The sequence below is a fragment of the Streptomyces sp. NPDC002680 genome (assembly GCF_042889145.1).
GTDB lineage: Bacteria > Actinomycetota > Actinomycetes > Streptomycetales > Streptomycetaceae > Streptomyces > Streptomyces adonidis.
Genome location: NZ_JBIAQP010000029.1, coordinates 1 through 54982, shown reverse-complemented (window position 1 = coordinate 54982; position 54982 = coordinate 1). Strand labels below are relative to the sequence as shown.

The window sequence follows — 54982 nt, the reverse complement described above, 5'->3', positions numbered from 1 at the left end:
GTGCTGACGACGTTCGACCTCGACGAGTACGTGTACCAGGCGCTACGGGCGGGCGCGTCGGGCTTCCTGCTGAAGGACGCGTCGGCACGCCAACTGGCGGACGGGGTACGGGTGGTGGCGGCCGGCGAGGCCCTGCTGGCGCCCTCCGTCACCCGGCGTCTGATCACCGAGTTCTCCAAGCTCTCCGAGGCGCCGAGGCTGATGCCGGGCGCGCAGGCGGCGTACGGCGATCTGACCGACCGGGAGACCGAGGTGCTGGTGCTCATCGCGCAGGGGCTGTCGAACGTCGAGATCGCCGGGCAGCTGGTGGTCGCCGAGTCGACGATCAAGACGCATGTCAGCCGCATCCTGGTGAAACTCGGACTGCGGGACCGTACGCAGGCGGCGGTGTTCGCGTACGAGGCGCGGCTGGTGACGCCGGGGTGAGTGCGGTGAGTACGGCTACGGTGAGGCGATGGGAATGGCTATGGAGCAGCGCATCACCTTGATCACGCTGGGCGTCGCCGATCTGGCCCGCGCGAAGGCCTTCTACGAGGCTCTGGGCTGGCGGGGACAGGAGGTCGAGGAGACGGTCTTCTTCCAGGCGGGTGGGCTGGGGTTCGTCCTGTGGGACCGGGACAAGCTCGCGGTCGACTGCGGACTGGAGCCCGGAGAGAAGGCGGCGGCAGGCGGCTTCGGCGGGATCGCGCTCGCCCACAACGTCCGCTCCGACGCGGAGGCCGACGCCCTGCTCGCGGCGGCGGAACGGGCCGGCGGGACCGTCACCAAACCGGCGGTCGTCAACGCGGTCGGCTTCTACTCCGGGGCCTTCGTCGATCCGGACGGCCACGCGTGGGAGGTCGCGCACAACCCGGGGTTCCCGCTGGCGGCGGACGGTTCGGTGACGATCCCCGATTTCGGCGACTAGGCAGGGCGGGGCGGGTCATCTGCGGCCGAGATAGAGCCCCAGCGCCTTCCGCAGCATCTTGCCCTGGCTGCCCACCGGGAGTTCCCACTCGCCGAGGTACTCCACCGCCTGGCCGCCGGCGCCCGTCTTGAAGTGGAGCCGGCCGAGGAGGCGGTCCTCGGTGAGGGCGGGGGTGATGGAGCGCAGGTCGTACGTCTCGGCGCCCGCCGCCTGTGCGTCGCACAGCATCCGCCACAACAGCGCGCTGCTGGGCCGCAGTTGGCGACCTCGGGAGCCGGAGGCGGCGTACGAGTGCCAGACCCGTGAGCCGACGTTGATCATGAGCGCGCCGGAGAGGACCTCGCCCTCGTACTCGGCGACGTACAGGCGCAGCCGGTCCTCGTCCTCGCTGTTCAGGGCCCGCCACATGCGCCGGAAGTAGTCCAGCGGGCGGGCCTTGAAGCCGTCGTGGGCGGCGGTCGCGGTGTACAGGCGGTGGAACTCGGGCAGGTCGTCGTCCGAGACCCACGAGACCTGGACGCCCGCGGTCTCGGCCGTACGCAGGGACTGTTCCCAGTGCGGTGCGAGGGCGTCGCGAAGATCGTCGACCGAGCGTCCGGCGAGCGGTATGTGACAGCCGTAGCGCGGCTGCCCGAGGCCGAAACCGCTGTCGTCGCCCTCGTCGCAGGGCCGCCACCCGAGCCGCCGCAGCCGCTCGGCGGCGTCGAGCGCGTAGCCGTCGATACCGGCGGCGGGCAGCTCGCGCAGATGGCGTACGTCGGGGTCGGCGAGGCCCGCCGTGACGGTGGCCGCGTCCCAGTGCCGTACGACGAGGGGCGGCCCGATCCGTACCGAGAACGCCCCGATGCGCTCCAGGTGGGCGACGAGCGGATCCAGCCAGCGCTCCAGCCGAGGGGTCCGCCAGTCGATGGCGGGCCCGTCGGGGAGATAGGCGAGGTAGCGCCGGGTGCCGGGCAGCGGCCGGTAGAGGACGAGGGCGGCAGCGACCAGCTCAGTGCCGTCCGACTCGAACCAGCCGATGCTCTCCGGCAGCCAGTCGGGCTTCACGCCGCCCCACTCGGGGATCTGGAGATGGCTGGCGTCGGGACGCAGCCGGAGATGGGCCAGATGTTCCTCGCGCGTGATCTCCCGCACGTACAGGCTGGACATGGGTGGGGTACTCCTGTTCGGGGGCGGCCACCGTAAGCCGGGGATCACCTGGTGGGTCAAGGGTTCACGGGAGAAGGTTCACCGACGGGAACCCGAACACCTTTCCTGGTCAGGTGGGGGTGGCTCGGGCTAGCGTCCGTGCATGGCAGTTGCTTCCGACCTCGCATTCGACCCGTGGGACCCGGCGTTCGTCGCGGACCCGTACCCCGCGTACGCGGAGCTGCGCGCCCGCGGCAGGGTCGTGTACTACGAACCCACGAACCAGTGGCTGGTCCCGCACCACGCGGACGTCTCGACGCTGCTGCGCGACCGCCGCCTGGGCCGCACCTACCAGCACCGCTTCACCCACGAGGACTTCGGCCGTACGGCGCCCCCGCCGGAGCACGAGCCGTTCCACACCCTCAACGACCACGGCATGCTGGACCTCGAACCGCCGGACCACACCCGTATCCGCCGCCTGGTGTCGAAGGCGTTCACGCCGAGGACGGTCGAGGGTCTGAAGCCGTACGTGGAGCGGCTGGCGGGCGAGCTGGTGGCCGACCTGGTGAAGGCGGGCGGCGGCGACCTGCTCACCGATGTGGCGGAGCCGCTCCCGGTGGCGGTGATCGCGGAGATGCTGGGCATCCCGGAGGCCGACCGCGCCCCGCTGCGCCCCTGGTCGGCGGACATCTGCGGCATGTACGAGCTGAACCCGTCGCAGGACACGGCGGCGAGGGCGGTACGGGCGTCGGAGGAGTTCACGGAGTACTTGCGACACCTGATCGCGACCCGCCGCGCCGAACCCGGCGACGACCTGATCTCGGGCTTGATCGCCGCGTACGACGAGGGCGACCGCCTGACGGAACAGGAAATGATCTCGACGTGCGTGCTCCTGCTGAACGCGGGCCACGAGGCGACGGTCAACGCGACGGTGAACGGCTGGTGGGCCCTGTTCCGCAACCCCGCCCAGCTGGCGGCCCTGCGCGCGGACCACTCCCTGATCCCCTCCGCCGTAGAGGAGCTGATGCGGTACGACACCCCGCTCCAGCTCTTCGAACGCTGGGTGCTGGACGAGATCGAGATCGACGGGACGGTGATCCCGAGGGGGAGTGAGGTGGCGCTGCTGTTCGGCGCGGCCAACCACGACCCGGAGGTCTTCGCGGACCCGGGCGTGCTGGACCTGACCCGGACGGAGAACCCGCACATCTCCTTCAGCGCGGGGATTCACTACTGCATCGGGGCTCCACTGGCGCGGATCGAGCTGGCGGCGTCGATGGGGGCGCTGCTGCGGGGGGCGCCGACGTTGGGGTTGGCGACGGATCCGGTGCGGAAGCCGAACTTTGTGATCAGGGGGTTGGAGGGGCTGAGCGTCGAGGTGGGGCGGAGATAACGGGCTGATCACTCGTTCGGATGATCAGCCGGTCGAACCGGGAACAGCACGCCCATGACCTCGGCAAGCTGGTGCGCGCCTGAGAAGGAGGGCACCATGACGGTTATGGCGCAGCACATGTCCCCGATGACCGTAGAGGAATTCGAGAAGCTCGCTGCATTCGTGGCCAGGGAGTTCGAAGCCGTCAGGTTGGAGTTCATCAACGGACGGATCGGGATCAAGGGCATGACGGACGGCAACCACAGCGAGGTCATCAGGTGGTTGCAGGAGTGCTGCCTGCTGGCCGGTACCGGTCTGTGGCTGTACGGAGGCGGGGAACTGGGCCTGCGGATCGAGAAGTACCGCAAGGGCCGGGCGCTCCCGGACGCCGTGCTCGCGCCCCGGGGAACGTTCGCGGGAAAGGGGGACTGGGCCGACACCAACGGTGTGATCATGACGGTCGAGGTGACTTCCTACGACGCGGACACCCACCGGCGTGACCGCGAGGAGAAGCCCTTCGGCTACGCCGACGCCGGGATCCCGTACTACCTGCTGATCGACCGCGACGACTGCTCGGTGACGCTGTACGGCGATCCGGCACCGGGCGTCGGCTACCGCAGCACCGACAAGAAGCCGTTCGGTGCGAAGCTCTCGCTCCCCGAGCCCATCGGCATCGCACTCGACACCGAGGAACTCAGGCAGTACGTCGACTGAGAATGCTGTGATCAGGGGGTTGGAGGGGCTGAGCGTCGAGCTCTGAGCCGGGCGCCGAGGGCCCGTACGAGAGCCCAGGCGGTCAGGCCGGTGGCGGTTCCGGCGAGGGTCAGCAGCGGCAGCTCGGCGTAGAAGACGCTCCAGTCGGGGCCCTGCTCGAAGCGCCGGACCCGGCCCTGAGCCCTGACGAACCACACCACCAGCCCCACGCCCACCCCGAGAGCGACGGTCAGACATCCTCCGGCGGCCTGTGCGCGTTGTCCCATGTCTGCGAAGGACGCGGGCGGGTCGCCGGGGGTTCCGGTTCTCACCTCAGGTGCGGCCGGAGGTGGCCTCTCATGCGCTCAGATCCCGGCGCCGCAGCCCAACCAACCCCGCACCCACCAGCCCCACCGCCACCCCCGTGAGGATCAGCAGCGGCGGCCAACTCATCTCCTCGCCCGGCAACTTGGGCAGATGTCCGAACGGTGACAGGTCAAGCACGCCCTGCGGTACGTCCAGTGCCGGGCCGATCCAGCCCACCAGCAGCGCGAACCCGGCAACACCCCAGGCTCCGACCGACAGTTGGGGTGACACCCCGTGCAGCAGGACCGCCAGGCCGCCCAGGACCCATACCGCCGGGACCTGTACCAGGCTCGCGCCGAGGATCGGGCCCAGTTCGGCGCCGTAGCCGAGGGCCAGGCCCAGGCCGCTCAGCAGCAGGATCAGGACCGTGCCGCCGAAGGCGATCGCCAGGTGGCCGCCGGCCCAGCGCAGTCGGCCCACCGCGTTGGCGAGGATCGGCTCCGCACGCTGCGAGGTCTCCTCCGTGTGCAGCCGGAGTACCGACGACACGACGTACAGCGCCGCCACCATGCCGAACATGCCGACCATCGTGGCCAGGAACGCGTCCTCGATGCCCGACTGGCCGCCCATCCGCTCGATGATCTCCCGGGTTTTGGCGTTGTCGCCGACCAGGTCCGCCGCGCCCTTCGTCAGCCCGCCGAAGGCGGTCCCCGCCGCGAGGAACCCGGCGCTCCAGCCGAACACGGAGCCCCGTTGCAGCCGCCAGGCCAGCGCGCCCGCCGTGCCCAGTCGGCCGGTCGCCGGGCCGGGGCGGGCCGCGACGAAGCTCATGCCCACATCCCTGCGGCCCGCCAACTCGTAGGCCAGGAAGCCTTGAACCGCCGTCGCGGCCACGAACAGCCCCAGTACCCACCAGCGTTCGTCCGCGAACGGCCGTACGTTCTCCAGCCAGCCGATCGGTGAGATCCAAGTCAGCGGTGACGAGCCGTCGTTCGTCGCGGAGTCGCCCGCCGCGCGCAGCACGAACGCCACGCCCAGCAGGCCACCCGTCAGGCCCTTCGCCAGCCGCGCGCTCTCCGTGAACTGCGCGACGATCGCCGTGAGCGTGGCGAACGCCGTTCCCACGCCTCCGATGCCCAGGCCCAGGGCGAGTGCGCCGGATGTGCCCTGGCCCGCCAGGCCCGCTGCGATCAGCAGTGCCAGGGTGGCGTTCGCGACCAGGGCTGTCAGCAGGGCCGCAGTCAGCGGTGCCCTGCGGCCCACCATCGCCGACGAGATCAGTTCCTGGCGTCCGCTCTCCTCCTCGTCGCGGGTGTGCCGTACGACGACGAGCAGGCTCATGACGCCGGCGAGGATCGCCGCGTAGCCGCCGATGCGCCAGGCGGTCAGGCCGCCGATCGAGTCGCTGAACACCGGGCCGTACGTGGCCCGGAGCGAGCTGTTGGTGAGCATCCGGCGGGCGATGTCGGCGCGTTCGGCGGGGGTGGAGTACACGCTCTCCAGGGAGCCGGGGAGGGAGAGGACCAGGAGGGCCGTCACCGCCACCCAGATCGGGACCATCACGCGGTCGCGGCGCAGGTTGAAGCGCACCAGGGCTCCGGTGCCCGCCAGTTGGCGCGAACCGACGGTCCTCCATACCGCCGGGGCCGATGTGAGGGCGGTCATCGGGTCACCGTCTCGTCCTGGTAGTGGCGCAGGAACAGCTCCTCCAGCGTCGGTGGCGTCGACCTCAGGGACCGTACGCCCGACTTGGTGAGCGAGCGCAGTACGGCGTCCAACTTGTCGGTGTCCACCTGGAGTTGGACCCGCAGGCCTTGTACGTCGACGTCGTGGACGCCCGGCAGGTGTGCCAACCCGTTGGGTGTGCCCGCCAGTTCGGCCGTGATGCTCGTCCTCGTGAGGTGGCGGAGGGCGGCCAGTGAGCCGGTCTCCACCGTGCGGCCCTTGCGGATGATGCTGACCCGGTCGCACAACTCCTCGACCTCGCTGAGGATGTGGGAGGAGAGCAGGATCGTACGGCCCCTGTCCCGCTCCTCCTCCACACAGCGCTGGAAGACCTCCTCCATCAACGGGTCCAGGCCCGACGTCGGTTCGTCGAGGATGAGCAGGTCCACGTCCGACGCGAACGCCGCCACCAGCGCGACCTTCTGGCGGTTGCCCTTCGAGTACGTGCGGCCCTTCTTCGTCGGGTCCAGCTCGAACCGTTCGATCAGATCCGCCCGGCGCCCTTTGTCGAGTCCGCCGCGCAGCCTGCCGTACAGGTCGATGACCTCGCCGCCGGAGAGGTTGCGCCACAGGGTGACGTCGCCGGGGACGTACGCGATCCGGCGGTGCACCTCCACCGCGTCCGCCCAAGGGTCCCGGCCCAGGATGCGCGCGGTGCCCGAGTCGGCGCGCAGCAGGCCGAGGAGGACCCGGATGGCCGTGGACTTTCCGGCGCCGTTGGGACCGAGGAAGCCGTGTACTTCGCCGGTCTCCACGGTGAGGTCGAGACCGTCCAGGGCGTGCGTCCTGCCGAACGACTTGTGGAGTCCGGACACCTCTAGGGCGGGGCTGGCCTTCGTCATGTTTCCGAACGTACGCTTACTTCAGAAATTTGTGAAGTTAAGGAAGCGTATGAATGACGGTTATGCTCTGCCTATGACGGAATCGGGTGCGGCGGAGAGTGGAACGGGGCGGGACCCCGAAGCCGTGTCGAGGTTCGTCGAGGGCTTCGCCGCCCAGCTCGTCGACGCCGGGATGCAGCGCATGGCCGCCCGTGTCTTCGCCGCGCTGCTCGCGTCCGACGCCGGTGCCATGTCCTCGGCCGAACTCGGCGAGCAGCTCCAGGTCAGCCCCGCCGCGGTCTCCGGCGCCGTGCGCTATCTGTCCCAGGTGCACATGGTGTCGAGGGAGCGCGAACCGGGCTCGCGGCGCGAGCGGTACCGGGTGCACAGCGACCAGTGGTACGAGGCGATCACCAACCGCGACGCCGTCCTCAAGCGCTGGGGGCAGACCCTGCGCGTGGGCGTCGACAGCCTCGGCGTCGACACTCCCGGCGGGCAGCGGATCGCCGAGACGCTCGCCTTCTTCGAGTACCTGGAGGGCGAACTGACCAAGCTGATGGACCGATGGAGAGAGGAACGGGCCCGAACCTTCGGCCAGGGATAAGAAAAACGCGCCCCAAAGGGGCGCGGGGCTGTGTCGATAGGCGGCTCCGCCGCCGGGGCGCGACCAGCCACAGCCGGCCCGCAGTTCCCCGACGGCAGTTCCCAGACGGCGCCTCCAGACGGCGCCCCCAGCGGAGCGCTACCGCTCCTTCGTCTCCTCCAGCACCGTCCGCCCCAGCAGCGCATACCGCTCCGGCGAGCGGCGCTTCAGGTAGGTGGCGTAGCCGATACCGCCCGCCGCGATCAGCGCGACCAGCCACGGCGTGGCCTTCAGGACCAGGGAGTCCGACTCCGTGCCCGCCGCGACGCCCATGTTGGACACCAGCAGCACCACCACCGCGAGCATCGCGATGCCGCCGACCAGCGGTGCCGTGAACGTCCGGAACCAGTGGCGGCTCTCCGGGTGGTTCTTGCGGAAGTACGCCAGCACCGCGAAGGAGCAGACGGCCTGGACGACGAGGATCGCCATGGTGCCGAGGATGGCCAGCAGGACGTACGTACCCGTGTACGGGTCCTTGCCCGCGAGCCAGAACGCGGCCAGCAGGACGCCGCTGATGACCGTCTGGACCAGGCCCGCGATGTGCGGGGAGCCGTGGTCGGCGTGGGTGCGGCCGATGGTGTTCTTGAGGGAGGGGAGTACGCCCTCACGGCCCAGCGCGTACATGTAGCGGGCCGCGCAGTTGTGGAAGGCCATGCCGCAGGCCAGCGAGCCGGTGATCATCAGCCACTGCATGACGACGACCGCCCAGTGGCCGACGTACTGCTCGGTGGGGTTGAAGAACAGGGCGAGGGGGTTCGAGGAGGAGGCCGCCGCGACGGCTTCCTTCTCGCCGTTGCCCGTGATGGCCATCCAGGAGACGAAGACGTAGAAGACGCCGACGCCCAGGACGCTGATCATCGTCGCCTTGGGGATGATCTTCTTCGGGTCGCGGGACTCCTCGCCGTACATCGCCGTCGACTCGAAGCCGACCCACGACCAGAAGGCGAAGAAGAGGCCGAGGCCCGCGCTGGTGCCCTGGAAGGCGTTGACCGGGTTGACCGGGCCGAACGTGAAGCCGTTCGGGCCGCCGCCGTGGAGGGCGACCGAGATGGCCATCGCGGCGAGGATCGTCACCTCGGTGGCGAGCAGGACGACCAGTAGCTTTTCGGCCACCGAGACGCCGAACCAGGTGCCCGTCGCGTTGATCGCGAGCATCAGGATCGCGAACAGCCACCAGGGGATGTCGGCGCCCGTCTGGTCCTTGATGGTCTCGGTGGCGAAGGTCGAGAAGATGCCGATCAGGGCGGGCTCGAAGACGACGTACGCGAAGGTGGCGAGCAGCCCGGAGGCCAGGCCGACCGTGCGGCCGAGGCCGTACGAGATGAAGCCGTAGAAGGCGCCGGTGGAGGTGATGTGCTTCGCCATCGAGGTGAATCCGACGGCAAAGATTGCCAGGACGACCATTGCGACGAGATAGCTCGCCGGGGCGCCGATGCCGTTGCCGGCCGACACCATGAAGGGCACGTTGCCCGTCATCGCGGTGATCGGCGCGGCGGTCGCGACGGCCATGAAGACCACGCCGAGCAACCCGATCGCGTTCGGCTTCAGCCGGTGAACCGTGCCGTCGTCGCCGGTACTCGTACTTTCCGCCGGGGCTACGCCCTCGTCCACTGCCATCGGGTGGCCCCTTCCTGGTTGTGCTGTCGATGGGGTGGAACTCTGTAGCCCAAATAAGTCGGTCAAGGGTCTCCGTGCGTTAAATGTTTGTCAACCAGACCTTTAGAAATCTGACGGCAACACGCGCCTCGTACGGTCGCCGCCATGAGTACGAACACCGGCACGTACACCGCCTCCCTCGGCGGCCACAGCTACCGCTTCGACTCCCTCGCGCGTCTGCTCGCCGCCGCGAGCCCCGAGCGCTCCGGCGACCGGCTGGCCGGCCTCGCCGCGGACTCCGCGCAGGAACGGGTCGCGGCGCGTTGGGCGTTGGCGGAGGTGCCGTTGGCTCGATTTCTCGCCGAGCCGGTGATTCCGTACGAGGACGACGACGTGACCCGGCTGATCGTGGACACGCACGACCTGGCCGCCTTCGCGCCGGTGGCCGGGCTGACGGTGGGCGGGTTCCGGGAGTGGCTGCTGTCGGAGGCGGCGGACGCGGAGTCGCTGGCGGCGGTGTCGCCCGGGCTCACGCCCGAGATGGTGGCCGCGGTGTCCAAGCTGATGGGGAACGCGGACCTGGTCGCGGTGGCGCGCAAGGTACGGGTGGTGACGGCCTTCCGCTCGACGATCGGCCTGCCGGGCCGGTTGGCCACCCGCCTCCAGCCCAACCACCCGACGGACGACCCGGCGGGTGTCGCGGCCGCGTTGCTGGACGGGTTGCTGCTGGGCTCGGGCGACGCGGTGATCGGCATCAACCCGGCGACGGACAGCCCGAAGGCGGTACGTGACCTGCTGGAACTGCTGGACGGAGTCATCCAGCGATACGCGATCCCGACGCAGTCGTGCGTGCTGTGCCACGTCACGACGAGTGTGGACCTGATGGAGCGCGGGGCGCCGGTGGACCTGGTGTTCCAGTCGATAGCCGGTACGCAGGCCGCGAACGCGTCTTTCGGGGTGACCCTGGGCCTGCTGGACGAGGCACATGCGGCGGCGGGGGAGCTGAAGCGGGGGACGGTCGGACAGAACGCCCTCTATTTCGAGACCGGGCAGGGCAGCGCGCTGTCCGCCGACGCGCACCACGGGGTGGACCAGCAGACGGTCGAGGCACGGGCGTACGCGGTGGCCCGCCGCTACGACCCCCTGCTCGTGAACACGGTGGTCGGCTTCATCGGCCCGGAGTACCTGTACGACGGCCGTCAGATCCTCCGCGCGGCCCTGGAGGACCACTTCTGCGGCAAGCTGCTCGGCCTGCCCATGGGCCTGGACATCTGCTACACGAACCACGCCGACGCGGACGACGACGACATCGCCACGATGCTGACGATGCTGGGAGTCGCGGGCGCGTCCTTCGTGATCTGCACCCCGGGCGGCGACGACATCATGCTCAACTACCAATCCGCCTCGTACCACGACGCGTTGTACCTCCGCGAGGTCCTCGGGCTGCGCCCGGCACCGGAGTTCGAGGCTTGGTTGGAGGGGATCGGCCTGCTGGACGAGCGGGGTGCGATCAGGGACGTCTCGGGTACGGCGCATCCGCTGACGGCGATCGGAAGGGAGCTGGCGGCATGACGGAGCGTCAAGTGGCCGCGGTGGCGGATGACTTGCGGATGGGCGCAGGCTCGTACGGAGTGGGGCGAGTGACATGACGGAACGTCAATTGGCCGAGGTGACGGACGACTTGCCCATGTGGGCGGCGCTACGTCGGCACACACAGGCCAGGATCGGCCTGGGCCGCGCGGGCTCGGCCCTCCCCACGCGCCACCGCCTCGAACTTCAGGCCGCGCATGCCGCCGCCCGGGACGCGGTGCACTCGCCGTTCGACCCGGAGGTGGTCGCGGCCGGCCTGACGGGCGAGCCGACGGTACGGGTCCGCAGCGCCGCCGGTGACCGGCTCACCTACCTCCAGCGCCCCGACCTGGGGCGCCGGCTCGACGACATCGACCGTGCCCACCTCCCCGGCGGGGACTGGGACCTGGTGTTCGTCGTGGCCGACGGTCTGTCCAGCCGGGCGGTGCACGAGCATGCGGCGCCGATGGTGCGGGCGACGACGGCACTGCTGGACCCGGTGCTGCGGGTGGCCCCGGTGATCCTCGCCGAACAGGCCCGGGTGGCCCTCGGCGACGACGTGGCCCACGCCATGGGCGCCACGATGGTGGTCGTCCTGATCGGCGAACGGCCCGGCATGTCGGCGGCGGACTCGCTGGGCGCGTATCTGACATACGCCCCGCGCCCCGGCACGACCACGGACGCGGACCGCAACTGCCTGTCCAACATTCGGCCCCCGCTGGGCCTGACGTACGAGACGGCGGCGGCGAAGCTGGCGGGGTTGATGGGGCGGGCGCGGGAGTTGGGGCTGACGGGGGTGGGGCTGAAGGACGAGCTGCCTTCGCCCCCGCCGCCCCTACCCGTCCCATCCCTGGGGGCTGCCGCCCCCAGACCCCCGCTGTCGGCCTGAACGGCCTCGTCCTCAAACGCCGGACGGGCTGAAAGACCACCCCCGGCCGGCACCATCCAGCCCCTCCGGCGTTTGAGGAGCGGGGGTTCGGGGGCAGCGCCCCCGAAGGATGGGACGGGTAGGGGCGGCGGGGGCGAGGAAAAGCACCCCCCCACCCCCCTCACCCCGGCAACGTCAACCCCCACGCCCCCTCCCGCACCACCCACGTCCGCCTCCGCACCGGCCCGGACACCACCCCCGCATCCGCCCGGTACCGGAAATCCGCCCCGGACACCGTCACCCGCCGCCCCACCGCGCACAGCGGAGACGCCTCCGCACCCACCGACACCGGCCGTACCTCCACCCGCGCGCCCCCGGCCTCCCCGGGGGTCAGGGTCACCGCCTCCACGGGCTGGTCCAGGTCGACGAGGGTCACCCCGTCCACCTCGACGCGGAGTCGCGACGGGCCGGGGCCGGGTACCGGAGCCACCCGCGCACCCCGGGTCGGCCGTGCCGCCAGGGTCCGTACCAGCGACTGGCACGTCCGCAGCCAGGGGTGGGGTGAGGCATCCACCTCCACACCCACCTCCCGTATCGCCGGAATCCGCACCGCCCCCACCACCACCCCGTCACTGTCGTCCACGAGCAGGTCCAGGCGGCGCTCCGCGCCCTCCAGGACCGCTCGTGCCGCCGCCACCGCGCCCGTGGGGACGCCGAGCGAGCGGGCCAGGGAGAGGACGCCGGCCGCGCCCACCGGGACGACCGACAGTGCACATCCGGCCAGCTCCCGTTGCCGGTGGAGGAGGGCCACCGTACGGAGCAGAGCCCTGTCGTCGCCGATCACCACCGGTCGGCGCGAGCCCCTCCTCGACAGGGCCCGGGCGAATTCCTCGGGGCCGTCCGGGAGGCACACTTTTGTGGTCGCACCCGCGCTGAGCACGTCTTTCGCGATTCGTACAGACTCGCCGTCCGTCCGCCGGGCGACCGGGTCGATGACCACGAGGAGCTGGTCGGAAGTCGCCACCTCGGTCATGCCTCGCTTCCTCGGGTAGCATCTTTGTGCAAGAGCCCCTTGCGCTATTGCGCCAGGGGCTTCGTCTATTCCGGGGCATCCGGGTCCGACGGGTTGCGGCCGATGAGGGTCGCCGGTGTACGAGGCATGAGCCGAGAAGCTCTGTCACGTACGCCCCTGGCCTTGGACATGCCCCGCCCGGAAGGGGTGTACGCGCGTGCCCGCACTTGTGCTGCTCGGTGCTCAGTGGGGTGACGAAGGCAAGGGGAAGGCCACGGACCTGCTTGGTGGGTCTGTGGACTATGTGGTGCGCTACCAGGGCGGCAACAACGCCGGCCACACGGTAGTCGTGGGCGATCAGAAGTACGCCCTGCACCTCCTCCCTTCCGGAATCCTCACACCTGAATGCACACCCGTCATCGGCAACGGCGTCGTCGTCGACCCGTCGGTCCTGTTCTCCGAGCTGAACGGGCTGAACGAGCGAGGCGTCGACACGTCCAAGCTCCTGATCAGCGGTAACGCTCACATCATCACCCCGTACAACGTCACCGTGGACAAGGTGACGGAACGCTTCCTCGGGAAGCGGAAGATCGGGACGACCGGGCGCGGCATCGGCCCGACCTACGCCGACAAGATCAACCGGGTCGGTATCCGGGTCCAGGATCTCTACGACGAGTCGATCCTCACGCAGAAGGTCGAGGCGGCGCTGGACGGCAAGAACCAGCTCCTCACCAAGGTCTTCAACCGGCGCGCGATCGAGGCGGAGCAGATCGTCGAGGAGCTGCTGACGTACGCGGAGCGGCTGCGGCCGTACGTCGCCGACACCGTCCTGGTCCTCAACAAGGCCCTCGACGACAACAAGGTGGTCCTCTTCGAGGGCGGCCAGGGCACGCTCCTGGACATCGACCACGGGACCTATCCCTTCGTCACGTCCTCCAACCCCACCGCCGGTGGCGCGTGCACGGGCTCGGGCGTGGGCCCGACGAAGATCAGCCGGGTCATCGGCATCCTCAAGGCGTACACGACCCGCGTCGGCGCCGGCCCCTTCCCGACCGAGCTGTTCGACGAGGACGGTGACGCGCTGCGCCGCATCGGCGGCGAGCGGGGCGTCACGACCGGCCGCGACCGCCGCTGCGGCTGGTTCGACGCGGTCATCGCCCGCTACGCGACCCGCGTGAACGGCCTGACCGACTTCTTCCTCACCAAGCTCGACGTCCTGACGGGCTGGGAGGAGATCCCGGTCTGCGTGGCGTACGAGATCGACGGCAAGCGCGTCGAGGAACTCCCGTACTCCCAGACCGACTTCCACCACGCGAAGCCGATCTACGAGAACCTCCCCGGCTGGTCCGAGGACATCACCAAGGCGAAGTCCTTCTCCGACCTCCCGAAGAACGCCCAGGCGTACGTGAAGGCCCTGGAGGAGATGTCGGGCGCCCCGATCTCGGCGATCGGCGTCGGCCCGGGCCGCACGGAGACGATCGAGGTCAACTCGTTCATCTAAGTAGATGAGGGGCACCCCGTCCTACGGGGTGCCCCTCTCTCACGTCACGTCGTGAAGATGAAGTACTTCCACGCCCCGTGCGTCGTCGCGTTCACGTTGTCGCCCGACGTTCCGTCGATGTACGACGAGCGGATGCGGAAGCGGTAGCCGATGTCGTGGGCGCCGAGCAGTTCGACGCGGGAGATGCCGGCCGAGTCCAGGGCGAAGTACTGCGAGCCGCCGTCGTACCAGGCGCCCTCGTAGAAGTACTCGATCTGGAGGCGCTGCTCGCGGTTCGGGTACGCCGTCATGGACGTCGTGAACAGCGGGTTCGTGGCCTGGTGGAAGTAGGCGTACGTCTGGCCGTACACCTTCTTGTTCTTGTACTGGCGGCTGATCGTCGTCGACACCTTGACCTTGGTGTAGACCGTGCTGGCCACCGACTTGGGCGCGTAGCGCGCGTCGCCCGTGAAGCGTGCCGTGAGGCGGGTGTCGCGGGTGAGCTTGTACGTGGCCGAGAAGTCGCCGTTCCTGTTGACCGTGCCGGCCTTGACCAGCTTGTTGGGCGCGGAGCCATACGGGTCGGCCCAGATCTCGACCTTGCGGTTCTTGTACGTCTTGCCGAGGTGCGCCGTGAACTTGACGCTCTTCGCGTAGTCGTACGTCTTCTTGTTGTTGGAGAGGCGGATCGTGGTCGCCGCGCGCGAGACGTCGACCGCGTCCGAGCCACTGCTCGCCAGGTGGTTGGCGTCGCCCGCGTACGACAGCGTGTACGTCACCCTGCCGCCGACCGGCGGGCTGTTGGTGAAGGAGAACGTGCCGTTCGACGCGACCGTGGCCGTGCCGATCTTCTGGCCGTTCGGGTGCTCCAGGTCCTTGCGGGTGATCGTCAGCTTGGCGCCGGCGGGGACCGCCACCTTGCTGGTGATCTTGCCCTTGACCGTCAGCTTCTTCGCCCGTGCGGACTTGGTCGGGGCGGTGACGGAGACGCTGGTGACGGCCTTCGTCGGGGTGTTCAGGATGCGCAGCTCGTACGTGCCGTTCAGGGCCGTGATCGCGAACAGGCGGGACCTGTCCGGGGCCCAGCCGAGTCCCGTGTCGGCGAGCCTGCCGGTGCCGTCCGTCCTGGTGAGGTTGTAGTCCCGGACCGAGGTCGTGCCGCCCGGCTTGTAGACGTTCAGGCCCTGGCCGTACGTCGTGTCGTTGCCCGCCGCGACCGTGCCGTCGGGGGCGACGGCCACGGCGTTCGCGTTCCCCTGGCCGTTGGCGTACTTGCCGGCTGTCGTCAGGTCGGAGGTCTTGTACACCACGTGGTTGTACGGGTTCTGGGCGGCCACGACGACCCGTCCGCCGTCCGGCGTGACCGCGAGGTCACGCAGTCCGCCGCCCGCGACGGTCGTACGCGCGGTGGCCGTCGCGGTGCCCGACGAGACGTCGTACACGCCCAGGTCGGTCGTGGTCGCGCCCGGCAGGCCCGCCACCAGCGTGCTCGAACCCGGCGCCGCGTCCAGCACGGGCGCGGTGGCCCACGGCGTGGCCGCGTCGCCGTCCAGCGTGACCTTGTGCTCCGGGTCGGCCAGGTCGACCGAGCCGATGTTGCCGGTGCCGCCGCCCGTGGCACTGCCGTACCCGAACCACAGCTTGCCGCCCGCGAGGGCCACGGACTGCGGGTCGACGTCACCCGTCGCGTACCGCCCCGACTCCGTCCCCGTGGCCGTGTCGATGGCGAAGATCGCGTCGCCGGTGTCGCCGACGCCGTCGGGCACCGCCGCGTACAGCGTGCCGGAGTCGGGCGACAGCTCCAGGCCCTTGACGCCGCCCAGGCCGGACACTTCCCGGACGAAGTTGCCCTTGTAGTCCGTGACGACGATCCGGTCGCTGGCCGGGTCGCTCACGAAGACCCGCTGGTGGACGCCGTCCACAACGATGTCACCGAAGGAGACGATGCCCAGGTCCCGCTGGTCGTCCGCCATGGCCGTACCCGCGACGCCGGTCGTGAGCGCGACGGAACCGAATGTGAGTGCGACCGCGAGCGCGGTCGAGAGAGTGCGTCTGTGCACGATGTTTTCGAACCCCCCGGTACGAAAGTGCCCCTGAAGCGGGGCCACTTGGTCTCTGTGTAGAGCCAGTGAAGAGAAGCGTAGGTCACACCACTGACAGAAGGTTCACAGGGGGTTAACGGGACTGGTGGGAGCCTCTGATATCGCTGGAATTGACCGGGACATGGCCTGTCATGGCCTGTTCTTGGTTCCTGGGTGGCCGGTGTGCCGCCACGCTCTACGCGTGTAGCCATCGACCGCTCAGGAGTTCCCCCATGCCCATCTCGCCCATGAACCGCCGTGAGTTCGTGCAGAAGTCGGCCGTCACCGGCGCGGCCGTCGCCGTCGCGGGAGCGGCCGGTGCCGGTACCGCCGAGGCAGCCCAGCCCAAGCCCGCCGGGCACGGGCCCGCCAAGTGCCCCAAGACCTGGACGTTCTCCGTCCTGGGCACCACCGACCTGCACAGCCATGTCTTCGACTGGGACTACTACCTGGACAAGGCCTACTCCGACACGAAGGGCAACTCCGTCGGTGTCGCCCGGGTCGCCACGCTCATCAAGCAGCAGCGGGAGGCGAAGGGCGAGGAGCACGTCCTGCTCGTCGACGCCGGAGACATCATCCAGGGCACCTCCCTCGCGTACTACTTCGCGCGCGTGCAGCCCATCACCGACAAGGGCGCCCCGAAGCACCCGATGGCGGTCGCGATGAACCACATGCGCTACGACGCCGCCGCCCTCGGCAACCACGAGTTCAACTACGGCATCGAGGTCCTCCGGAAGTTCGAGAGCCAGTGTCACTTCCCCTTGCTGGGCGCGAACGCGCTCGACGCGAAGACGCTGAAGCCCGCCTTCCCGCCGTACACCGTGAAGCGGATCCGCGTGCCGGGCGCCCCCGACATCAAGGTCGGCATCCTCGGCCTGACCAACCCGGGCATCGCCCTCTGGGACAAGGACAACGTCAGCGGAAAGATGGTCTTCCCGGGCCTGGTCGAGCAGGCGAAGAAGTACGTGCCCCGGCTGCGCGCGCTCGGCTGTGACGTCGTCTTCCTGACCGACCACTCCGGGCTCGACGGTTCCTCGTCCTACGGCGACGAGCTGCCGTACGTCGAGAACGCCTCGAACCTCGTCGCCCAGCAGGTCCCCGGCATCGACGCGATCCTGGTCGGCCACACCCACGTCGAGGTGCCCTCGTACACGGTGAAGAACGACGAGACCGGCGAGGACGTGCTGCTGTCCGAGCCGTACTGCTGGGGCTACCGGCTCAGCGTCTTCGACTTCGAGCTGGAACTCGTGCGCGGGCAGTGGAAGGTCACCAAGAAGACCGCGCAGACCCTCAACCCCAACACGGTGGACGAGGACCCGGAGATCAGGAAGCTCCTGGAGGCCGACCACGAGCTGGTCGTGAAGTACGTCAACACGGCGGTCGGCACCTGCACCGAGGACCTCTCGGCGGCGGAGTCCTGCTGGAAGGACGTCCCGATCATGGACTTCATCCACCAGGTCCAGATGGACACGGTCAAGGCGGGGCTGTCGACGTCCGATGCCGCCCTGCCGCTCATCTCCGTCGCCGCGCCCTTCTCCCGCACCGCGGACATCCCGGCCGGCAGCGTCACCATCAAGGACATCGCCGGGCTCTACATCTACGACAACACCCTGTACGGCAAGAAGTTGACGGGTGCTCAGCTGAAGGACTACCTGGAGTACGCGGCGAAGTACTACCACCAGGTCCCGGTGGGCACGGCAGTTGACACCGCGACCCTCACCAACGCCAACAACTTCTGGGACTACATGTACGACACCGCCGCCGGAGTCGAGTACGAGATCGACATCGCGGCGGCGGACGGGTCGCGGATCAAGAACCTTGCCTACAAGGGCACTTCGGTCACGGACGACCAGGTGTTCGTCGTCGCCGTCAACAACTACCGCGCGAACGGCGGCAGCGGCTACCCGCACATCGCCGCCGCCGACATCGCGTACAGCTCCACGAACGAGATCCGCCAGCTGATGATCGACTACGTGACGTCGAAGGGGAGCCTGAACCCCGCCGACTTCGCCGTCACCAACTGGAGGCTGACGCAGGGCGGGACGGCGGTGTTCGCCGACTGAACCGGCTGATGGTCTGCCTTACGCGCGGCGCCGCAGCCGCGTGTAGGCGGCCAGGGAGCCGCCGGCGAACACCAGCGAGGCGCCGCCGAGGGACAGGGCGAGCGTGCCGCCGCCGTCACCGCCGGTGCTCGCCAACTGGGTGCCGGTGTTGGCCGGAGAGGTGGTGGGTGTGGGCGTGGGGGTGGCGGTGGTGCCGGTCGAGGCGGAGGCCGAGGACGTCGGCGTCGGGGTTGTGCCCGCGCTCGTGCTCGGGGATGCCGACTGGCCGCCGGTCAGGGTCACTTGGGCGGACGCGGCACCCACGTGGGTGCCCCGGAACGGGACGGACCCCTCGTTGACGATGATGCTCTCGGTGAGGGTGGCCTTGCCGAGCGGAGCGTTCGCCTTCCAGGAGACCCGTACCGGAACGGAACCGCTGCTGCCCGCCGGGACCTTGTGGTCGCGCTCGCGCAGATAGTGGCCGACCAGGCCGGGCTCGGCGGCCGCCGTCACCGGCGGCAGCGTGACCCAGGCGCCTCCCCGCTTCACCTGCACCGTCGCGTACTTGTCGGTGAACAGCACGCTGTTGACGTTGAGGTAGTCGGACGGCGTCGGGTTGACCAGGGTGGCGTCGAACTCGACGGGCGCCCCGCCGCGCACGGCCGTCGTGGGCACTCCGGCGAGCCCGGCGGCCAGGCCATGGACCGCGATCGTACGGATGTCACGCGCCTGGAGGACCCACGACCCGTCGGCCGCCCCGACGGACGAGGTCAGCCGGACGGAGCTCGCCCCGCCGTCGCTGTCGCCGTTGTGCGGTTCGCCCATGGGCAGCCCGAGGCGCAGGTGGAGGACACGGCTCTCGCCCGGGCCGAGCGTGATGGTGATAGGCAGCGCCCCCTGGAACGAACCGCTGGTGTACTCCATCGGCACCTGCTGCCAGGCCCCGCCGTCCGTGCGGTACCAGACGCCCAGGCCGTTCTTCGGCATGCCGGCCCCCGCGTCCGCGACCAGGTTGAGGAACAGGTCCTGCGACTCGGTGGCGGAGGTGTTGGTGATCTTCTCCGTGAACTCGACCGGCTGCCCGGCCAGCCCCACCGCTGCGGGCCCGGCCACGGACAGGGTGGTGTTGCAGCAGGTCTGCGCGGGCGCGGCCGACGGAGTCGGCGCCCCCGGCTCGGCCCACGCGGCGGGCGCGGCGGCCACCGCTCCCAGTGACATCAGCGCACAGGCCGCTCCCATGGCGAGTGGGCGACCGATACGAGCGGTGTGAGGTGTGTGAGCGGTGCGAAACATGAATCCCCCCGGATTCGCGAGTGGTGGGGTGGTGAGCCCCTGCGCTAGTAAGACGGAGTTGGGGCGGGATGGTTGCGGGAGAATTCGGCCTTTATCCGGACCGTACGGGTCCGCCACCAGGCATGATCCCCCCTAAAGAAACGCTTGCGTTTCGATCGAGACCGTCGTAGCTTGTGAGTACGAAACCGTTTCGTATCGATGGAAGGCGCGACGCCGATGACGACCTCTCCAGTGCTCCTGGCCGTCGCCCTCTCCCTCGTCTCCGCGCTCTGTTACGCCACGGCCGCCGTGGTCCAGGAGCGGACCGCCGCCGGCGCCGGGAACCTGCGCGGCGCCCTCACCCGTGCCTCGTGGTGGTGGGCGGTCCTCCTCAACGCCGCCGGCGCGCTGCTGCACGTGGTCGCCCTGCGCTACGGCCCCCTGAGCCTGGTGCAGCCGCTCGGCGTACTGACCCTGGTGGTGGCGGTACCGCTCGGCTCACTGGCGGCCCGCCGCCGCACCTCGGGCACCCAGTGGTCCGGCATGGCCCTCACCCTCGTAGGACTGACCGCCCTCCTGACGGTCACGGCCTCGGGCGGTACGCCGGACAGCGCGCTGAGCGGCACAGAGGTGCTGGTGGTGGCGCTCGCAGCCGCCACGCTCATCGCGGTGCTCGTACGCCTGACCACGGGCCGCTCCTCCCTGGCCGGCCTCGGCTTCGCGGCGGCCTCGGGCATCGCCTCCGGGGTCGGCTCGACGCTGGCCCAGAAGCTCGCGGTCGGACCGACGCTGTCCTGGAGCGCGGTGTCGGTCGCGATCCTGACCGTCGCCTTCGCGGCGGGCGGGCTGCTGCTGGCCCAGAAGGCCTACGGCAGCGGCCTCGGCGGCCCCCTCGCCCTGCTCACCCTCGTCAACCCGGTCGCCGCGTCCGCCATCGGCGTCACCCTGCTCGGCGAGGGCTTCCAGTACGGCACGACGGGCACCCTGCTCGCGATCGCCGGCGCGCTGGCGGCGGGCCGGGGCGTGGTCCTGCTGAGCCGCCCGCAGCTGGAACGCCAGTACGAGCGTCCAGCCCGCCTCGACGTACCCGTCCCCGTCCCCGTACCGCACCCGCTCCCCACCCGGATGCTGACCGGCACGAGCCGGGCGGCCTGAAATGGAGAACAGCAAGATGACGACGACCCTGACGCCCATGGCCGCGATGCCCATGCTTCAGCTGGGCACCCGGACGACCGTACGCGCGGCGGAACTGGTGGACGTGCCCGCGGTGGTACGCATGATCGCGGCGCCCACGCACTCGGACGACTGGGAGCGGGCACAGAGCGCGATGCGGCTGGTGCTGGCCCACTACGCCCTGGAGGAGGGCCGTATCTGGGTGGCCGAGCGGGCGGAGGGCGGTCTCCTGGCCGCGGCCGTCTGGCTGCCGCCCGGCGTCGGAGCCGAGCCCCCCGACACCCGCTTCAGCAGCCTCCTCGCCCGCGAACTCGCCACCGGACCGCAGGACTTGCCGGTCCTGCCCATGTGGCTGAAGGACGCGGGCCCCGAGATCCCGCACTGGAAGGTGGTCATGGTCGGCACCCTGGACGACACGACCGCCTGGGACCACACCGTGGCCGCCGACCTGCTGGCTCCGGGCCTGCGAGCGGTCGACGACGTGGCGACAACGGCCGTCGCCCTCACGATGTCCCCCCGCCACAGCGACCAACTGCGCCCCCTGGGCTTCCGCCGGCCCCGAGAGGTCCACTTCATTCCGGGGGCGAGCGCTTGGCTGACGACTCGTCCGGCGGAGGGTGCCGACGGGTGAAGGCTGTCACCGCCGGTGCGGATGTTGACGTCCCTCGCCGATGCCGCCGACAGTCCGGCGCGCGCCCGGGAACTGGCCGACGTACTCGCGCTGCGGGCCCGGCAGGACCCCGTCTTCGCCCGGGCGCTCGACACCTGGCGCCGGGAGGCGGATGCGCTGGACGGCACGTCGACCGGGGCGGGTGATGTGCGCAACGAGATCTCCGGGGGCACGTTCCAGGGGGCGGTGGTCCAGGCGCGGGACATCAACGGGCCCTTGCACTTCGACGCCCTACGCGCGTCCTGCGACCCGTGACCTATGACCTATGACCGACGAATGGTTCCGGCAATGATTCGGGAAAGATCATTGACGGTCACCCTCTGGCGGGATGGGATCGGGCCGCTGAGGAGGACAAGTTGAAAACCACCGTTTCACGAAGAACGGCGATCGTTGTCGCGGCCGGTGTCATGGGTGCGGTGTCCCATGTTGCCCAGCCACAGGCCATCACCAGCCCCGACACGGTCGCCTACGACTGCCGGTACGGAGCGGTGACGGCCTCCGACCTCGCCGGTTCGGTGACCCCCACCGCACGTCGCACCGGGGTGCCCCTGCACGCGCGTATCCGGGTACGCAACACGGAGAACGTGAAGCTGACCAGGGCGACGTACGTCTTCGACATCGGCAACCTGATGAAGAACCGTGGCCCTGCTCCCCTCGTGCAGTGGCGCATGGGAACCGGCCACTGGCACAAGGTGACCCTGCACTGGAACAGCAGGACCAACGGATCGCTGCCGATGTGGAACTCCACCACCCTGTCGCTGGGCACGATCCCGGCGCGGGGCAGTGTCGTCACCGAACTGTCGGTGACCTTCCCCAAGAAGTCCGTCAAAGCCTCGTACTCCGACTTCCTGGACTTCCACAGCGGCGGCTGCGGCACCACCAGTCGGCTGGGCTGGTACACGGGCAACGGCTTCGAGTACTGGCCGTGGACGGGCACCCCGGGCACCCCGGTGTAGGGCCTCAGTCGGTACGGGCGGTGGTGGGGGTGTGGGGGCAGGGGGCGATCTCCACGCAGTTGCCGCCGCCGTCGTCGCTGTACGTCGACTTGCGCCAGGCGTAGGCGACTTCGACGCGATCCGCCTGGACGGCGACGAGGGCAGAGCGGTCGCGGACCGGCTGGCGCGGATGACCGGCGGGGCGCCGGGGCCGGTTGTGGAGGAGGCGAGCGGGAGCCGTGCCGTCTACTTCCCCGTACCCGTGGGTGCGACGACCCGGCGGATCTGGCCACCCGGGGTCATCAGTCTCGCGTCCGGGCCGAGTTGTATCGCCTACATCCCCTTACCCGCCCTCAACGGGCAGACCTGGCCGCTGACTTGGCGTTATCGGCCGGTGTCCCGGGACCACTTCGTACACGTGCTGATGCTGCTCGCGGTACTGGAAAGCGGTCGCGTGGCCGAGGTCGGGGCGTGAGTGCCGTCAGTCGTGAAGGTAGGGGTCGGGAGTGATCTGCCAGATGCTGACGAGTTCCGAGCGCGGGGTGACCATGTACACGAAGAAGCCACCGTTCACGAACGCGTGCTTCGCCCCCTCGTCGAGGTCCTGGTAGGCGGGCCCGTGGAGATACAGGGCCTCGGCGGCGCGGACCAGCTCTCGACCTTCTTCTCGACCTCGGCGAGGAATGCCGGGGGCGCCCCGGCTGCCACCGTCGCCTCGTCCGGGACGTACTCCCAAGCCCAGCTCATGCCCCGCGTACTGCCTTGGCCGCGTCGCGGTAAATGCCGCTCGCGGTGATCAGGTGGCCGCGTGCCTCGTCCGGCGCGGTCGTGATGTGGGCGAGGTACTCGGCCTGGTGGTAGGCCTTCGCGGTCTCGGGGTGCCGCTCGATCTCGATCAGCGTGGCCCAGTGGGCGAGGTAGGCGTGCACGGGCTTGATCGAGTCCTGCTCCAGGGCCGTGGCCAACGCCTGTTCCTTGGCGTGGTCGTAGGCGCCGAGGAGGTGTGGGGCGACGACGGCGCAGGCCGCTCGGAGGGCCGCCGGGGTGCGGTCCGGGCGGGGGATGACGGGAGCGTCACCCATTTCGACGTGCTGTGCGCTCATGCGGCCGTCCCCTTCTTGTCGCCGAGGCTCGGAGATACCTGGACTCTAACGCGGGGCGTCGCCCTGATCCCAGGACTCCCGGTCATGCACCCGCACGGCCGGGGAATCCAGTACAACCCAGCCGAAAGGAAACGAGGACCGTCACACTCGCGAACGCGGGATGACCATGCGCGACCTGATCGCCGAACTGGCCGGGGCCACACCCACGCAGGAAGAGCTGCGGAAGCGGTACGAGGAGACCAAGGCGTACTGCGAGACGCACTTCGGCGTCACCCTCACCGACGAGGACCACGACCGGGTCGAGAAGATCTGGCAGGACCTGGAGGCCGGACGGGAGGTCGAGAGCCTGTGAGCGCCGCCGCCAAAAGGGCCGGGGGGTCTACCGGCGTCGTCTTCGACGAGTCGGCGCTGCTGGCCCTCGGCTCGGGCAACTCGCTCGCCTCGCAGTTCGTCTCGAACACCGAGCACGGGCCCACCCGGCACGTGTACGTGCCCGCGCTCTGTCTGGCCGCCGCCGGCGGTATGCGCAAGGGGCTGGCCGAGCACATCGGCGCCCTGCCCGCCGTGGAGATCGTCGAGCTGGACTTCGCGGGTGCGTCCACCGTGGGCGCGCTGCTGCGTGACGGGGTCGAGTGGCGGCTCGGTCACGCGGTGCACCTGTCCCGGCCGACGGTGGACTGGCCGGACGGCCGGCGCGTACTGACCGTCGACCCCGATCTGTACGCGGACATGCCCCTCGTACGGACCCTCAGGCTGCCGCGTCAGCGGTAGCTGCCGGCAGAGGCCCGCGCCCGGAAACACGGGCGTGGGCCTCGAACGTGTGCGCGCCAACCTTCTGCAACAGGAATACGCTGGAACCGCATCAAACACACCTGAAACCCCTCGCCAGGAGAAGGTGAATGTCATGCGTGTCCTGCTCAAGGCGCAGTTCGACACGGAGAAGGGCAACGAGGGCATACGCAGTGGCAAGCTGCCGACGCTGTTGAAGGAGGCCATGGACCTCCTCAAGCCGGAGGCGGCCTACTTCGGCCCCGAGGACGGTTGCCGGACCTGCTGGCTGGTGATCGACATGCAGGACAGCTCCGAAATGCCGCCCACCGCCGAGCTGTTCTTCACCCAGTTCAATGCCAAGGTCTCCTTCACCCCCATCATGAACGCCGACGACCTGCAGAAGGGCCTCTCGCACATCCGGTGATCAGCTGAAGACGATCATCGAACCCTGCGCCAGACTCCTCGTCGCCGCCGCGTTCAGACCCAGCCACACATGCCGTTCCCGCGCGAACGGGCTCGCGTCGAAGGGAGCCGGTGCCGCCGGTTCCTCCAGGGACGTGGGTGTCAGCGGCGGGGCCGGGGCCAGCGGGGGGTTCGCCGGGTCGATGCCGATCGACGGGGCCACGAACTCCAGCTCCCGCAGCAGGGTCTGGGACGAGCCCAACGGGCCGCCGCCTTCGAGGAGTTCGTCACTCGACAGAGGGTGCGGGAAGTCCACCGGCACGTACGCGCCCGCGTGGTCGTAGTGCCACACCAGGTGCGACTGCTGGGCCGTCGTCTCGAACATCTCCAGCAACTGCTCGTAGTCCCCGCCCAGTTCGCCCACCGGCGTCACCGGCAGACCGCACACCTGGAGGAGATACGCGCGGCGCAGGAAGTGCAGCGCGTCGTAGTCGAAGCCCGCGATGGGGGCCACGTCACCGGACAGGCCCGGCATGTACGAGTACACCGGCACCGGCGGCAGTCCCGCCTCGCCCAGCACCTTGTCGTAGAGGGCGAGTTCCTCGGCGAAGGGGTTGTCGGGGGTGTGACACAGCACGTCGACGAGTGGGACCAGCCACAGGTCACAGGCCAAAGGAGCACTCCTCGCATCGTCATAGGCGTCCAGGCCCTGAGGCCTCTGGGCGTCAGGGAAGCGTAGTGGGTCGTCGGTGGGTCAGGCCCCCGTGTGATGGGCCAGACACCGGCAGGAACCGGTCACCAGGTCGCCCCGTGACCCGGTCACCGGGTCATGCCCCGTCGTGCAGGTCCCACACCCACACCCCGCCCGTCCACTTCCCCGGCTTCCCCGTCAGCTGCTCCACCGTCTCGCGCAGCACCCCGTCGTTGCCCTGCGGGGCCAGCACCAGCACGCCCGCCTTCCAGAACGCGAAGTCCTTCTTGGCCTGCGCCCGCCAGTTGTCGCCGATCGTCGGCGCGACGCCGTTGTAGCGGACGTCCCGCAGCATGTTGGAGGTGAAGCGCGGCGAGGCGCCGTAGATGCCGACGCGGTCGTCGCCGTACGGGCCGTTGAAGTAGCCGCCCGGCAGCTTGAAGCCGAGGCCGGCCGCCGTCTGCCAGTGCAGCGCCTCCGCGTTGCCGGGATCGGGCAACGGCACCGGGACCAGGGACTCGCCCTTCCCCACGTACGACTTCCACATACCGTCCGCGATGAAGGGCGGTACGTCCACGCGTTCCACCGACTTCAGCGGGGCCGGGACGATCGGCAGCACCGCGAGGACGACCGCCAGCGTGCCGAAGTACTGCGTGGACAGGCGAGGGGTGGCCGCCAGGCGTTCCACTGCGATGGCCAGCAGCATGCCCAGCGCCGGTGCGCAGATCATCGCGACCCGGCCCTCGATCACCGACTCGAACAGCGGCTTCTTGGCCAACAGCGCCCAGGGGCCCGGCAGCACCGTGTCGGTGAGCGGGATACGGAACTTCGGCCCGAGCGAGAGGAACGCCGCGGCCACCGCCGTGAACGCCAGCGCCTTCACCGCCGGGCGCTCCCACAGCCGTACGACGATCGCGAAGGCCAGGGCGACCAGCGGCCAGCCGTAGAAGGCGTTCTGCTCGGTCGGGTTGAGGGAGAGGGCGTTCGCCCGGTCCGCGTCGCCCGCGATCAGCGAACGCTCGGCGAAGGAGAGCAGCGCCATCGGACTGTTGCCCGCGTTGTCGCCGTGCAGCACGCTGTGGTAGCTCTGCGCGCCGAAGAACTGCCAGTAGAGGGGGATCGCGACGATCGGCAGGCAGACCGCCGCGCCGATCGACAGACCCCGCAGCAGCGGGCGCCAGGCCGTCCTCGCCACGTCCCTGCGTACGACCGCGTACGCGAGGGCGAACAGCACCATCCCCATCGACGCCAGCAGCAGCGGCTCCTCGCCGAGGAAGATCTGGTACGCCGCCATCAGGCCCAGGATCACGCCGTTCCGGCGCACCCGCTCGCCCTCGCACAGGCGCAGCGCGCGGTCGATGATCAGCGGCATCATGAACAGGATGACGAAGTTCGGGTGCGCGTTGGCGTGGCTGATCATCGGGGGTGCGAAGGCCGCCAGGGTCGCGCCGGCGAAGGCGGCTCCCCGTTGCCGTACGACCCGTTTCACGATCAGCCAGTACCAGGCCGCCGCCGTCACCGCGAGGCCGAGCGTCATCACCAGGGCCAGGGAGATCGCCGGTCCCGCCAGGAGCGTGATCGGTGTGAAGGGGACCGACAGGCCGAGCATGACCGTGTTGGCCATGAGGTTCACGCCGTCGGGGAAGCCCTGGAGGTCGGTGAAGAGGGGGTTCTGGAAGTGGCTGACGTTGTGGGCCGTGACCGCGAAGAACCACTCCCACTGGTTCTGGTCCTGGAGCGAGTCGGGGAGATAGCGGCCGTTCGGATCGGCCCAGCGGCCCGCGTACAGGGCGACGGCCATGAGCAGGAAGAGGGTGACGGCCAACAGGTCGGCCGGGCGGACCGCGCGGGCCTTGAGGGCCGTCAGTTCGGCGAGGACCCGAGCGTAGTCCAGCGGGCGGACCTTCGAGCCGGACTGGTGGGCCCAGCGGACCGGGATCTCGGCGACCGGCCAGTCGGCGCGGCGGAAGTGCTGGAGTACCTCGACGTCTATGCCCCAGCCGTTGAGCCGGGACGCGGCGAACGCCGTACGGGCGCGGTCGCCGTCGAACAGTTTGAAACCGCACTGGGTGTCACGTATGCCGGGGACGGCGACCCTGCGTATCAGGAGGTTGCCGGCCCGGCCGAGGAATTCGCGGACCAGGTGCTGGTGGTGCTCGATCGTCGAGCCGGGCACGGAACGGGAGCCGATCGCCGCCGCGTGCCCCTCGCCGAGCGCCTTGTCCAGGACCTCCAACTCCTCTATGGGAGCTGCCAGATCGGCGTCCGTGACCAGGACGCGGGCGCCGCGTGAGGCGGCCACCCCGAGGCGCAGGGCATGGCCCTTGCCCCGGTTGCGCGGGCTGGTGACGAGCTGCACCCGGGGGTCGGCGAGCGCGGTGACGAGGGCGCCGGTGCCGTCGGTGGAGCCGTCGTCGACGACCACGACCTCCCAGTCGCCCCAGCGGCCCTCGTTCTCCCGGAGGTGGCCGGTGATGGCGTCGAGGGTGGGGCCGAGGCGGGCTTCCTCGTTGTAGGCCGGGACGACGACGGTCAGGTCGAGGGTGGCCGTGGTGCGGGTGGGCGCGCTCATTCGGCGGTGCCCCCGTTCCCCTCGTGTTCCTTTTCCCTGTCGTCTTCCCCGTCGTCCTCTTTCCCGTCCTCCTCTGTGGTGAGGACGGTTCTTTCGGTGCCGAGGTTCGCCAGGCCCTCGATGAGGGTGAGGGAGTGGGTGTCGTACGAGTCGACTATCCGGTGCGCGTCGGCGAGGTCGCGGCGGGTCAGCGCGTCGACGACCTCGGTGTGGTCGGACCACAGCCGGCCGCGCAGATCGCCGAGCCGGCTCAGATGCTGCACCGCGCACACCCAGGACTGCACGCGCAGCCGGTGCAGGAAGTCGGTGAGGTACGGGTTGCCGAACAGGGCGCCCAGTTCGCGCCAGAAACGCAGGTCGTAGCCGATGAGGACGTTCAGCTCACCGGCGGTCGCGGCGCGTCTGGCCTCCTCGCCCCGGCGGCGGACACCGGCGAGGGCGGCGGCGGCACGCGGGTCGCCGGCGCGGACGAAGAAACCGCGCGGCCCCGGACTGTCGGCGGCGAACACACCGGCCGTACGACCACCCGTACCGCCACTCTTACTGTCACCCGTAGTGTGCCCCGCACTACCCCCCGCACTGCCCCCCGAACTGCCCTCCGGGACAAGCGGCAGGCCCTTCGCGAGGCCGTGGAACATGCCGTCGGTGACCAGGCCGCGGGCTTCGATCATGCCCCGGAAGTCGGCGAGCGAGTACTCGTGCACACGGAAGCCGCGGTGCTGGTCGGCCTCCAGCAGGCCCTGCGCCGACAGATCGACCAGGGCCTCGCGCACGGGCGTCGCGGAGACGCCGTACTGCTCGGCGATCTCCTTGACCGTGAACTCCTGGCCGGGCTGGAGACGGCCGGCCAGCACCTCGTCGCGGAGCGCGTCCGCGATCTGCTGCCGCAGGGTGCTACGGGTCACGGCGCCGTTGCCGCTGCTGGCGGGCATGGTCGGAACTCTCCCCCTTCGCGCGTGTGGATGACGTACTCGCATATGTCTACGAGCACGTCACCTTACGCGTTCGGGTTCCCGGCGGAGTTTCCCGTGCGCTTACCCGCTGTCCGCCTGTTCGGCGTATCCGGCTACTCCGTGTACTCGTCGGCGACCGACAGTGCGGCGTCCAGTGCGGCGAGCCCTTCCTTGGCCTCGGCCTCGGTCACGTTGCAGGGCGGGACGACATGCGTCCGGTTCATGTTGATGAAGGGCCACAGCCCGTTCGCCTTCGCGGCGGCGCCGAACGCGGTCATCGGCGCGTTGGCCTCGCCGGCCGCGTTGTACGGCACCAGGGGCTCCCGGGTCTCCTGGTTCCGTACGAGGTCCAGGGCCCAGAAGACACCCGTACCGCGCACCTCGCCGACGCTCGGATGCCGGGCCGCCAGCTCCCTGAGCCCGGGGCCGAGGATGGTCTCGCCGGTGCGGGCGGCCTGGCCGACGACGTCCTCCTCCGCCATCACCGTGAGCGTGGCGACGGCGGCGGCGCAGGCGAGCGGGTGCCCGGAGTAGGTGAGGCCGCCGGGGTAGGGGCGCGTGGCGAATGTCTCGGCGATGGCGCCGGAGATCGCCACCCCACCCAGGGGCACATAGCCGGAGTTGACCCCCTTGGCGAAGGTCATCAGGTCGGGCACGACGTCGAACAGGTCGGCGGCGAACCACTCGCCGGTCCGTCCGAACCCGGCCATCACCTCGTCCAGGACGAAGACGATCCCGTACTGGTCGCAGAGCGCGCGCACCCCGGCGAGATAGCCGGGCGGCGGGATCATGATGCCGGCGGTGCCGGGGATGGTCTCGAGAATGATCGCCGCGATGGTGGCAGGCCCCTCGAAGACGATCGTGTCCTCAAGGTGCTGGAGCGCCCGTGCGCACTCCTGCTCCTCGGTCCCGGCGTAGAACCTCGACCGGTAGAGGAAGGGCGCCCAGAAGCGCACGACCCCGGCGGTGCCGTTGTCGGAGGGCCAGCGGCGGGGGTCGCCGGTGAGGTTCACGGCCTGCTGGGTGCCGCCGTGGTAGGAGCGGTAGGCGGACAGCACCTTGGGCCGCCCGGTGTGCAGCCGGGCCATGCGGATGGCGTGCTCGACGGCGTCGGCACCACCGTTGGTGAAGAAGACCTTGTCGAGATCACCGGGGGTCCGCTCGGCAATGAGCCGAGCTGCCTCCGACCGCGCCTCGACGGCGAAGGCGGGCGCGAAGGTGGTCATCCGCCCGGCCTGCTCCTGAATGGCGGCGACGACCTTCGGGTGCTGGTAGCCGATGTTGGTGTAGACGAGGCCGCTGCTGAAGTCGAGGTACCGCTTGCCGTCGTAGTCCCAGAAGTAGGACCCCTCCGCACCGGCGACGGCGAGCGGGTCGATGAGCTCCTGCGCGGACCAGGAGTGGAAGACGTGCGCACGGTCGGCGGCCTTCACGGCCGCGCCCGCCCGGGGGTTGGACTGAGGGGTCATGCCGGGGAGCGTAGGTGTCGGAGGCGACGGCGGGATATCGGCGTCCTGTACGCGGTCGGGCGTTTTGCGCGACAGGTTGTCGCGTGTCCCGACGGGGTAGGGGGTGCGGGGCGCATGGGGAGGCGGGCATGGAGCGGCTCGGGGACGACGATCCGACGCGGATCGGGACGTACCGGCTGATCGCGCGGCTCGGTACGGGTGGGATGCGCGGCGCGGGCAGTACGGGTGGCGGTACCGGGGGTGCGGGCGGCCGTGCGGGTGGTGGGGGCGGTCGTGCGGGTGGTGCGGGTAGTACGGGTGGTGGGAGCGCTCGTGCAGGCGGCGCGGGGAGTATGGGTGGCCGTGCGGGCGGGATGGGTGGTGCGGGCGGTTCTGCGGGTGGTGTCGGTGGTGGGGGCGCCCGTGCAGGAGGCGCCGGGAGTATGAGCGGCCGTGCGGGCGGTACGGGTGGTGCGGGCGGTCTTGCGGGTGGTGTCGGCGGTACGGGTGGCGCGGGCGGTGTGGGTGGTGGGGGCGCCCGTACCGGCGGCGCGGACGGTGTGGGTGGCCGTGCAGGCGGGACGGGTGGCGTCGGCGGTCGTGTGGGTGGTTGGGGCGGTGTCAGTCGGAGCGGGCCCGTGTATCTCGCGCGGTCCGAGCGTGGGCGGGTTGTCGCTGTGAAGGTCGTTCGGCGGGAGTTGGCCGGGCAGGGTGGGTTCCGGGGCCGGTTCCGGGACGAGGTCGCCGCCGTGCGGCGTGTCGGGGGGCGCTGGACGGTGCCCGTGCTCGACGCCGACGCCGAGGCCGCCGAGCCCTGGGTCGCCACCGGGTACGTCGCCGGGCCGGACCTGCGGCAGGTCGTCGGGCACGACCACGGGCCGCTGCCCGAGCGCTCGCTGCGTATCCTCGCCGCCGGGCTCGCGCACGCCCTCCAGGACATCCACGGCGCCGGGATCGTCCACCGCGGCCTCAGGCCGTCCGGCGTCCTGATCACCATCGACGGGCCCCGCGTCGCCGACTTCGGTGTCGCCCGCGCCCTGGAGACCGGCACCGACGGCGGCCTCACCGACGCCGGTGTGCTCGTCGGCCACCCCGGATTCCTGGCGCCCGAGCAGGTGCGCGGCGACCGGGTCACCGCCGCCGCGGACGTCTTCTCCCTGGGCGCCGTCCTCGCGTACGCCGCCACGGGCGCCCAGCCCTTCGGCGCGGCGGACAGCGGCGTCCACGCCGTGATGTTCCGCATAGCCCAGGAGGAGCCCGACCTGGCGGGGGTCCCGCGGGGCGTGCTCGGCCTCGTCCGTGACTGCCTGAGCAAGGACCCGGCCCAGCGGCCCACACCGGAACAGATCCTGCGCCGTACGGGGGTGTCGGCGGACGCCGTCGCGGACGGGTACGAGCGGGACACCTGGCTGCCCGGCCCACTGGTCGCCCGGCTCGGGCGGCACGCGGTGCGGTCGCTCGACGTGGAGGTGGAGGCCTACGTGGAGGATCCGGACGTACCGCCCGAGCACGCGCCCCCCGACGGGCCGCCCGCGCACCCGGCCCAGGGCCACCCCGAGCACCAGCCGCAGCCCTTCGCCCCCGTCCCCGGGAACGGCCAACGGCCCCCTGTCTGGCCCGGGGACCCGGCCCTCGAAGAGCTGGACGTGCCCGCCGCGTGGAGCATGTCGCCGCCCGGCACGGCCGATTCCTACCGGGTGGGGCGCGCGGAGCGGGCCGAGCCCGCGAGCAGGTCCCGCCTGTCCGTGGCGCTCATAGCCGCCGCGCTGGTCGTCACCCTCGCGGCCGGCGCCTCCGTCGTCGCCCTGCTGAACGGCGACGACGACACCACACCCGTCAGGCCCCCCATGCCGACCTCCACCCAGCCGGCCCCGCCCCCCACGCCGACGTACACGAAGGCCAGCTGAACGTCAGGCGAACTTCCTTTGCCCGTACGGGACTTGAGGTGCTGCCGATCATAGAGTGACCCCCGACCATCCGGACTCCGGGGCTTGCGGGGGCACCCACATGGAGTGGCTGAGCGCAGAGAACGTCGTGGCCGTGGCGACCGCCGGTCTCGGCATCGTCGCGTCGGCGGTCATGGTCTGGTACGAGCGCCGGGTACCGCGCCGCAAACGGGTCGGGTACCGCGTACAGATGGACAACCCGATAGGCGACGGCGCGCAGTCGGGGCGGTCGAACGTCCGGCTTGGGCTGTTCGACGAGGCGCCCGGCATGCACCGGGCCACGCTCGTGCTGCTGCGCATCGAGAACGACGGCTCGCAGGGCATCGCCCACGAGGACTACACGAGCCGCGAACTGCACGGCCTCACTGTCGAGTTCACCGACCGGGCCATCCACGGGGTGTCGGTCACCCAGCCGCCCGGCACCGACCACCTCATGAGCCACTTCACCCCGCACGCGGGCTTCGGCTACGACGTCGGCGGCAGCACCCTGCGCATTCCGCGCGTCCCGCTCAACCGTGGCGAGCACTTCAAGCTGCTGGTGCTGCTGTCGGGCGGCGACGTGGGCTGCGACATCCGGCTCGTCGGCGGTATCCGGGACGGCGAGGTGCACCCCAACCGCAGTGCCACGCCCGACGACAAGCCGCCCCTGTTCAGCCGCGCGGCCCGGCTGATCACCATCATCCTCACCGCCTCCGTGGTCACCCTCGCGAGCATCGTCATCGTCCGGGACGACGACCCGCCCCCGCTCGGCTGCGAGAAGGGCACATTGACGGTCGTCGGTTCGACCGCCTTCGCGCTGGTGGCGCAGGGCCTGGCGAAGGAGTACGAGAAGGACTGCGAGGGCTCCGACATCAGGGTCGAGGCGCGGGGCAGTACCGCCGGGGTGAGTGAACTCGCCGCCATGGAGGGCGAGTCGAGGGCGAGCCGGGCCTCGGTGATCGCCTTCTCCGACGGCCTCGACAAGGGCGCCGGCTCCGCACTGCGCGCCGAGCCCGTCGCCCTGTCGGTGTTCACCCTGGTCGCCAACAAGGGGCTGGATCTCCGGCGGGGCCTGACCCTGGCGCAGGTACGGCGGCTCTACTCCGGGGCCGTCCGGTACTGGGACGACCTGGACCCCGCGCTGCCGCACCGGCGGGTCGTGCTGGTCAGCCGGGACGCCGACTCCGGCACCCGGCAGGTCTTCCAGGACCGGGTGCTCGCCGGCAAGTGGGAGGGCGTACCCAGCACGTCACTGGGCTGCGATCTCCGGAACGACACGGCAGCCCCCGTACGCTGCGAACTGGGCTCCACGGCCGACGTGTTGAAGAAGGTCGCCGCCACGCAGGGGGCCATCGGGTACAGCGAACTCGGCCAGGCGAAACAGCATCAGCTGACCGTGAACCGCGTCGCCCTCGACGGCGCCACGGCCGACGTGGACGCCATCGAGTACGACGACAGCCCCTACCCGTACCGGGGCGTGGAGAACGCCTACACCTACGGCGACCTGCCCGCAGGCTCGCTCGCGGGCAGCTTCCTCACCTACGTACGCGGCCACGGCCAGGATGCGATCCGGCAGAACGGGCACATTCCCTGCACGGCGACCGAGGGGGAGCGGTTGTGCGACGAGTAGACGAGTAGCGGAGCAACCGTTCGGTCAGGGGGCGCACGGCGGCCCCTGCCTCTCGCTCGACTCGTCCTCCCGGTACGCGCCGCACGCAACCACCGCCCTTGGCCCGTCCGCCAGTTGGCGCAGCAGGACCAGTGTCTTGTCGACGGGCGGCGCGTTGCTGCCCTCGGCGTAGGAGACGGAACCGGTCGCCCCGTCGAAGCGGACGCCGTTGCGCAGTTCGATGAGCACGGAGTTGCGGGTGATGTCGGGGTCGCTCTGATAGGCCTCGGACACGGCCTGGCTCAGCACGTGGAAGGCGTCGTACGAGACCGCCGAGTGGCCGTCCTGCCGCCAGGGATCGGTGCCCTTGGTGGTGTCGGCCACGAAGTCCTTGTACTCCCGTACGAACTGCCGGGTCTTGACGCTCGCCCCGGCGGCGGCATCGTCGGGCATCCGGTGTGCGGAGTAGTACAGCCGCAGCCAGTTCTTGTTCCGGAAGACGCCGGTCTGGGCCACGTTGGTCAGCTCGTTGCCGCCGAGGACGGTGATGTCCTGGCCGAGACAAGTGCCTTCCAGGTCCATGGAGTTGACGAACGCCGTGAAGTCCTTGGCCCGCGCCGACCAGTACACGACCGACTTCGGCCGCTCGGCGAGCGCTTCGCAGATCCGCCGCGCGAGAATGTCGGCGCTGGACAGATTGTCGTCGGGGTCGGGTGCCGGGGGATCGAAGTCGCCCTCCTGGTTGAAGTTGAACAAGGTCTCGTCGCCGGGGAAGTCCGCCATGAAGCGGGCGGCGAGACTGCGGCTGTAGAGGTCCGTGGAACTCTCGACCACGATGGCGTGCCCGGCGGGGGCGCACTCGTCCTCGCTGTCGGGCAGGGCGACGATGTTCTTGCGGCGGGCGAAGTCCGCCTCGATGCGGGCCTCCCGCGAATTGCTCGGCGTGAACGGCCAGTAGCTGAAGCTGGCGTCGCCCTCCGACATCTCGTCGGCGGTCGCGGTGGTGCCGATGGTGGGGATCCGGGCCCGGCCGAGCACCTGGAGCGCGGCCTGCGTCTCCTCCCGGCTCTGCGCGTACGCGAGCACACCGACGATCCGGTCGCGCTCGGGGCTGCCGCGCTCGGCGCGCACCTCACGGACGAGGTCCGCGGCCATGGCCTCGGCGTTCCGGAACCCCTCGCCGGTCTCACGGACGTCGACGTGCAGGGGTACGAGGGTGGAGTTGGAGGCGGCGGCCTCGTTCAGCGTGCGCTGCCACATGGCGATGCCGCGCAGTTCGGGGATGGTGCCGTCGAAGCGGGTCTGGTCCTCGGTCTTGGGGACCCGGGAGATGAAGACGACGACGGTCCGTACTTCGCGGCCGCTCTCGGCATAGTCCGCGACCCGGGCGTTCTCGACGTCGATCGCGGCCTTGGCCGCGTCGTACCAGGCCTTGGCCTGCACGGGGATCTTCCCGCCCGGGTCGGAGTCGCCCACCGAGTCGGTGCCGCCGAGGCAGTCGGTGGGCGTCCCGATGACGCGCGGGACGATCAGGGCCGTCGCGAGCACGGCGAGTACGACAGCTCCGGCCGCGACCGAGGTGGGCACGTACCGGTGGAAGGTGAACGTCTTCGGCTTGAGCCGGCCGACATACGTCCCCTCCCCGGCGAACTCGCTCTCCTTGAGGGACACCACGACCGGCGGACCGCCGTTGTCGGTGAGACGCCCGGCCGCCTCCGGAAAGGTGCACTCGACGAGGCGTACGGCCGTGTCCGGCAAGGCGGGTGTCGTGCTCGCGCCCAGATCCTTCAGGAGGGCGTCGGAGGGTGTGCCGACGGCCAGGACGAGCGGGCCCGGCGGCCGGGCGGTGGAGCGGGGGCCGCGCTGGCAGTGGTGCAGGGCGCGCAGGAACCGCTCGGCGGCGCGGGCGCCCGGCGCACCGGGAGGCGGGATCTCCACGATGATCACGGGCCGGGCGGTCCGGCGCCGCCGACCGGGCCGGAACCGGCCGACCGGCGGCCTGCTCAGATCCTCCAGCAGGGCGCGCAGCACGAACGAGTCGAGTTCGCGGAGCGCGCCTCCGTGCTCCGGGTGGTTCGGATTGCGCAGATGCGGCGCGCGCTCCGCGCCCACGTCGTCCATCACCTTGAAGAGGTTCTGTCCGCTCGCGGCCGGCTGCTCGCTGCCGAGCCAGCCCTTCGTCACCCGGCGGGAGATCCAGGCCGCCCAGATCCGGCGGGGGCCGCGCTGCACGAACGACAGCCACGACAGCTTCGTCAGCACACCGGCCACCCCGCCGAGCGCCGCGCCGACATCAGGGGCGTCCATACGCGTGAAGGCCAGCAGCCCGCCGCGCTGGGCACGCCGCTCACTGGCGTGCTTCCGCAGCTCCTTCTCCCACGAGCCGTGCGTCCAGCTGCCGGGGTTGTCCTTGATGTACGTGACGAGGTCCCGCATGACGTGGAAGTACGGGTACCGGTCGGGGGTGAGATGCCCGGTCGCGCCCCGGCTCAGCTCGGTCCCGGCCTCGGTGGAGAGCAGCTCGTCGTCGCTCGCGGCGGTGAGATGGGCGTACGGGACGCGTCGTGAGCTGTCGGTCCGCAGGGCGTCGATCAGCGGGTTGACGATGCGCTGGACACCGGTCCGGTACGTCGCCTCCGGCACGCGCAGGACGAACAGGGGCGGGCTGGTGTCGAGGCTCACGCGGCTGCCGTAGTCGGGGACCACGGCGGACCGGAACTCGCGGATGAAGTCGATGGCACGGTCACCGGGAAAGTTGCGCTCAGGTCTGTCGTCGGATGGCATGCGGAACTCCCCCGCTTGTCAACTTGTCAACTGTGCCTGTCCGAAAGGAAGTTGAAGGTTACTCGGGGAACTGTGGTCACCACAACGAGTAGCGGCAAGCGCTTTAACTCTGGTGCCCTCTTGTTACCGGTTGACGCGTACACAACCATGGAACGCATGCGACGACCCAGCAGAAGAACCGTCCTGGCGGCAACGGCGACGACGGCGGCCGCCTCGGCTGTTTCGGTGGGTTCCGCGGAGGCAGCGGAGGCTGCGGGGGCCGTGAGGGCCACAGCCCAGCCGCCCACCCGCGAACTCCGGGCCCTGTTACGGGAGATCGACCCGAAGCGCATAGAGGCGACGGTCCGCAAACTGGCCTCCTTCGGCACCCGGCACACCCTCTCCACCCAGGACGACCCGGTACGGGGGATCGGCGCGGCGCGGGACTGGATAGCGGCCGAACTCCGCTCGTACGCGGCGGAGTCGGCGGGCCGGATGACGGTGGACCTCCAGTCGTACATCCAGGAACCGGCGAGCCGGATCCCGGTGGCGACGCGCATCACGAACGTGGTCGCGACCCTGCGCGGCTCGATTGCCCCTGAGCGCGTGTACGTGGTCTCCGGGCACTACGACTCCCGCGCCACGGACGTCATGGACGCGGTCTCGGACGCCCCGGGCGCGGACGACGACGCGTCGGGCGTGGCCGTGGCCATGGAGCTGGCGCGGGTGATGTCGAAGCGCCGCCCGGCGGCGACGATCGTGTTCGCGGCGGTGGCGGGGGAGGAGCAGGGCCTGTACGGGGCGGCGTACATGGCGCAGCAGTACAAGTCGGCCGGGACGGACCTCCAGGCCATGTTCACCAACGACATCGTGGGCAGCCCGAAGGCGGACGACGGCACGGTGGATCCGTACACGATCCGGCTGTTCGCGGAGGGGGTGCCGTCGTCGGAGACGCCGGAGGAGGCGGCGGTACGGCGTTCGGTGGGGGGTGAGAACGACTCGCCGGCGAGGCAGTTGGCGCGCTTCGTGCGCGATGTGGGCGAGAACGAGGCGACGGGAATGCGCGTACGGGTGGTGTACCGCAGGGACCGCTACCGTCGGGGCGGCGACCACATCCCGTTCCTGGAACGCGGCTATCCGGCCGCCCGCTTCACGGAACCGACCGAGGACTTTGCCCACCAGCACCAGGACGTACGGGTCGACGAGACCGGCAAACAGTACGGAGACCTGCCGGAGTTCTGCGACTTCCCGTATGTCGCGCGGGTGGCGAAGGTGAACGCGGCGGCACTGTGGACGCTGGCGCAGGCCCCGGGCACGCCTCGCGGCGCGAAGATCCTGACGTCGACGCTGACGAACGCGACGCAGTTGGTGTGGACGCGGGGTGCGGAGCCGGACCTGGCGGGCTACGAGATCGTCTGGCGCGAGACGACGTCCTCGGAGTGGACCCACGTGGTCCCCGTGGGCGACGTGACGTCGCACGAACTGGCCCTGTCGAAGGACAACGTGTTCTTCGGGGTGCGGGCGGTGAACACAAGAGGCTTGAGAAGCCAGGTGGCGTTCCCGGCACCGGGCTAGGTTTTCCTCGCCCCCGCCGCCCCTACCCATACCCATCCCTGGGGGCTGCCGCCCCCAGACCCCCGCTTCGGCCTGAACGGCCTCGTCCTCAAACGCCGGACGGGCTGGTTTGTCAGCCCGTCCGGCGTTTGAGGACGAGCGCGTTCAGCGCGACTTTCCCACCCACCCAGGCCAGCCGTCTCAGCCCGTCCGGCGTTTGAGGACAAAGGGGGGTCTGGGGGCGCAGCCCCCAGGGATGGGTATGGGTAGGGGCGGCGGGGGCGAAGAAAATCCTTACCTCGCCTCCGGGGGGCGCTGGCGGGGCATGTTCGGGCGGGCTCCCGGGGCGATGCCGAATCGGCCCTGGTGGACCGTCGCGTCCTGGCGCGGTACTCCCATCGCCGCCGACTGGACACCCAACGGCGTACCCCCCGCCCCGAACTCCACCATCCAGTCCGCAGTCTCCGCCCGCACCAGCTCCGTCACGTCCTCCGAGAAGCGCCGCAGCACCCCCAGACACCGATCGGCGGCCTCGCTCGCCGTCCCCTCCGTCGGCCCCAGAACCTCCCGCACACTCTCCGACGCCCACTCGAACTGCAGCACCTGCAACCGCCGCTGCACGGCCTGCGCGGTCGCGACGTCCCTTATCCACCCCGAGGTGACCCCGAAGAACCGGTCGACGGCCACGCACGCGACCGCGAGCAGCAGCGCCAGATACCCCCAGGGGGCGACCCCGCCCATCACCCCGGTGAGGTCGAGCAACGGGAGCGCCGCCCCGGCGACCGCCCCGACCGCGGCGCCCGTACGCAGCGCCCGCGCCCCCCGCCGCTTCCACACCCGGTCCGCGAGATACCACGCCGCCGTCTCCAGCGCCCCCTGCTCCACCCACCGGTACAGCTCGTCGAGGCGTGGCGCGGGCTCGCCCCAGTCGCCGAGGGGGAAGGGCCGGCCGGTGAGGTCCCCGGGCCGCAGCCCGGCGAAACCGAGCCCGGCGGGACCTTCGCTCCGCCCGTCGTGGGGCGGTCTCTGGGACGGCCCCTCGGGCTGCATCTCCGGCTGGCTCACCCGGCACTCCTTCAATCACGGTGCGTGACACCGTACGGGTGTCCGCGTGACGTCTGATGCGGTTGTAAAGCTGTCGTGCCGCCTCATTCCTACCGCCCAATGGGTGGCGATGACCGGGCTTTGCCTACTTTTCCGCTCGGAAGACGTCCTTGATCAGGTATGGCACCGGGACCGGCTCACTCGAAAGAGTGCCGGGGCGACGGCCGGGCCGACCACGTAGGCTCATGCTGAACGCCAGAATTCGTAGGTGAACGACGCGAAAGAGGAGCTGATCGTGATCCCCGGTGGTGGCCAGCCCAACATGCAGCAGCTGCTCCAGCAGGCCCAGAAGATGCAGCAGGACCTGGCGAACGCGCAGGAGGAACTCGCGCGGACCGAGGTCGACGGGCAGGCGGGCGGCGGTCTGGTCAAGGCGACCGTGACGGGCGCCGGTGAACTGCGTGCGCTGAAGATCGACCCGAAGGCGGTCGACCCGGAGGACACGGAGACGCTGGCCGACCTGGTCGTGGCGGCCGTACAGGCGGCGAACGAGAACGCGCAGCAGCTTCAGCAGCAGAAGCTCGGCCCGCTGGCGCAGGGTCTGGGCGGCGGCGGCGGAAGCGGCATCCCGGGCCTGCCGTTCTGACGTTCGCACCGCGCGCCCCCCGTCCCGCCTTCCTCAGCCGGGCGGCGGCCAACTACGGTACGTACAACAGGATCGAAGCACCCGAAGCACAAGTAGGAACAGGAAAGGCAGTCCGTGTACGAAGGCGTGGTCCAGGACCTCATCGACGAACTGGGGCGGCTCCCCGGCGTCGGTCCCAAGAGCGCGCAGCGGATCGCCTTCCACATCCTCCAGGCGGAGCCGACGGACGTACGGCGGCTCGCGCACGCCCTCCTCGAAGTGAAGGCGAAGGTCCGCTTCTGCGCGACCTGCGGCAACGTGGCGCAGGAGGAGCTGTGCAACATCTGCCGCGACCCGCGCCGGGACACCACGGTCATCTGCGTCGTCGAGGAGCCCAAGGACGTCGTGGCGATCGAGCGGACGCGCGAGTTCCGGGGCAAGTACCACGTCCTGGGCGGCGCGATCAGCCCGATCGAGGGGGTCGGTCCCGACGACCTGCGCATAAGGGAACTCCTGGCCCGGCTCTCCGACGGCGCGATCACGGAGCTGATCCTGGCCACGGACCCGAACCTGGAGGGCGAGGCCACGGCCACGTACCTCGCCCGCATGATCAAGCCCATGGGCCTCAAGGTCACCCGCCTGGCCAGCGGCCTCCCTGTGGGTGGCGACCTGGAATACGCGGACGAGGTGACCCTTGGCCGCGCCTTCGAGGGGAGACGACTCCTAGATGTCTGACGCCACGCTGCACAACACGACGCAGGACCCCGACGACTTCGCGGTCCAGATCGCCGACCAGGTCGAGAGCTTCCTGGTGGCCGTCACGGAGGTCGCGAAGGGCGAGGACCCCGACTCGGCGGTCCCCTTCCTCCTCCTGGAGGTCTCCCAGCTCCTGCTGGCCGGCGGCCGCCTCGGCGCGCACGAGGACATCGTCCCGGACGAGCGCTACGAGCCCGACCTGGGCCCGGAGCCGGACGTGGACGACATCCGCGAACGCCTGGCGGTGATGCTGGAACCGATCGACGTCTACTCGGAGGTCTTCGACCCGTACGAGCCCCGCAAGGCCCCGGTCCCGGCCCGTATCTCCGACGACCTGGCCGACGTCCTCGCCGACCTGCGCCACGGCATGGCCCACTACCGCGCGGGCCGCACCACGGAGGCCCTGTGGTGGTGGCAGTTCTCCTACTTCTCCAACTGGGGCTCGACGGCGTCGGCCACCCTCCGCGCGTTGCAGTCCGTGGTGGCCCACGTCCGCCTGAACCAGCCCCTGGAGGAGCTGGACGGCCTGGACACGGACCAGGACCTCGGCGACGAGACCCTGGCGGAGGAGGCGGGCAAGGTGATGGCGGAGGAGATCGCTGAGCCGCTGGGGCTGCGGACGGTGAAGTAGCGCGTCCGGCCCGTCCAACCCGTCCGACCCGCCGGTGCGCGACAAATCCCGTGGCCCGGTTACACGGTGACGGTCTGTCGGTCCTCTCAACCTGTGTCGGGTCGCTGTGACTCGGCCCGTCAAGGGAGAGGAACCGGCGTGGACACAACGAGCCTTGTCCTGACTGTCAGTTCGATAGTCACGGGAAGGATCTGTCTGCTGGTGGCGCTGTGGCTCCGGCTGCGCTGGAGGACGCGCCACGAGCAGGTGCGGCGCCAGCACCTCGCGTCGGTGACCCAGGTGATCGCCGAAGGCGGTCGGGCGGAGGTTGTGGAGCAACGCCCTGACGGGCACAGTCTGCTTATCAGGATCGTCCGCATTCCGGCGGACAAGGACACGGCGTGAGTACGCTCGACCCCGCCGACGGCGCCGACCACCATCCGGCCGAATCCGCGATTGTGTCACCAACTCCGACCGGACATCTGGCTGTTGGGCGTCCTGAGACGGTGACGGCGGCGTTCTCCGCGTTCTACCGCACGGGAATCAAGCCGCTGATCGCCTATCTGGTGGTCAACGGTGTGCCCGCGCCGATCGCCGCGGACATCGCCCAGGAGTGCATGACCGAGTTGCTCGGACGCTGCGAGAGCGTCGACCACCCCCGCGCCTATGTGTACAAGTGCGCGGGCCGGATGTGGGGCCGCAAGGTCGCGAACCTGCAACGGGAAGCGCCCACCGATGAGTTGCCGGAGTCCACGTCCACGTCCCTCGTGCCGCACCCCGACGCGCTCGTCGAGTTCGAGGCCCGGCACGCCGTGTTCCAGATGCTGCGGACGCTGCCCCCTCGGTAACGTCAGGTGTTGTTCCTGACCATCCAGTCCTTCACCGCCAAGGAGATCGCGGAGCAGTTGGGGCTGGATCCCGCGACGGTCAGAGCCCATCTCATGAGGGCGCGCCGGGCCGTCGCCGCCTGCCTCAAGGACGGGGAGGAGCTGTGACCGATCCCCAGCGCGCGACCGACTACGACCTCTTCGGGTCCGAGAGCCCCGCACTGGTGCGTCCGAGCACGGCGCCCGGCGGCCGAACCCGGCCGCGCCACCAACTGGCGATCGAAGCCCTGGTGCGCACGGAAGCCGATCCGGCGAGCCTCGTGGGGCTGCTGCCCGAGCACCAGCGGATCTGCGGCCTGTGCCGTGAGACCAGGTCGGTGGCCGAGGTGTCGGCCCTGCTGTCGATACCGCTCGGGGTCGCCCGCATCCTCGTCGCGGACCTGGCGGAGGCGGGCCTCGTCGTCGTCCACCAGCCGGGCGCGTACGAGAACGAGGGTGCCGCTCCGGATGTCGGCGTGCTCGAACGGACACTCAGCGGGCTTCGCCGGATGGACGCGGCACCGACCCGTGCGCCCACGGACCTGGCCGGGGACGCGACCGTGGAGCGGCGGCTCGGGAACGGTTACGAGGCGCTCCTCGCGGCTCTCGACGAGGTGCTGGATGTCGAGGCCGGTCTCCGCGAGGCGCTGGGCGAGCCGCCCGAAGCCGACGAGTGAGGGGGCGACGACTGCTGAGAGGGCGGGCTTCGCCCCGGGACCCGAGCCCTGGAACCCGAGCCCCGGGCTTCGAGCTCTTTCTTTTGGTTTTGGGCTTGGTTGGGTTTCTGGGCTGGGAAAACTCCAACCCAACCAACCAAGTCTGTAGGCGAGTTGAGGCGCGCGCGACTCGAAAATATGACTTTGTGTGATCAGCTTGCGCCGGAGAGTGAAGCCGCTCTAGGTTCGCGGCAAACGACCAAATAGTTCGGCCCCGGTCGGTGCAGCAACACCATGCCCGGGGCCTGGACCTACGAATCGAATCGAGACTTCGATCGTGGCTTACAGCCAGCCTAGTCATGCCCTGCCGTCCCCGTCGCACCCCATGGCCAAATCGGGGTACGGAAAGCGCTCTGTGGGTGACGAAGACCCGCACGCGGACCCGGAGTTCGCACATCTGCGCCCCCGTGACGCCGAGATCGCCGTCTTCATCGACCACCTCGAAGACGGTCACGCCATGGGTTACAAGGTCCTCGCGGCCGAACACCCCCAGCACGGCCAGCAGGCCTGCCGTACCTCCCTCGGCCGCATCATCGACGCCGGTCATCTGCGCTGGATCAGGGAGCACATCACCGTCGAGGACAACTCGATGCGCTGGGTGACGCGGACGTACTGGTCGCGTATCCCCAGGTCACCGGAGTGGTGGGCGAAATTCACGCGCGAGCGCCATGGCCGGGACGTGACGGCGGACCACCGTCCGGGACTGGCCCGGACCGAGGAGACCGCACCCGAGACCGAGCCTGAAACCGAACCGGGCATCGAAAGCGAACCCGGCATCGAGTCCGAACCCGAACCCGAACCCGAACCCGCGCCGAGCGACGCCTACCGCACGCTCGCCGGACTCCGGGACGTGGACCCTCGTATGCCTCTGTCCGAGGCCGAGTGCCGGCTCCTCGAACCCCTGGCCGGGGACTGGCTGTCCCGTGGCGCGACGCCGGACGACATCACCCGAGCTCTGACCGACGGGCTCCCGCCGGAGGTCACCAACCCGGGCGGACTCGCCCGCAACCGATTGGAGAGCAAGATGCCGCCGAAGAAGGCGAAGGACAGGCAGAAGGGCCGCGCGCGGGTCACTCGCGTGATTCTGGTCTGCGGCACGTGTGACGCGGACGAACGGACGGTCGAGATCGTCAACGGGCTGTGCCGTGAGTGCCGGGAGGAGTTCGGCCTGGACCCGTCGGGGAGGCCCCCTGTCCCGGCGACGTTCCTGCCGGGTCCCCGGCCCGGCGGCCTGCCGGGCGCCGACGAGGTCGTGGACGTCACCGACCGCGTCGACGCCCTCCGCCGCGCGGCGGGGCTGCGGTGAGTGTGCAGGACGTGCCGGTCAGGGCACCATGGAGTCGAGGAGGCGACGCCATGACCCCAAGGACCGAGCACCCGCCGCAGATGACCGCCGAGGAGTTCGAGCAACTGGAACGCCATGCCCCGGAGACCGTGCGGCTGGAGTTCGTCAAGGGGAAGGTCCAGGTCAAGCCCGTGCCCGACGGCAACCACAGCGAGATTTACATGTGGCTTCTGGAGCGGTGTATGCAGTCGCGTCCTGAGCTTCGGCTCTACCCCGAGCGCGGCCTGAAGACCGAGGCCTATCGCAAGGGGCGCGCCCGCGCGGACGCGATCCTCGTCCCCAGGGGCAGTCTCAAGGGGCGTGGCGAGTGGTCGAACGGGGAGGATGTGCTCATGGCTGTAGAAGTCACGTCGTACGACTCCGACACTCACCAGCGCGACCGGGTCGAGAAGCCCGACGGCTACGCGGCCGCCGGTATCCCCGTCTACCTTCTCATCGACCGGGACGACGGCTCGGTCGTGGTGTTCAACCAGCCTGAGGACGGCCGTTACCGCCACGAGGAGAAACTGCCCTTCGGCGCCACCGTCAAGCTCCCCGACCCCGTGAACATCTCCCTCGACACCGAGCCCCTCAAGGAGTTCGTGGAGTGATCCTCAGGACCGCGTCGGCCACCGCCTCCACCGACCGCCCGCCACCCGCGTCCACGACGCGGGCCGGGTCCAGGCCCAGCCTGGCGATCTCGGCGCGCATGAGGGACTGGTAACGGGCGCTGCGGGCAAGGAACTTGTCCATCAGGTGCCGTTCCTCGGCCGTCGCCTCCGCGTAGTGGCCGGCCTCGTGCACCCGGGTGCGTACGACGGTGTCCTCGGCGGTGAGCCATACGGCGGCCGTGCGCGGGACGGTCAGGGTCGCGACGCGGGCGGGCCGGAGGGCCGAGCCCTCAAGGACCAAGCCGCCCTGCCCGTCCGCGTGTTGGGCGATCAGCTCCTCGATCCGGGGCCACAGGCGGTCGTAGTGGTCCAGGACCGAGGCGGTCAACTCCTCGACGGTGAGCGTGCGGTAGTGCTCGGCGACATGAACTGGCACCTCCCACCCCGGTGTACGCCACGGCCGCCCCGGATGCCGGGCCAGCCCGTCGGTCGACCGGTACGCGAACCCCAGCCGTTCCGCGACCACTTGGGCGACGGACGACTTCCCGGTGTTCGACGTGCCCCCGATCAGCACCACCCGCGGCTCCGCCATGGTGCTACTGCGAATCCACGATCCGGTACTCGTCCGCGAGCACCGACGGCTTGCCCGTCTTCGGGAGGGTGGCCAGGGCCATGCCCTGGTAGGTGTTCACCACGGTGTCGCGGTCCCGGCCGTTGAAGACCGACTCCACCTCCGTGGGCGTGATGTCGTAGTTCTCGCGGTACGAGGCCTTCAGCACGAACTGGGAGGCGTGCGCGGTCGGCAGCGCGGCCAGGGCGCCGCCGTTCTCCAGGCGCAGGGCGTACACCGTGTCGAACGCGGTCGGCGTGGTGACGAACACCTTGGTCGCGTACGCCGCGCTCTTGCCGCTGTCGCGCTTCGCGTACGTCTCGATCGCGTCCTTCGCGGCCTCGGTGGTCTGCGAGACGGCCGCGCCGGCCTTCTTGCCGCCGGTCGCGTACAGGTCCTCGTACGCAGCCGAGATCTGGTTCGGGGCGAGCGTGCCGACGCGGGTGCCGGCGTCGACGGCGGTGGCGAGGCCCGCGTCGTCGGTGGCGATCGCCGGGAGGGGGACCTCCGACCAGACCGCTGACATCAGCTTCCAGTCGTCGTACTCCTTGCCGAAGACCAGCAGCGCCTCGCTCTTCGAGCCGCTCGCCTTCGCCGTCACCGCGAACCAGTCCTTGCCCGCCGGAATCCAGTACTTCCGGCCGGTGTACTGGAACGGCTTCCGGTACGCGGCCTGCTCCTCCTTCGACTCGGTCTCGAAGAGGAGGTAGTCGGCCTTGCTCTGCTCGTACAGCTGCCCGCCCTCGACGGTGCCCAACAGGTCGGCGTCCTGCCGGGCGTTGGCCTTGTTGTTGACGATCTCGTAGGTGTCGAGGATCTTCGCCGCCTGCGCCGCCGTGACGGCACCCTTGGCCGCGGGGCTCGCGGCGCCGCCGTCGGCACCGTCGTCCGAGCCCGGTCCGCAGCCGGTGAGCGCGAGTGCGGTGGCGAACATGAGCAGTTTCTGCGCGGAGATCATGCCTCACCGTACTGGGGCGATTGTGCACGACCTGGGCAGAGCCGGTGGATCGATGGTGCAGCCCGTGGTGACGGAGAGTGCCCTCGCGCTCGCCGTACGTGAGTTGGAGTCGTCCTTCCCGCCCGCTGTACGTCCCTTGCACGGGCGCTAACCAGCGGAAAGCGAGGCTGGAGTCACTTCCACCGCAGGACATGCGGAAGGGAGTAAACCACCTCATCCGTACAGGAGTTGCGATGACCCGCAAGACCCGCATACGCGCCGCCCTCGTCACCGCCACCGCCCTTGTCACCGCAGCCACGGTGACGGTCGGGGTCAGTGCGGCGGGTGCCGACGAGCCGAAGAAGCCCACCAAGAAGCAGATCGCCGCCCTCTTCGACGGTTGGAACAAGTCCCTGCAGACCGGCGACCCGGAGAAGGTCACCGCGCGGTACGCGGACGACGCGGTGCTGCTGCCGACGGTCTCCAACAAGATCCGCACCAACCACGCCGAGATCGAGGACTACTTCGACCACTTCCTGCTGAACAAGCCGGTCGGTACGAAGACCAAGACGATCATCAACATCCTCGACAACAACTCGGCCATCGACACCGGCTCTTACTACTTCATCCTCACCGACCCGAAGACCGGCGAGAAGAGCCGGGTCGACGCCCGCTACACGTACGAGTACGAGAAGCGGGGCGGCAAGTGGCTGATCGTCAACCACCACTCGTCGATGATGCCCGAGGGCTAGGCCCCGATACCGGCTTCAACTGGCCCGCTGTGCTGCCCGGAGCGTGATCCGGACGCACAGGCCGCCCCCGGGCGCGTCCGCCAGGGTCACCGTTCCGCCGTCGTCCGTCACCAGTTGCTTGACGACGGCGAGGCCGAGGCCCGAGCCGGAGCGACCGGTGAGGCCCTGGCCGCGCCAGAAGCGGTCGAAGGCGCGGGACTTCTCGGCGTCCGACATGCCGGGACCCCCGTCCGCCACCGTCAACTCCATCTCCTCGCCCCGGGGTTCGGCCCGAACGGTGATCGTCCCGCCGTCCGGTGAGACCTCCAGGGCGTTGGACAGCACGTTGTCCAGCACCTGTTCCAGATGACCGGGGCTGGCCAGCACAAGCAGCCGGCCGTCGGCACCCCCACTCCCCCTGAGCGCGATGGTGACTCCGCGCTCGTCGGCGGCCGGCCTCCACACCGACAGACGTTCGTCCACGATGTCCCGCAGGGAGAGCGGCTCCGCCGCCGTCACCTTCGCCTCGGCGCGGGCCAGCACCAGCAGCCCGTTGACGAGGCGGCTCATCCGGACCACCTCCGCGGTCGCCTGCTCCACGTCCTCCCGTACGAACTCGTCGTCCGTGCCGTCCGCGATGTTGTCCAGCGACAGCCGCAACGCCGTGAGCGGGGTACGGAGTTGGTGCGAGGCGTCCGCGACGAAGATCCGCTGCGAGGCGACCAGGGTGTCCAGGCGTTCCGCACCCTGGTTGAGGGTGCGCGCCAGGGTCTGGGTCTCCGGCGGGCCCGTCACCTGCGAGCGCGCGGTCAGGTCGCCGTCGCTGAACTTGCTCGCCATACCGTTGAGTTCACGGAGCGGGGCGGTGATACGGCGGGCCGCGATGGCGCCGATCGCGGCAGCCGCCGCCAGGACCAGCACCGCGAGACCCGCCCGGAAACCCCAGATGCTCCAGAACCGGTTGGTCATGTCCGACGTCGAGTACACGATCCGTACCGCCGACTCGCCCTGCGCGGGGACGGTGATCGTCAGGTACTTGCCCCAGATGAAGTCGGAGCCCCAGTCGGTCGTGGCTTCGTCGTCCCGCACGGCCCGGGTCAGCGCCGCGTCCGCCTCGGGCTCCGGCAGGTTCGTCGTACAGCTGGTGGTGGCCACCTGGACCGTGCCGAGGGTCTCCTTGTCGTACGCCTTGGCCACCTTCTCCAGGGCCTCGCACGAGATCCGGTCGCCGTTGCCGAGGAGCAGCGCCATGGTCTGGGCCTCGCGCTGGACGGAGACCTTGGTGTCGTCCCGCAGCTGCTTGGTGAGCGTGAAGGCCACCGGCACGGTGAAGAGGAGGATGGCGACGGCGACGAGCAGGATGTAGCTGCGGATGAGCTGCCGGTTCATGAGGCGCCCGAGCCCCCGCCGTCACCCTCGCCGCTCCCGCCGTCCTTCTCCTTCTCCGCCTTGTCGATCTCCAGGCGGAACCCGACCCCCCGTACCGCCTCGATCGTGATCGCGCCCTTCAGCTTGCGCCGCAGCGCCGCCACATGGACGTCGAGCGTCTTCGTCGGCCCGAACCAGTTCGCGTCCCAGACCGCCTCCATGATCTGCTCGCGCGACATCAGCGCGCCCGGCTCCTCGGTGAGGAAGGCCAGCAGGTCGTACTCCTTGGGGGCGAGGGCGATCTCGTCGCCGTCCAGGCGGACGCGGGCGGCCTTGCGGTCGATCGTCAGGCGGGTGCCGTACCGGTCGGGGCCGGACTCGGCCGTCGTACGGGGCTGGACGCGCCGCATGACAGCCCTTATGCGCGCGATGACCTCCCGTACACCGAAGGGCTTGGAGACGTAGTCGTCGGCGCCGAGCTCCAGGCCGACGACCCGGTCCGTCTCGTCGCTGCGGGCGCTGATGACGATGATCGGGACGTCACCGCGTTCGCGCAGTGCCCGGCAGACGTCCAGGCCGTCGGTGTCGGGCAGGCCGAGGTCGAGCAGGACGACGTCGTAGGGCTCGGTGTGGCTGAGGGCCGCGCCGCCCGTGGACACCCACGCCACCTCGAAGCCGTAGCGCAGCAGGCCGCGTCGGAGTGACTGGGCGACCGGTTCATCGTCTTCCACCAGGAGTACGCGCACAGCCGAACCCTATGGCCTGGGTCCTTGAAACTTAATTCACAGCCGCAACGCGTATCCCTGGTACGGATGGGCAGGAGCCGTCCGAGCGGCCGAAGATCCCTCGGGTGATCACCATGATGAGCGGGACATCTCACCATGCGATACCTCGTAAGGGGATTTCGGCCGCTCGTTAAACTGAGCCGACCGCAGACGGACTGAGCGAGGAGTGCACGTGGGCCTTGTCGTGCAGAAGTACGGAGGCTCATCCGTAGCCGATGCCGAGGGCATCAAGCGTGTCGCCAAGCGAATCGTGGAAGCGAAGAAGAACGGCCACCAGGTGGTCGTGGTCGTTTCCGCGATGGGCGACACGACGGACGAGCTGATCGATCTCGCCGAGCAGGTGTCTCCGATGCCTGCCGGGCGTGAGTTCGACATGCTGCTGACCGCCGGAGAGCGGATCTCCATGGCGCTGCTGGCCATGGCGATCAAAAACCTGGGCCACGAGGCCCAGAGCTTCACCGGCAGCCAGGCAGGCGTCATCACCGACTCGGTCCACAACAAAGCGCGGATCATCGACGTCACGCCGGGGCGCATCCGGACCGCGCTGGACGAGGGCAACATCGCCATCGTCGCCGGGTTCCAGGGCGTCAGCCAGGACAAGAAGGACATCACCACGCTGGGGCGCGGCGGTTCCGACACCACCGCCGTGGCGCTGGCCGCCGCCCTCGACGCCGAGGTCTGCGAGATCTACACCGACGTCGACGGTGTGTTCACCGCCGACCCGCGCGTGGTGAAGAAGGCCCGGAAGATCGACTGGATCTCCTCCGAGGACATGCTGGAGCTGGCCGCGTCCGGCTCCAAGGTGCTGCTCCACCGCTGTGTGGAGTACGCCCGTCGTTACGACATCCCGATCCACGTCCGCTCGTCCTTCTCGGGACTGCCGGGCACCTGGGTCAGCAACGAGAAGCCCGAGTGGCAAGGGGACCAGCAGGTGGAGCACGCCATCATCTCCGGAGTCGCCCATGACGTCTCCGAAGCCAAGATCACGGTCGTCGGCGTCCCGGACAAGCCGGGCGAGGCCGCGGTGATCTTCCGCGCCATCGCGGACGCCGAGATCAACATCGACATGATCGTGCAGAACGTGTCGGCGGCGTCCACCGGTCTCACGGACATCTCCTTCACCCTCCCCAAGTCCGAGGGCCGTAAGGCCATCGACGCCCTGGAGAAGGCGAAGGCCGGGATCGGCTTCGAGTCGCTGCGCTACGACGACCAGATCGGCAAGATCTCGCTGGTCGGCGCGGGGATGAAGACCAACCCGGGCGTCACGGCCTCGTTCTTCCAGGCGCTGTCCGACGCGGGTGTGAACATCGAGCTGATCTCGACATCCGAGATCCGCATCTCGGTCGTCACCCGTGAGGACGACGTCCCCGGGGCCGTCCGCGCCGTGCACAGCGCCTTCGGCCTCGACTCCGACAGCGACGAGGCCGTCGTCTACGGAGGCACCGGCCGCTGATGGCCAACCCCCGATCAGAGCACCGGCCGACGCTCGCCGTCGTGGGGGCGACCGGCACCGTCGGTGCGGTCATGCTCCAGATCCTGTCCCAGCACGCGGACATCTGGGGCGAGATCCGTCTGGTCGCCTCCCCGCGCTCGGCCGGCCGCAAGCTGGCCGTGCGCGGCGAGGAGACCGAGGTGGTGGCGCTGTCGGAGGAGGCCTTCGACGGCGTCGACGTCGCCATGTTCGACGTACCCGAGGAGGTCGCCGAGCGCTGGGCGCCGGTCGCCGCCGCCAAGGGTGTCGTCGTGGTCGACAACTCGGGCGCCTTCCGGATGGACCCGGAGGTCCCGCTGGTCGTCCCCGAGGTCAATGCGCACGCGGTACGGCAGCGCCCGCGCGGGATCATCGCCAACCCGCACTGCACGACCCTGTCGATGATCGTCGCCCTGGGCGCGCTGCACGCCGAGTTCGGACTGCGCGAGCTGGTGGTCTCCTCGTACCAGGCGGTGAGCGGGGAAGGCCGGGCCGGCGTGGACACCCTGCGCCGGCAGCTGTCCCTGGTCGCCGGTACGGAACTGGGGACCAGCCCCGGAGACGTACGACGGGCCGTGGGCGACGGGACGGGCCCGTTCCCGGAGCCGGTCGCGCTGAACGTCGTACCGTGGGCCGGGTCCGCGCGGGCGGACGGCTGGTCGTCGGACGAGATGCAGATCCGGGACGAGTCCCGCAAGATCCTCGGGCTGCCGAAGCTCCCCGTGGCCGTGACCTGCGTACGCGTGCCCGTCGTCACCGCGCACGCGCTGACCGTCCACGCCCGCTTCCAGGGCGAGGTCACCGTCGCCAAGGCACGTGAGATTCTCGCCACCGCGCCCGGGGTCGTGCTGTTCGACGACCCGGACGCGGGGGAGTTCCCGACGCCGGTGGACGTGGTCGGCACGGATCCGACCTGGGTCGGCCGGGTCCGGCGGGCGCTGGACGACCCGACCGCGCTGGAACTGTTCGTGTGCGGGGACAATCTGCGCAAGGGAGCCGCACTCAATACGGCACAAATCGCCGAGCTGGTGGCGGCGGAGCGGTCCTGACCACGGCTCCTTCCGGGCTTCCCCCTGTTGATCTTGTCGTAAATCACTCTGGTGGTGGCAGAAAACGTTTGTAGGATCCAGGTGACAACTTCTGGGGCTCCAAAGATTTTGCTCCCCGTTCTCCGCAACCGCGCGGAGGGCGGGGAGCGTCTTTGCGGACGCCCTTCAGGGGCGTTGGGGACGCCAAGGCCGTGCGGGGGACGCCGGTCACCATGGATTTAGGGGAAGAGCGGGACGCATGAAGGTGGCTGTGTCGTACGACGCAAACGTGATGCCGGATGCGTACAACCCTGAAGGGGGGAGGCGTGTCCAACATGCGTGGCAGCAGAGGTACTCGACTTCACAGCGGCGACGCGCGGCACAGCCCTGCGTCCGCCCCGCCGACCCCGCGGGCTCGGTACGCCCGGCGGCATGCCGGTGATCGCGCCGATGCCCGCAGCGCGGCCGGCCCGCATACCCAACCAGCGCGAAGGCACTGACGAGAGCGCGGCTGCGGGGACGACGGTCGACCACCTGACCGAGACGTACCGTGCCCACTACCGCTCGCTCCTCGGACTCGCGGCGCTGCTCCTCGACGACACCGCGTCCTGCGAGGACGTCGTCCAGGAGGCGTTCATCCGGGTCCACTCGGCGCGCAAGCGCGTCCGTGACCCCGAGAAGACGCTCGCCTATCTGCGCCAGACGGTGGTGAACCTCTCCCGCTCCGCGCTGCGCCGCCGCATCCTGGGCCTGAAGCTCCTTTCCAAGCCGATGCCGGACATGGCGAGCGCGGAGGAGGGGGCGTACGACCTGCTGGAGCGCGACTCCCTCATCAAGGCGATGAAGGGCCTGCAGCGCCGCCAGCGCGAGGTCCTCGTCCTGCGCTACTTCGCGGACATGACCGAGGCCCAGGTCGCCGACACGCTGGGCATATCGCTCGGCTCGGTGAAGGCGTACGGCTCACGCGGGATCGCCGCGCTGCGCATCGCCATGGAGGAACCGGCATGAGCGACCAGGGCCAGGAGTACGAGGGTCCGGAGCGCGAGGTTTCGGAGCAGGGCCGGAACCAGGCCCGGGAAGAGGGCCAGGAACAAGCCGAGCGGGCCCAGGGGCCAGCCCCGGAACAGGTCCGGGAACAAGCCCAGGAACAAGCCCGGGAACAGGGCGACGCCGAGCGCGAACCGCGCGAGGACGCGGGCCTGGGGACCGGCGGTTTCCGGACCGAGGAGTTCAGGGCCGGTAGGCTTCCTCTCAACAGGGCCCGGTCCAACGGGAGTTGGCCGTCCGGAGTCCATGGACCCGGTCGCCACGATCAAGAGCACAAGCAATCGCAAGCTGGGAACGGAATTGTGAACCACGGCCCCGACGACCAGAGCCTGGACGGGCTCGACTCGGACGAGCTGGCACTGCGCAGGATGATGCAGCAGGCGGTGGGCGGGATCGAACCCACCGACGCCGTACTGGCCCATCTCCGCCGCGCCGTGCCCGCCCGCCGCGCCCGCAAGCGGCACGCCGCCATCGGCGCGGCCGCCGCCCTGCTCTTCGTCGGTACGGCCATCCCCGCGCTGCTGGTCGCGAACGTCACCGGCTCCGAGGCCGACCCCTCCGTCATCGCGGGCCACGGCTCGCAGACCGAGGGAGGCAAGGACAACGGCAAGGGCCCGGACGGCGGCGAGAGCACCGCCGGGGGCAACTCCGGCACGGTCAAGGACAAGCCGTCGAGCAGCCCCACGGGCGGTGCGACGAACCCGGACAAGGGCAGCGGCGGCGGCAGCACCAACGGGGGCGGCGGTACGACGGACACCCCGGCGACGGCGGCCACCTGCGACGCGACCCAGCTGGGCTCGGCCACCGGTTCGGTCGGCGACCCCGACACCACGGGCACGGTCTACGGCACGTTCCGGGTCGTCAACGTCTCCTCCGCCGCCTGTACGGTCAGCGGCAGCGGCAGCGTGTCGCCGCTCGCGCAGGGCGCGGCGGACCAGTCGAAGCTGGGCGTCGTCGACCATACGGCGGGGGACGCCGCCGGCGGACTGCCCGACCCGTCCGCCTCGGTCAGCGGACTCGTGCTGGCACCGGGGGCGGCGTACACGGTGCAGTTCGCGTGGGTGCCCTCGGAGACGTGCCCCACGACCGGCGGCACCACCGACGGCGGCAGCACGGGCGACCCCTCGGCGTCCCCGACGCCCACACCGAGCGAGAGCACCGACTCGGGCACGACCACCACGACCGGCAGCGACGGCACGACCACCCAGCTGCTCACGGAGGACGGCACGCTGGCCGACGGCAGCGTGGCGGTGTCCTACACGGCGGAGGGGGGTTCCCCCACGGTGTCGGCGACGGTGTCGAACGCGTGCGCGGGGACGGTGTACAAGACGGGAGTCATGGCGGAGACCACCGCGTAGTGGTCCCTGCGCCCCGGCGGGGATCAGACGGCGAGGATCAGACGGTGAGCATCAGACGGTGGCGTCTTCGCGAGCGGGCTCCTCGGCCGTGGCGAGCCCCAGCTCGGCATCCCGCGCGAACTCCACTTCACGCCGTACGAGCCGGAACCACATGAACACCACGAACCCCGCGAAGACGAACCACTCGCCGGTGTAGCCGAGGTTCTGGAACGCCTTCAGGTCGAGTCCGGTGTCCGCGGGCGCGGTCGCCGGTACGGCCTTCATCCCCGAGTCGCCCTTGTCGAGGGTGACCCAGGCGTCGTACAGGTCGTACGGCACGAGGTTCACGAGCGAGGCGGCACTGATCGCGCCGGTCTGCCCGGCCGGGAGTCCACCGGCGGCGCTCACACCATTGGACCCCGGGGTCTCGGAGGCCTGAAGCGCACCGGTGACGGTGACTTCGCCGGTGGGCGGGGCGGGAGCCTTCGCGGCGTCGGCGCGACCCGGCAGCCAGCCGCGCACGACGGGGAGGGCTTTGCCGTCATCGGTCCGGAGCAGGGTGAGCACGAAGTACCCGTCCCGGTCGTCGAGCTGTCGCCCAGGAACGAGCAACTGCGTGCCGTACCGCCCGCTGACGGTGACACGGTCCCCGGAGGTCTTCTTGTCGACGGGCAGCAGCTCGGCGAGCGGCCGGGCGGCCTCCTGCTTCTCGGCGGAGACCTCTTCGGTGGCGGTCTTGTGGTCCTGCACGCGGTCCTCGAATCGGCTCAGCTGCCAGGACCCCATGAACACGCAGAAGGGGATGGCGAGCAGCACGAAGACGTTGATCCCCCACCAACGGGGCGTCAGCAGAAACCGGTACACGCCTTCCAAGGTACGGGGCGGCTGCGGGGGCGCGGTTCGCGGGGCCAGGTTTCTCGCCCCCGCCGCCCCTACCCGTTCCCATCCCTGGGGGCTGCGCCCCCAGACCCCCCTTTGTCCTCAAACGCCGGACGGGCTGACTATCCAGCCCCTCCGGCGTTTGAGGAGCGGGGG

General features: G+C 70.1%; 54 protein-coding genes and 2 pseudogenes (1 of these 56 cut by a window edge). 34 read left to right on the top strand and 22 right to left on the bottom strand.

Annotation, left to right across the window (positions count from 1 at the left end; genetic code table 11):
- Together ACFYXF_RS48340 and ACFYXF_RS48335 are read left to right on the top strand one after the other, a co-directional pair.
- Positions 1 to 426 carry the 3' portion of a response regulator gene (locus tag ACFYXF_RS48340; protein WP_389360114.1) on the top strand. 252 nt of this gene lie to the left of the window's left edge, so the window shows 426 of its 678 coding nt (coding positions 253-678); the start codon falls outside the window, past its left edge; the stop codon is at positions 424 to 426.
- A gap of 40 nt (positions 427 to 466) precedes the next feature.
- Positions 467 to 907 (top strand): VOC family protein, encoded by a 441-nt coding sequence (locus ACFYXF_RS48335; RefSeq protein WP_389360209.1) that lies wholly within the window; start codon positions 467 to 469, stop codon positions 905 to 907.
- Between the two features lie 15 nt (positions 908 to 922).
- Here the strand turns inward: ACFYXF_RS48335 and ACFYXF_RS48330 are convergent, their stop codons facing one another.
- Entirely contained in the window at positions 923 to 2056 is a 1134-nt protein-coding gene (locus ACFYXF_RS48330) for a lipid II:glycine glycyltransferase FemX (protein WP_389360112.1), read from the bottom strand.
- Positions 2057 to 2198: 142 nt separating this feature from the next.
- Between ACFYXF_RS48330 and ACFYXF_RS48325 the strand changes: the two genes are divergently transcribed.
- Complete coding sequence (locus ACFYXF_RS48325; protein WP_389360110.1) at positions 2199 to 3425, top strand: cytochrome P450; 1227 nt, start codon at positions 2199 to 2201, stop codon at positions 3423 to 3425.
- Positions 3426 to 3521: 96 nt separating this feature from the next.
- Positions 3522 to 4118: a Uma2 family endonuclease gene (locus ACFYXF_RS48320; protein WP_389360107.1), complete on the top strand. Its 597-nt coding sequence runs from the start codon at positions 3522 to 3524 to the stop codon at positions 4116 to 4118.
- Positions 4119 to 4129: 11 nt separating this feature from the next.
- Here ACFYXF_RS48320 and ACFYXF_RS48315 read toward each other — a convergent pair whose 3' ends face one another.
- From ACFYXF_RS48315 to ACFYXF_RS48305, 3 genes are all read right to left on the bottom strand, one after another.
- Complete coding sequence (locus ACFYXF_RS48315) at positions 4130 to 4384, bottom strand: hypothetical protein (RefSeq protein ID WP_389360105.1); 255 nt, start codon at positions 4382 to 4384, stop codon at positions 4130 to 4132.
- A gap of 70 nt (positions 4385 to 4454) precedes the next feature.
- The gene (locus tag ACFYXF_RS48310) at positions 4455 to 6068 is read right to left on the bottom strand and encodes an ABC transporter permease (RefSeq protein ID WP_389360103.1); all 1614 of its coding nucleotides are present in this window, start codon (positions 6066 to 6068) and stop codon (positions 4455 to 4457) included.
- A complete protein-coding gene (locus ACFYXF_RS48305; RefSeq protein ID WP_389360101.1) occupies positions 6065 to 6970 on the bottom strand; it encodes an ATP-binding cassette domain-containing protein in 906 nt (301 codons plus the stop codon). The genes ACFYXF_RS48310 and ACFYXF_RS48305 overlap by 4 nt, the downstream gene beginning before the upstream one ends.
- A gap of 73 nt (positions 6971 to 7043) precedes the next feature.
- On the opposite strand from ACFYXF_RS48305, the gene ACFYXF_RS48300 reads away from it, so the two are divergent.
- A complete protein-coding gene (locus tag ACFYXF_RS48300) occupies positions 7044 to 7553 on the top strand; it encodes a GbsR/MarR family transcriptional regulator (RefSeq protein ID WP_389360099.1) in 510 nt (169 codons plus the stop codon).
- Positions 7554 to 7691: 138 nt separating this feature from the next.
- Here the strand turns inward: ACFYXF_RS48300 and ACFYXF_RS48295 are convergent, their stop codons facing one another.
- The gene (locus ACFYXF_RS48295) at positions 7692 to 9209 is read right to left on the bottom strand and encodes an APC family permease (protein ID WP_389360097.1); all 1518 of its coding nucleotides are present in this window, start codon (positions 9207 to 9209) and stop codon (positions 7692 to 7694) included.
- A 144-nt stretch (positions 9210 to 9353) separates the two neighbouring features.
- Between ACFYXF_RS48295 and ACFYXF_RS48290 the strand changes: the two genes are divergently transcribed.
- Together ACFYXF_RS48290 and eutC are read left to right on the top strand one after the other, a co-directional pair.
- Positions 9354 to 10760: an ethanolamine ammonia-lyase subunit EutB gene (locus ACFYXF_RS48290; RefSeq protein WP_389360095.1), complete on the top strand. Its 1407-nt coding sequence runs from the start codon at positions 9354 to 9356 to the stop codon at positions 10758 to 10760.
- 73 nt (positions 10761 to 10833) lie between these two features.
- Entirely contained in the window at positions 10834 to 11646 is an 813-nt protein-coding gene (gene eutC, locus ACFYXF_RS48285) for an ethanolamine ammonia-lyase subunit EutC (RefSeq protein ID WP_389360093.1), read from the top strand.
- A 160-nt stretch (positions 11647 to 11806) separates the two neighbouring features.
- On the opposite strand, the gene ACFYXF_RS48280 is transcribed toward eutC, so the two are convergent.
- Complete coding sequence (locus ACFYXF_RS48280; protein WP_389360091.1) at positions 11807 to 12658, bottom strand: diacylglycerol kinase; 852 nt, start codon at positions 12656 to 12658, stop codon at positions 11807 to 11809.
- Positions 12659 to 12854: 196 nt separating this feature from the next.
- Between ACFYXF_RS48280 and ACFYXF_RS48275 the strand changes: the two genes are divergently transcribed.
- Complete coding sequence (locus ACFYXF_RS48275) at positions 12855 to 14138, top strand: adenylosuccinate synthase (protein WP_389360089.1); 1284 nt, start codon at positions 12855 to 12857, stop codon at positions 14136 to 14138.
- Positions 14139 to 14182: 44 nt separating this feature from the next.
- Here the strand turns inward: ACFYXF_RS48275 and ACFYXF_RS48270 are convergent, their stop codons facing one another.
- Positions 14183 to 16177: an Ig-like domain repeat protein gene (locus tag ACFYXF_RS48270; protein WP_389360087.1), complete on the bottom strand. Its 1995-nt coding sequence runs from the start codon at positions 16175 to 16177 to the stop codon at positions 14183 to 14185.
- A 254-nt stretch (positions 16178 to 16431) separates the two neighbouring features.
- Between ACFYXF_RS48270 and ACFYXF_RS48265 the strand changes: the two genes are divergently transcribed.
- Positions 16432 to 18261, top strand: a complete 1830-nt coding sequence (locus ACFYXF_RS48265) for a bifunctional metallophosphatase/5'-nucleotidase (protein WP_389360085.1) — start codon at positions 16432 to 16434, stop codon at positions 18259 to 18261.
- Positions 18262 to 18279: 18 nt separating this feature from the next.
- Here ACFYXF_RS48265 and ACFYXF_RS48260 read toward each other — a convergent pair whose 3' ends face one another.
- Complete coding sequence (locus ACFYXF_RS48260; protein ID WP_389360083.1) at positions 18280 to 19458, bottom strand: hypothetical protein; 1179 nt, start codon at positions 19456 to 19458, stop codon at positions 18280 to 18282.
- 291 nt (positions 19459 to 19749) lie between these two features.
- On the opposite strand from ACFYXF_RS48260, the gene ACFYXF_RS48255 reads away from it, so the two are divergent.
- The 4 genes from ACFYXF_RS48255 to ACFYXF_RS48240 all read left to right on the top strand — a co-directional run bounded on the left by ACFYXF_RS48255 (position 19750) and on the right by ACFYXF_RS48240 (position 22311).
- A complete protein-coding gene (locus ACFYXF_RS48255) occupies positions 19750 to 20667 on the top strand; it encodes a hypothetical protein (protein WP_389360081.1) in 918 nt (305 codons plus the stop codon).
- A gap of 16 nt (positions 20668 to 20683) precedes the next feature.
- A complete protein-coding gene (locus ACFYXF_RS48250; RefSeq protein WP_389360079.1) occupies positions 20684 to 21316 on the top strand; it encodes a hypothetical protein in 633 nt (210 codons plus the stop codon).
- Between the two features lie 21 nt (positions 21317 to 21337).
- Entirely contained in the window at positions 21338 to 21610 is a 273-nt protein-coding gene (locus ACFYXF_RS48245; protein WP_389360077.1) for a hypothetical protein, read from the top strand.
- Between the two features lie 101 nt (positions 21611 to 21711).
- Positions 21712 to 22311 (top strand): hypothetical protein, encoded by a 600-nt coding sequence (locus tag ACFYXF_RS48240; RefSeq protein ID WP_389360075.1) that lies wholly within the window; start codon positions 21712 to 21714, stop codon positions 22309 to 22311.
- Positions 22312 to 22339: 28 nt separating this feature from the next.
- Here ACFYXF_RS48240 and ACFYXF_RS48235 read toward each other — a convergent pair.
- Positions 22340 to 22426, bottom strand: a pseudogene (locus ACFYXF_RS48235) (DUF397 domain-containing protein); the annotation flags it as partial.
- Positions 22427 to 22429: 3 nt separating this feature from the next.
- On the opposite strand from ACFYXF_RS48235, the gene ACFYXF_RS48230 reads away from it, so the two are divergent.
- The gene (locus ACFYXF_RS48230) at positions 22430 to 22765 is read left to right on the top strand and encodes a hypothetical protein (protein ID WP_389360207.1); all 336 of its coding nucleotides are present in this window, start codon (positions 22430 to 22432) and stop codon (positions 22763 to 22765) included.
- Between the two features lie 6 nt (positions 22766 to 22771).
- Here ACFYXF_RS48230 and ACFYXF_RS48225 read toward each other — a convergent pair whose 3' ends face one another.
- Positions 22772 to 23026 (bottom strand): hypothetical protein, encoded by a 255-nt coding sequence (locus tag ACFYXF_RS48225; RefSeq protein WP_389360073.1) that lies wholly within the window; start codon positions 23024 to 23026, stop codon positions 22772 to 22774.
- 7 nt (positions 23027 to 23033) lie between these two features.
- The gene (locus ACFYXF_RS48220; protein ID WP_389360071.1) at positions 23034 to 23393 is read right to left on the bottom strand and encodes a DUF6247 family protein; all 360 of its coding nucleotides are present in this window, start codon (positions 23391 to 23393) and stop codon (positions 23034 to 23036) included.
- 160 nt (positions 23394 to 23553) lie between these two features.
- On the opposite strand from ACFYXF_RS48220, the gene ACFYXF_RS48215 reads away from it, so the two are divergent.
- The 3 genes from ACFYXF_RS48215 (at position 23554) to ACFYXF_RS48205 (ending at position 24588) form a co-directional block, all read left to right on the top strand.
- Positions 23554 to 23745 carry a hypothetical protein gene (locus ACFYXF_RS48215; RefSeq protein WP_389360069.1) on the top strand — a complete coding sequence of 64 codons (192 nt, stop codon included), beginning with the start codon at positions 23554 to 23556 and terminating at the stop codon, positions 23743 to 23745.
- Entirely contained in the window at positions 23742 to 24164 is a 423-nt protein-coding gene (locus ACFYXF_RS48210) for a hypothetical protein (protein ID WP_389360067.1), read from the top strand. Before ACFYXF_RS48215 ends, ACFYXF_RS48210 begins: the two co-directional genes overlap by 4 nt.
- Positions 24165 to 24297: 133 nt before the next feature.
- Positions 24298 to 24588, top strand: coding sequence for a hypothetical protein (locus tag ACFYXF_RS48205; RefSeq protein ID WP_369036566.1), 291 nt, complete (start codon positions 24298 to 24300; stop codon positions 24586 to 24588).
- Here the strand turns inward: ACFYXF_RS48205 and ACFYXF_RS48200 are convergent, their stop codons facing one another.
- The 4 genes from ACFYXF_RS48200 to ACFYXF_RS48185 all read right to left on the bottom strand — a co-directional run bounded on the left by ACFYXF_RS48200 (position 24589) and on the right by ACFYXF_RS48185 (position 30251).
- The gene (locus ACFYXF_RS48200; RefSeq protein ID WP_389360065.1) at positions 24589 to 25239 is read right to left on the bottom strand and encodes a hypothetical protein; all 651 of its coding nucleotides are present in this window, start codon (positions 25237 to 25239) and stop codon (positions 24589 to 24591) included. It abuts the gene before it with no gap.
- Positions 25240 to 25393: 154 nt separating this feature from the next.
- The gene (locus ACFYXF_RS48195) at positions 25394 to 27829 is read right to left on the bottom strand and encodes a glycosyltransferase (protein WP_389360063.1); all 2436 of its coding nucleotides are present in this window, start codon (positions 27827 to 27829) and stop codon (positions 25394 to 25396) included.
- Positions 27826 to 28761 carry a GntR family transcriptional regulator gene (locus ACFYXF_RS48190; protein WP_389360061.1) on the bottom strand — a complete coding sequence of 312 codons (936 nt, stop codon included), beginning with the start codon at positions 28759 to 28761 and terminating at the stop codon, positions 27826 to 27828. The genes ACFYXF_RS48195 and ACFYXF_RS48190 overlap by 4 nt, the downstream gene beginning before the upstream one ends.
- A gap of 134 nt (positions 28762 to 28895) precedes the next feature.
- Positions 28896 to 30251, bottom strand: coding sequence for an aspartate aminotransferase family protein (locus ACFYXF_RS48185; RefSeq protein WP_389360058.1), 1356 nt, complete (start codon positions 30249 to 30251; stop codon positions 28896 to 28898).
- Between the two features lie 422 nt (positions 30252 to 30673).
- Here ACFYXF_RS48185 and ACFYXF_RS48180 point away from each other — a divergent pair, with 422 nt between their 5' ends.
- Both ACFYXF_RS48180 and ACFYXF_RS48175 read left to right on the top strand, forming a co-directional pair.
- Positions 30674 to 32137 carry a protein kinase gene (locus ACFYXF_RS48180; RefSeq protein WP_389360056.1) on the top strand — a complete coding sequence of 488 codons (1464 nt, stop codon included), beginning with the start codon at positions 30674 to 30676 and terminating at the stop codon, positions 32135 to 32137.
- Between the two features lie 100 nt (positions 32138 to 32237).
- The gene (locus tag ACFYXF_RS48175; protein WP_389360054.1) at positions 32238 to 33785 is read left to right on the top strand and encodes a PstS family phosphate ABC transporter substrate-binding protein; all 1548 of its coding nucleotides are present in this window, start codon (positions 32238 to 32240) and stop codon (positions 33783 to 33785) included.
- A 24-nt stretch (positions 33786 to 33809) separates the two neighbouring features.
- On the opposite strand, the gene ACFYXF_RS48170 is transcribed toward ACFYXF_RS48175, so the two are convergent.
- Positions 33810 to 36548, bottom strand: coding sequence for an ABC transporter substrate-binding protein (locus ACFYXF_RS48170; RefSeq protein ID WP_389360052.1), 2739 nt, complete (start codon positions 36546 to 36548; stop codon positions 33810 to 33812).
- Positions 36549 to 36704: 156 nt separating this feature from the next.
- Between ACFYXF_RS48170 and ACFYXF_RS48165 the strand changes: the two genes are divergently transcribed.
- Positions 36705 to 38102, top strand: a complete 1398-nt coding sequence (locus tag ACFYXF_RS48165) for a M20/M25/M40 family metallo-hydrolase (RefSeq protein WP_389360050.1) — start codon at positions 36705 to 36707, stop codon at positions 38100 to 38102.
- A gap of 273 nt (positions 38103 to 38375) precedes the next feature.
- Here ACFYXF_RS48165 and ACFYXF_RS48160 read toward each other — a convergent pair whose 3' ends face one another.
- Positions 38376 to 39146 carry an SLATT domain-containing protein gene (locus ACFYXF_RS48160; RefSeq protein WP_389360048.1) on the bottom strand — a complete coding sequence of 257 codons (771 nt, stop codon included), beginning with the start codon at positions 39144 to 39146 and terminating at the stop codon, positions 38376 to 38378.
- Between the two features lie 274 nt (positions 39147 to 39420).
- Here ACFYXF_RS48160 and ACFYXF_RS48155 point away from each other — a divergent pair, with 274 nt between their 5' ends.
- From ACFYXF_RS48155 to ACFYXF_RS48115, 9 genes and pseudogenes are all read left to right on the top strand, one after another.
- Positions 39421 to 39771 (top strand): YbaB/EbfC family nucleoid-associated protein, encoded by a 351-nt coding sequence (locus ACFYXF_RS48155; RefSeq protein WP_389360205.1) that lies wholly within the window; start codon positions 39421 to 39423, stop codon positions 39769 to 39771.
- 114 nt (positions 39772 to 39885) lie between these two features.
- Positions 39886 to 40485, top strand: coding sequence for a recombination mediator RecR (gene recR / locus ACFYXF_RS48150; RefSeq protein ID WP_389360046.1), 600 nt, complete (start codon positions 39886 to 39888; stop codon positions 40483 to 40485).
- On the top strand, positions 40478 to 41137 hold the full coding sequence (locus ACFYXF_RS48145) for a DUF5063 domain-containing protein (RefSeq protein ID WP_389360044.1): 660 nt from the start codon (positions 40478 to 40480) through the stop codon (positions 41135 to 41137). Before recR ends, ACFYXF_RS48145 begins: the two co-directional genes overlap by 8 nt.
- Before the next feature lie 138 nt (positions 41138 to 41275).
- Positions 41276 to 41521: a hypothetical protein gene (locus ACFYXF_RS48140; protein ID WP_389360042.1), complete on the top strand. Its 246-nt coding sequence runs from the start codon at positions 41276 to 41278 to the stop codon at positions 41519 to 41521.
- Positions 41518 to 41964, top strand: coding sequence for an RNA polymerase sigma factor (locus tag ACFYXF_RS48135; RefSeq protein ID WP_389360040.1), 447 nt, complete (start codon positions 41518 to 41520; stop codon positions 41962 to 41964). The genes ACFYXF_RS48140 and ACFYXF_RS48135 overlap by 4 nt, the downstream gene beginning before the upstream one ends.
- 9 nt (positions 41965 to 41973) lie before the next feature.
- Positions 41974 to 42111, top strand: a complete 138-nt coding sequence (locus ACFYXF_RS48130; protein WP_389360038.1) for a sigma factor-like helix-turn-helix DNA-binding protein — start codon at positions 41974 to 41976, stop codon at positions 42109 to 42111.
- Between the two features lie 53 nt (positions 42112 to 42164).
- Positions 42165 to 42494 (top strand): annotated as a pseudogene (locus ACFYXF_RS48125) (DUF742 domain-containing protein); the annotation flags it as partial.
- A gap of 529 nt (positions 42495 to 43023) precedes the next feature.
- Complete coding sequence (locus tag ACFYXF_RS48120) at positions 43024 to 44004, top strand: hypothetical protein (RefSeq protein WP_389360036.1); 981 nt, start codon at positions 43024 to 43026, stop codon at positions 44002 to 44004.
- 50 nt (positions 44005 to 44054) lie between these two features.
- Complete coding sequence (locus ACFYXF_RS48115; RefSeq protein ID WP_389360034.1) at positions 44055 to 44633, top strand: Uma2 family endonuclease; 579 nt, start codon at positions 44055 to 44057, stop codon at positions 44631 to 44633.
- Here the strand turns inward: ACFYXF_RS48115 and ACFYXF_RS48110 are convergent.
- Both ACFYXF_RS48110 and ACFYXF_RS48105 read right to left on the bottom strand, forming a co-directional pair.
- Positions 44614 to 45225, bottom strand: coding sequence for a hypothetical protein (locus ACFYXF_RS48110; RefSeq protein WP_389360032.1), 612 nt, complete (start codon positions 45223 to 45225; stop codon positions 44614 to 44616). The genes ACFYXF_RS48115 and ACFYXF_RS48110 overlap by 20 nt on opposite strands.
- Positions 45226 to 45229: 4 nt before the next feature.
- Entirely contained in the window at positions 45230 to 46201 is a 972-nt protein-coding gene (locus tag ACFYXF_RS48105) for a hypothetical protein (protein WP_389360030.1), read from the bottom strand.
- 233 nt (positions 46202 to 46434) lie between these two features.
- Here ACFYXF_RS48105 and ACFYXF_RS48100 point away from each other — a divergent pair, with 233 nt between their 5' ends.
- Entirely contained in the window at positions 46435 to 46932 is a 498-nt protein-coding gene (locus ACFYXF_RS48100; protein ID WP_389360028.1) for an SgcJ/EcaC family oxidoreductase, read from the top strand.
- Between the two features lie 15 nt (positions 46933 to 46947).
- Here ACFYXF_RS48100 and ACFYXF_RS48095 read toward each other — a convergent pair whose 3' ends face one another.
- Both ACFYXF_RS48095 and ACFYXF_RS48090 read right to left on the bottom strand, forming a co-directional pair.
- A complete protein-coding gene (locus ACFYXF_RS48095; protein ID WP_389360026.1) occupies positions 46948 to 48300 on the bottom strand; it encodes a sensor histidine kinase in 1353 nt (450 codons plus the stop codon).
- Positions 48297 to 49025 carry a response regulator transcription factor gene (locus tag ACFYXF_RS48090; RefSeq protein ID WP_389360024.1) on the bottom strand — a complete coding sequence of 243 codons (729 nt, stop codon included), beginning with the start codon at positions 49023 to 49025 and terminating at the stop codon, positions 48297 to 48299. The genes ACFYXF_RS48095 and ACFYXF_RS48090 overlap by 4 nt, the downstream gene beginning before the upstream one ends.
- A 211-nt stretch (positions 49026 to 49236) precedes the next feature.
- On the opposite strand from ACFYXF_RS48090, the gene ACFYXF_RS48085 reads away from it, so the two are divergent.
- The 4 genes from ACFYXF_RS48085 (at position 49237) to ACFYXF_RS48070 (ending at position 53968) form a co-directional block, all read left to right on the top strand.
- Positions 49237 to 50517 carry an aspartate kinase gene (locus tag ACFYXF_RS48085; RefSeq protein ID WP_389360022.1) on the top strand — a complete coding sequence of 427 codons (1281 nt, stop codon included), beginning with the start codon at positions 49237 to 49239 and terminating at the stop codon, positions 50515 to 50517.
- On the top strand, positions 50517 to 51584 hold the full coding sequence (locus ACFYXF_RS48080) for an aspartate-semialdehyde dehydrogenase (RefSeq protein WP_389360020.1): 1068 nt from the start codon (positions 50517 to 50519) through the stop codon (positions 51582 to 51584). Before ACFYXF_RS48085 ends, ACFYXF_RS48080 begins: the two co-directional genes overlap by 1 nt.
- A 411-nt stretch (positions 51585 to 51995) precedes the next feature.
- Positions 51996 to 52571 (top strand): SigE family RNA polymerase sigma factor, encoded by a 576-nt coding sequence (locus tag ACFYXF_RS48075; protein WP_389360203.1) that lies wholly within the window; start codon positions 51996 to 51998, stop codon positions 52569 to 52571.
- 341 nt (positions 52572 to 52912) lie between these two features.
- Positions 52913 to 53968 (top strand): hypothetical protein, encoded by a 1056-nt coding sequence (locus ACFYXF_RS48070; RefSeq protein WP_389360018.1) that lies wholly within the window; start codon positions 52913 to 52915, stop codon positions 53966 to 53968.
- Between the two features lie 51 nt (positions 53969 to 54019).
- Here the strand turns inward: ACFYXF_RS48070 and ACFYXF_RS48065 are convergent, their stop codons facing one another.
- On the bottom strand, positions 54020 to 54811 hold the full coding sequence (locus ACFYXF_RS48065; RefSeq protein ID WP_389360016.1) for an SURF1 family protein: 792 nt from the start codon (positions 54809 to 54811) through the stop codon (positions 54020 to 54022).
- Positions 54812 to 54982 lie beyond the last annotated feature (171 nt).

Excerpts from the sequence above, each read along its gene's own strand:
- ACFYXF_RS48335 (WP_389360209.1), top strand. The coding sequence starts at position 467 with ATGGAGCAGCGCATCACCTTGATCACGCTGGGCGTCGCCGATCTGGCC.
- ACFYXF_RS48080 (WP_389360020.1), top strand. The coding sequence starts at position 50,517 with ATGGCCAACCCCCGATCAGAGCACCGGCCGACGCTCGCCGTCGTGGGG.
- ACFYXF_RS48165 (WP_389360050.1), top strand. The coding sequence starts at position 36,705 with ATGCGACGACCCAGCAGAAGAACCGTCCTGGCGGCAACGGCGACGACG.
- ACFYXF_RS48305 (WP_389360101.1), bottom strand. The coding sequence starts at position 6,970 with ATGACGAAGGCCAGCCCCGCCCTAGAGGTGTCCGGACTCCACAAGTCG.
- ACFYXF_RS48300 (WP_389360099.1), top strand. The coding sequence starts at position 7,044 with ATGACGGAATCGGGTGCGGCGGAGAGTGGAACGGGGCGGGACCCCGAA.
- ACFYXF_RS48295 (WP_389360097.1), bottom strand. The coding sequence starts at position 9,209 with ATGGCAGTGGACGAGGGCGTAGCCCCGGCGGAAAGTACGAGTACCGGC.
- ACFYXF_RS48180 (WP_389360056.1), top strand. The coding sequence starts at position 30,674 with ATGAGCGGCCGTGCGGGCGGTACGGGTGGTGCGGGCGGTCTTGCGGGT.
- ACFYXF_RS48245 (WP_389360077.1), top strand. The coding sequence starts at position 21,338 with ATGTTGACGTCCCTCGCCGATGCCGCCGACAGTCCGGCGCGCGCCCGG.
- ACFYXF_RS48075 (WP_389360203.1), top strand. The coding sequence starts at position 51,996 with ATGCCGGTGATCGCGCCGATGCCCGCAGCGCGGCCGGCCCGCATACCC.
- ACFYXF_RS48315 (WP_389360105.1), bottom strand. The coding sequence starts at position 4,384 with ATGGGACAACGCGCACAGGCCGCCGGAGGATGTCTGACCGTCGCTCTC.
- ACFYXF_RS48110 (WP_389360032.1), bottom strand. The coding sequence starts at position 45,225 with ATGGCGGAGCCGCGGGTGGTGCTGATCGGGGGCACGTCGAACACCGGG.
- ACFYXF_RS48250 (WP_389360079.1), top strand. The coding sequence starts at position 20,684 with ATGACGACGACCCTGACGCCCATGGCCGCGATGCCCATGCTTCAGCTG.
- ACFYXF_RS48280 (WP_389360091.1), bottom strand. The coding sequence starts at position 12,658 with ATGACCGAGGTGGCGACTTCCGACCAGCTCCTCGTGGTCATCGACCCG.
- ACFYXF_RS48220 (WP_389360071.1), bottom strand. The coding sequence starts at position 23,393 with ATGAGCGCACAGCACGTCGAAATGGGTGACGCTCCCGTCATCCCCCGC.
- ACFYXF_RS48120 (WP_389360036.1), top strand. The coding sequence starts at position 43,024 with ATGGCCAAATCGGGGTACGGAAAGCGCTCTGTGGGTGACGAAGACCCG.
- ACFYXF_RS48320 (WP_389360107.1), top strand. The coding sequence starts at position 3,522 with ATGACGGTTATGGCGCAGCACATGTCCCCGATGACCGTAGAGGAATTC.
- ACFYXF_RS48215 (WP_389360069.1), top strand. The coding sequence starts at position 23,554 with ATGACCATGCGCGACCTGATCGCCGAACTGGCCGGGGCCACACCCACG.
- ACFYXF_RS48260 (WP_389360083.1), bottom strand. The coding sequence starts at position 19,458 with ATGTCACTGGGAGCGGTGGCCGCCGCGCCCGCCGCGTGGGCCGAGCCG.
- ACFYXF_RS48095 (WP_389360026.1), bottom strand. The coding sequence starts at position 48,300 with ATGAACCGGCAGCTCATCCGCAGCTACATCCTGCTCGTCGCCGTCGCC.
- eutC (WP_389360093.1), top strand. The coding sequence starts at position 10,834 with ATGACGGAACGTCAATTGGCCGAGGTGACGGACGACTTGCCCATGTGG.
- ACFYXF_RS48105 (WP_389360030.1), bottom strand. The coding sequence starts at position 46,201 with ATGATCTCCGCGCAGAAACTGCTCATGTTCGCCACCGCACTCGCGCTC.
- ACFYXF_RS48170 (WP_389360052.1), bottom strand. The coding sequence starts at position 36,548 with ATGCCATCCGACGACAGACCTGAGCGCAACTTTCCCGGTGACCGTGCC.
- ACFYXF_RS48310 (WP_389360103.1), bottom strand. The coding sequence starts at position 6,068 with ATGACCGCCCTCACATCGGCCCCGGCGGTATGGAGGACCGTCGGTTCG.
- ACFYXF_RS48205 (WP_369036566.1), top strand. The coding sequence starts at position 24,298 with ATGCGTGTCCTGCTCAAGGCGCAGTTCGACACGGAGAAGGGCAACGAG.
- ACFYXF_RS48190 (WP_389360061.1), bottom strand. The coding sequence starts at position 28,761 with ATGCCCGCCAGCAGCGGCAACGGCGCCGTGACCCGTAGCACCCTGCGG.
- ACFYXF_RS48330 (WP_389360112.1), bottom strand. The coding sequence starts at position 2,056 with ATGTCCAGCCTGTACGTGCGGGAGATCACGCGCGAGGAACATCTGGCC.
- ACFYXF_RS48195 (WP_389360063.1), bottom strand. The coding sequence starts at position 27,829 with ATGAGCGCGCCCACCCGCACCACGGCCACCCTCGACCTGACCGTCGTC.
- ACFYXF_RS48175 (WP_389360054.1), top strand. The coding sequence starts at position 32,238 with ATGGAGTGGCTGAGCGCAGAGAACGTCGTGGCCGTGGCGACCGCCGGT.
- ACFYXF_RS48100 (WP_389360028.1), top strand. The coding sequence starts at position 46,435 with ATGACCCGCAAGACCCGCATACGCGCCGCCCTCGTCACCGCCACCGCC.
- ACFYXF_RS48265 (WP_389360085.1), top strand. The coding sequence starts at position 16,432 with ATGCCCATCTCGCCCATGAACCGCCGTGAGTTCGTGCAGAAGTCGGCC.
- ACFYXF_RS48255 (WP_389360081.1), top strand. The coding sequence starts at position 19,750 with ATGACGACCTCTCCAGTGCTCCTGGCCGTCGCCCTCTCCCTCGTCTCC.
- ACFYXF_RS48325 (WP_389360110.1), top strand. The coding sequence starts at position 2,199 with ATGGCAGTTGCTTCCGACCTCGCATTCGACCCGTGGGACCCGGCGTTC.
- ACFYXF_RS48145 (WP_389360044.1), top strand. The coding sequence starts at position 40,478 with ATGTCTGACGCCACGCTGCACAACACGACGCAGGACCCCGACGACTTC.
- ACFYXF_RS48290 (WP_389360095.1), top strand. The coding sequence starts at position 9,354 with ATGAGTACGAACACCGGCACGTACACCGCCTCCCTCGGCGGCCACAGC.
- ACFYXF_RS48185 (WP_389360058.1), bottom strand. The coding sequence starts at position 30,251 with ATGACCCCTCAGTCCAACCCCCGGGCGGGCGCGGCCGTGAAGGCCGCC.
- ACFYXF_RS48115 (WP_389360034.1), top strand. The coding sequence starts at position 44,055 with ATGACCCCAAGGACCGAGCACCCGCCGCAGATGACCGCCGAGGAGTTC.